At 72.8% G+C, this 56,336-nt stretch carries 55 protein-coding genes and 2 riboswitches (1 of these 57 running past the window's edge); of the genes, 17 read left to right on the top strand and 38 right to left on the bottom strand.

The genetic code is table 11. The annotated features are described in order from the left end of the window. A protein-coding gene (rsmH, locus tag ACZ6RT_RS13620; protein ID WP_399192291.1) for a 16S rRNA (cytosine(1402)-N(4))-methyltransferase RsmH crosses the window boundary here: on the bottom strand, window positions 1–632 show its 5' portion. 304 nt of this gene lie to the left of the window's left edge; only the first 632 of its 936 coding nucleotides appear in the window; its start codon is at window positions 630–632; its stop codon lies off the left edge, out of view. A gap of 316 nt (window positions 633–948) precedes the next feature. Then, entirely contained in the window at window positions 949–1,380 is a 432-nt protein-coding gene (mraZ, locus tag ACZ6RT_RS13615; protein WP_344896758.1) for a division/cell wall cluster transcriptional repressor MraZ, read from the bottom strand. Window positions 1,381–1,861: 481 nt separating this feature from the next. Between mraZ and ACZ6RT_RS13610 the strand changes: the two genes are divergently transcribed. Genes ACZ6RT_RS13610 through ACZ6RT_RS13600 form a run of 3 tightly spaced genes read left to right on the top strand, consistent with a single transcriptional unit; the run spans window position 1,862 to window position 6,563 of the window. Further along, window positions 1,862–2,851: an AAA family ATPase gene (locus ACZ6RT_RS13610; RefSeq protein WP_399192293.1), complete on the top strand. Its 990-nt coding sequence runs from the start codon at window positions 1,862–1,864 to the stop codon at window positions 2,849–2,851. Beyond that, window positions 2,848–4,104, top strand: a complete 1,257-nt coding sequence (locus ACZ6RT_RS13605) for a DUF58 domain-containing protein (protein ID WP_470153659.1) — start codon at window positions 2,848–2,850, stop codon at window positions 4,102–4,104. The genes ACZ6RT_RS13610 and ACZ6RT_RS13605 overlap by 4 nt, the downstream gene beginning before the upstream one ends. Next, window positions 4,101–6,563, top strand: coding sequence for a transglutaminase TgpA family protein (locus ACZ6RT_RS13600; RefSeq protein WP_470153657.1), 2,463 nt, complete (start codon window positions 4,101–4,103; stop codon window positions 6,561–6,563). Before ACZ6RT_RS13605 ends, ACZ6RT_RS13600 begins: the two co-directional genes overlap by 4 nt. 344 nt (window positions 6,564–6,907) lie before the next feature. Here ACZ6RT_RS13600 and ACZ6RT_RS13595 read toward each other — a convergent pair whose 3' ends face one another. The 7 genes from ACZ6RT_RS13595 to ACZ6RT_RS13565 form a co-directional block, all read right to left on the bottom strand. After that, window positions 6,908–7,330: a DUF3040 domain-containing protein gene (locus ACZ6RT_RS13595; RefSeq protein ID WP_344896746.1), complete on the bottom strand. Its 423-nt coding sequence runs from the start codon at window positions 7,328–7,330 to the stop codon at window positions 6,908–6,910. 147 nt (window positions 7,331–7,477) lie between these two features. Then, entirely contained in the window at window positions 7,478–8,698 is a 1,221-nt protein-coding gene (gene dinB / locus ACZ6RT_RS13590) for a DNA polymerase IV (RefSeq protein ID WP_470153816.1), read from the bottom strand. Window positions 8,699–8,753: 55 nt separating this feature from the next. After that, the gene (locus tag ACZ6RT_RS13585) at window positions 8,754–9,512 is read right to left on the bottom strand and encodes a class I SAM-dependent methyltransferase (RefSeq protein ID WP_470153655.1); all 759 of its coding nucleotides are present in this window, start codon (window positions 9,510–9,512) and stop codon (window positions 8,754–8,756) included. A 99-nt stretch (window positions 9,513–9,611) separates the two neighbouring features. Then, window positions 9,612–10,022, bottom strand: coding sequence for a transcription antitermination factor NusB (gene nusB / locus ACZ6RT_RS13580; RefSeq protein WP_344896740.1), 411 nt, complete (start codon window positions 10,020–10,022; stop codon window positions 9,612–9,614). Beyond that, a complete protein-coding gene (gene efp / locus ACZ6RT_RS13575) occupies window positions 10,022–10,582 on the bottom strand; it encodes an elongation factor P (protein WP_344896737.1) in 561 nt (186 codons plus the stop codon). Before efp ends, nusB begins: the two co-directional genes overlap by 1 nt. Window positions 10,583–10,607: 25 nt before the next feature. Next, window positions 10,608–11,702: a M24 family metallopeptidase gene (locus tag ACZ6RT_RS13570; protein ID WP_399192194.1), complete on the bottom strand. Its 1,095-nt coding sequence runs from the start codon at window positions 11,700–11,702 to the stop codon at window positions 10,608–10,610. 252 nt (window positions 11,703–11,954) lie between these two features. Further along, a complete protein-coding gene (locus tag ACZ6RT_RS13565; protein ID WP_399192196.1) occupies window positions 11,955–12,995 on the bottom strand; it encodes an LLM class F420-dependent oxidoreductase in 1,041 nt (346 codons plus the stop codon). A gap of 180 nt (window positions 12,996–13,175) precedes the next feature. On the opposite strand from ACZ6RT_RS13565, the gene ACZ6RT_RS13560 reads away from it, so the two are divergent. After that, complete coding sequence (locus tag ACZ6RT_RS13560; RefSeq protein WP_399192197.1) at window positions 13,176–14,069, top strand: endonuclease/exonuclease/phosphatase family protein; 894 nt, start codon at window positions 13,176–13,178, stop codon at window positions 14,067–14,069. 7 nt (window positions 14,070–14,076) lie between these two features. Here the strand turns inward: ACZ6RT_RS13560 and ACZ6RT_RS13555 are convergent, their stop codons facing one another. The 4 genes from ACZ6RT_RS13555 to ACZ6RT_RS13540 all read right to left on the bottom strand — a co-directional run bounded on the left by ACZ6RT_RS13555 (window position 14,077) and on the right by ACZ6RT_RS13540 (window position 17,884). Next, window positions 14,077–14,655: a nucleotidyltransferase family protein gene (locus ACZ6RT_RS13555; RefSeq protein WP_470153815.1), complete on the bottom strand. Its 579-nt coding sequence runs from the start codon at window positions 14,653–14,655 to the stop codon at window positions 14,077–14,079. Window positions 14,656–14,789: 134 nt separating this feature from the next. Then, on the bottom strand, window positions 14,790–15,896 hold the full coding sequence (locus ACZ6RT_RS13550; protein ID WP_399192200.1) for an XdhC family protein: 1,107 nt from the start codon (window positions 15,894–15,896) through the stop codon (window positions 14,790–14,792). Beyond that, window positions 15,889–17,004 carry a vWA domain-containing protein gene (locus ACZ6RT_RS13545; RefSeq protein WP_470153651.1) on the bottom strand — a complete coding sequence of 372 codons (1,116 nt, stop codon included), beginning with the start codon at window positions 17,002–17,004 and terminating at the stop codon, window positions 15,889–15,891. The genes ACZ6RT_RS13550 and ACZ6RT_RS13545 overlap by 8 nt, the downstream gene beginning before the upstream one ends. Beyond that, window positions 16,988–17,884 (bottom strand): AAA family ATPase, encoded by an 897-nt coding sequence (locus ACZ6RT_RS13540; protein WP_399192204.1) that lies wholly within the window; start codon window positions 17,882–17,884, stop codon window positions 16,988–16,990. The genes ACZ6RT_RS13545 and ACZ6RT_RS13540 overlap by 17 nt, the downstream gene beginning before the upstream one ends. Window positions 17,885–18,042: 158 nt before the next feature. Between ACZ6RT_RS13540 and ACZ6RT_RS13535 the strand changes: the two genes are divergently transcribed. Then, window positions 18,043–19,383, top strand: a complete 1,341-nt coding sequence (locus tag ACZ6RT_RS13535) for a TrkH family potassium uptake protein (RefSeq protein WP_470153648.1) — start codon at window positions 18,043–18,045, stop codon at window positions 19,381–19,383. Continuing rightward, window positions 19,376–20,044, top strand: a complete 669-nt coding sequence (locus ACZ6RT_RS13530; RefSeq protein ID WP_399192208.1) for a potassium channel family protein — start codon at window positions 19,376–19,378, stop codon at window positions 20,042–20,044. The genes ACZ6RT_RS13535 and ACZ6RT_RS13530 overlap by 8 nt, the downstream gene beginning before the upstream one ends. 54 nt (window positions 20,045–20,098) lie before the next feature. Here ACZ6RT_RS13530 and ACZ6RT_RS13525 read toward each other — a convergent pair whose 3' ends face one another. The 6 genes from ACZ6RT_RS13525 to ACZ6RT_RS13500 all read right to left on the bottom strand — a co-directional run bounded on the left by ACZ6RT_RS13525 (window position 20,099) and on the right by ACZ6RT_RS13500 (window position 25,558). Further along, window positions 20,099–20,557: a PH domain-containing protein gene (locus ACZ6RT_RS13525; protein WP_399192210.1), complete on the bottom strand. Its 459-nt coding sequence runs from the start codon at window positions 20,555–20,557 to the stop codon at window positions 20,099–20,101. Window positions 20,558–20,965: 408 nt separating this feature from the next. Then, window positions 20,966–21,460, bottom strand: coding sequence for a 6,7-dimethyl-8-ribityllumazine synthase (ribH, locus tag ACZ6RT_RS13520; protein WP_470153645.1), 495 nt, complete (start codon window positions 21,458–21,460; stop codon window positions 20,966–20,968). Further along, window positions 21,457–22,671, bottom strand: a complete 1,215-nt coding sequence (locus ACZ6RT_RS13515) for a bifunctional 3,4-dihydroxy-2-butanone-4-phosphate synthase/GTP cyclohydrolase II (RefSeq protein WP_399192216.1) — start codon at window positions 22,669–22,671, stop codon at window positions 21,457–21,459. Before ACZ6RT_RS13515 ends, ribH begins: the two co-directional genes overlap by 4 nt. After that, window positions 22,668–23,330: a nicotinamide mononucleotide transporter family protein gene (locus tag ACZ6RT_RS13510; RefSeq protein ID WP_470153642.1), complete on the bottom strand. Its 663-nt coding sequence runs from the start codon at window positions 23,328–23,330 to the stop codon at window positions 22,668–22,670. Before ACZ6RT_RS13510 ends, ACZ6RT_RS13515 begins: the two co-directional genes overlap by 4 nt. After that, window positions 23,327–24,019: a riboflavin synthase gene (locus tag ACZ6RT_RS13505; RefSeq protein WP_470153640.1), complete on the bottom strand. Its 693-nt coding sequence runs from the start codon at window positions 24,017–24,019 to the stop codon at window positions 23,327–23,329. Before ACZ6RT_RS13505 ends, ACZ6RT_RS13510 begins: the two co-directional genes overlap by 4 nt. Before the next feature lie 467 nt (window positions 24,020–24,486). Then, window positions 24,487–24,617, bottom strand: a riboswitch (FMN riboswitch). A 125-nt stretch (window positions 24,618–24,742) separates the two neighbouring features. After that, window positions 24,743–25,558, bottom strand: a complete 816-nt coding sequence (locus tag ACZ6RT_RS13500; RefSeq protein WP_399192219.1) for an oxygenase MpaB family protein — start codon at window positions 25,556–25,558, stop codon at window positions 24,743–24,745. 373 nt (window positions 25,559–25,931) lie between these two features. Between ACZ6RT_RS13500 and ACZ6RT_RS13495 the strand changes: the two genes are divergently transcribed. From ACZ6RT_RS13495 to ACZ6RT_RS13475, 5 genes are all read left to right on the top strand, one after another. Beyond that, the gene (locus ACZ6RT_RS13495) at window positions 25,932–26,885 is read left to right on the top strand and encodes an ABC transporter permease (protein ID WP_470153639.1); all 954 of its coding nucleotides are present in this window, start codon (window positions 25,932–25,934) and stop codon (window positions 26,883–26,885) included. A gap of 17 nt (window positions 26,886–26,902) precedes the next feature. After that, a complete protein-coding gene (locus ACZ6RT_RS13490; protein ID WP_470153637.1) occupies window positions 26,903–28,687 on the top strand; it encodes an ABC transporter substrate-binding protein in 1,785 nt (594 codons plus the stop codon). A 129-nt stretch (window positions 28,688–28,816) separates the two neighbouring features. Beyond that, window positions 28,817–29,797 (top strand): ABC transporter permease, encoded by a 981-nt coding sequence (locus tag ACZ6RT_RS13485; protein ID WP_399192225.1) that lies wholly within the window; start codon window positions 28,817–28,819, stop codon window positions 29,795–29,797. Between the two features lie 14 nt (window positions 29,798–29,811). After that, a complete protein-coding gene (locus tag ACZ6RT_RS13480) occupies window positions 29,812–30,813 on the top strand; it encodes an ABC transporter ATP-binding protein (RefSeq protein WP_399192227.1) in 1,002 nt (333 codons plus the stop codon). After that, complete coding sequence (locus ACZ6RT_RS13475) at window positions 30,810–31,868, top strand: ABC transporter ATP-binding protein (RefSeq protein ID WP_399192229.1); 1,059 nt, start codon at window positions 30,810–30,812, stop codon at window positions 31,866–31,868. The genes ACZ6RT_RS13480 and ACZ6RT_RS13475 overlap by 4 nt, the downstream gene beginning before the upstream one ends. A 243-nt stretch (window positions 31,869–32,111) precedes the next feature. Here the strand turns inward: ACZ6RT_RS13475 and rpe are convergent, their stop codons facing one another. The 8 genes from rpe to ACZ6RT_RS13435 all read right to left on the bottom strand — a co-directional run bounded on the left by rpe (window position 32,112) and on the right by ACZ6RT_RS13435 (window position 42,236). Next, window positions 32,112–32,768 carry a ribulose-phosphate 3-epimerase gene (gene rpe / locus ACZ6RT_RS13470; RefSeq protein ID WP_399192231.1) on the bottom strand — a complete coding sequence of 219 codons (657 nt, stop codon included), beginning with the start codon at window positions 32,766–32,768 and terminating at the stop codon, window positions 32,112–32,114. A gap of 228 nt (window positions 32,769–32,996) precedes the next feature. Continuing rightward, entirely contained in the window at window positions 32,997–33,320 is a 324-nt protein-coding gene (locus tag ACZ6RT_RS13465; RefSeq protein ID WP_399192233.1) for a DMT family transporter, read from the bottom strand. A gap of 19 nt (window positions 33,321–33,339) precedes the next feature. After that, window positions 33,340–33,405, bottom strand: a riboswitch (guanidine-III (ykkC-III) riboswitch). Between the two features lie 166 nt (window positions 33,406–33,571). Then, window positions 33,572–35,200: an RsmB/NOP family class I SAM-dependent RNA methyltransferase gene (locus tag ACZ6RT_RS13460; RefSeq protein WP_470153635.1), complete on the bottom strand. Its 1,629-nt coding sequence runs from the start codon at window positions 35,198–35,200 to the stop codon at window positions 33,572–33,574. A gap of 5 nt (window positions 35,201–35,205) precedes the next feature. Next, complete coding sequence (gene fmt / locus ACZ6RT_RS13455) at window positions 35,206–36,135, bottom strand: methionyl-tRNA formyltransferase (protein ID WP_470153633.1); 930 nt, start codon at window positions 36,133–36,135, stop codon at window positions 35,206–35,208. 5 nt (window positions 36,136–36,140) lie between these two features. Continuing rightward, window positions 36,141–36,689, bottom strand: coding sequence for a peptide deformylase (def, locus tag ACZ6RT_RS13450; protein ID WP_344896674.1), 549 nt, complete (start codon window positions 36,687–36,689; stop codon window positions 36,141–36,143). Window positions 36,690–36,765: 76 nt separating this feature from the next. Next, window positions 36,766–38,142 carry a hypothetical protein gene (locus ACZ6RT_RS13445; RefSeq protein ID WP_399192240.1) on the bottom strand — a complete coding sequence of 459 codons (1,377 nt, stop codon included), beginning with the start codon at window positions 38,140–38,142 and terminating at the stop codon, window positions 36,766–36,768. 40 nt (window positions 38,143–38,182) lie between these two features. Beyond that, entirely contained in the window at window positions 38,183–39,823 is a 1,641-nt protein-coding gene (locus tag ACZ6RT_RS13440; RefSeq protein WP_399192242.1) for a hypothetical protein, read from the bottom strand. Window positions 39,824–39,887: 64 nt separating this feature from the next. Continuing rightward, a complete protein-coding gene (locus tag ACZ6RT_RS13435; protein WP_470153631.1) occupies window positions 39,888–42,236 on the bottom strand; it encodes a primosomal protein N' in 2,349 nt (782 codons plus the stop codon). 376 nt (window positions 42,237–42,612) lie between these two features. Here ACZ6RT_RS13435 and ACZ6RT_RS13430 point away from each other — a divergent pair, with 376 nt between their 5' ends. From ACZ6RT_RS13430 to ACZ6RT_RS13410, 5 genes are all read left to right on the top strand, one after another. Then, the gene (locus tag ACZ6RT_RS13430; RefSeq protein WP_399192246.1) at window positions 42,613–43,005 is read left to right on the top strand and encodes a GntR family transcriptional regulator; all 393 of its coding nucleotides are present in this window, start codon (window positions 42,613–42,615) and stop codon (window positions 43,003–43,005) included. Then, window positions 43,002–43,853, top strand: coding sequence for an ABC transporter ATP-binding protein (locus ACZ6RT_RS13425; RefSeq protein ID WP_470153629.1), 852 nt, complete (start codon window positions 43,002–43,004; stop codon window positions 43,851–43,853). Before ACZ6RT_RS13430 ends, ACZ6RT_RS13425 begins: the two co-directional genes overlap by 4 nt. Next, window positions 43,850–44,803: a hypothetical protein gene (locus tag ACZ6RT_RS13420; protein WP_470153628.1), complete on the top strand. Its 954-nt coding sequence runs from the start codon at window positions 43,850–43,852 to the stop codon at window positions 44,801–44,803. Before ACZ6RT_RS13425 ends, ACZ6RT_RS13420 begins: the two co-directional genes overlap by 4 nt. Before the next feature lie 279 nt (window positions 44,804–45,082). Beyond that, a complete protein-coding gene (locus tag ACZ6RT_RS13415; protein WP_470153626.1) occupies window positions 45,083–45,721 on the top strand; it encodes a TetR/AcrR family transcriptional regulator in 639 nt (212 codons plus the stop codon). Next, window positions 45,718–46,266, top strand: coding sequence for a dihydrofolate reductase family protein (locus ACZ6RT_RS13410; RefSeq protein ID WP_470153624.1), 549 nt, complete (start codon window positions 45,718–45,720; stop codon window positions 46,264–46,266). The genes ACZ6RT_RS13415 and ACZ6RT_RS13410 overlap by 4 nt, the downstream gene beginning before the upstream one ends. Window positions 46,267–46,482: 216 nt before the next feature. On the opposite strand, the gene ACZ6RT_RS13405 is transcribed toward ACZ6RT_RS13410, so the two are convergent. Further along, window positions 46,483–46,722 carry a hypothetical protein gene (locus ACZ6RT_RS13405; protein WP_470153622.1) on the bottom strand — a complete coding sequence of 80 codons (240 nt, stop codon included), beginning with the start codon at window positions 46,720–46,722 and terminating at the stop codon, window positions 46,483–46,485. A gap of 491 nt (window positions 46,723–47,213) precedes the next feature. On the opposite strand from ACZ6RT_RS13405, the gene ACZ6RT_RS13400 reads away from it, so the two are divergent. After that, a complete protein-coding gene (locus ACZ6RT_RS13400; RefSeq protein ID WP_470153620.1) occupies window positions 47,214–47,897 on the top strand; it encodes a hypothetical protein in 684 nt (227 codons plus the stop codon). Here ACZ6RT_RS13400 and ACZ6RT_RS13395 read toward each other — a convergent pair. The 10 genes from ACZ6RT_RS13395 to ACZ6RT_RS13350 form a co-directional block, all read right to left on the bottom strand. Beyond that, window positions 47,846–48,724 carry a MerR family transcriptional regulator gene (locus ACZ6RT_RS13395; protein WP_470153618.1) on the bottom strand — a complete coding sequence of 293 codons (879 nt, stop codon included), beginning with the start codon at window positions 48,722–48,724 and terminating at the stop codon, window positions 47,846–47,848. The genes ACZ6RT_RS13400 and ACZ6RT_RS13395 overlap by 52 nt on opposite strands. A gap of 227 nt (window positions 48,725–48,951) precedes the next feature. After that, window positions 48,952–50,139: a methionine adenosyltransferase gene (gene metK, locus ACZ6RT_RS13390; protein WP_470153616.1), complete on the bottom strand. Its 1,188-nt coding sequence runs from the start codon at window positions 50,137–50,139 to the stop codon at window positions 48,952–48,954. 160 nt (window positions 50,140–50,299) lie between these two features. After that, window positions 50,300–50,668, bottom strand: coding sequence for a hypothetical protein (locus ACZ6RT_RS13385; RefSeq protein WP_399192259.1), 369 nt, complete (start codon window positions 50,666–50,668; stop codon window positions 50,300–50,302). 121 nt (window positions 50,669–50,789) lie between these two features. Then, a complete protein-coding gene (gene coaBC, locus ACZ6RT_RS13380) occupies window positions 50,790–52,022 on the bottom strand; it encodes a bifunctional phosphopantothenoylcysteine decarboxylase/phosphopantothenate--cysteine ligase CoaBC (RefSeq protein ID WP_470153614.1) in 1,233 nt (410 codons plus the stop codon). A 10-nt stretch (window positions 52,023–52,032) separates the two neighbouring features. Beyond that, window positions 52,033–52,296 (bottom strand): DNA-directed RNA polymerase subunit omega, encoded by a 264-nt coding sequence (gene rpoZ / locus ACZ6RT_RS13375; RefSeq protein WP_344896629.1) that lies wholly within the window; start codon window positions 52,294–52,296, stop codon window positions 52,033–52,035. Window positions 52,297–52,307: 11 nt separating this feature from the next. Continuing rightward, window positions 52,308–52,898, bottom strand: a complete 591-nt coding sequence (gmk, locus tag ACZ6RT_RS13370) for a guanylate kinase (RefSeq protein ID WP_344896818.1) — start codon at window positions 52,896–52,898, stop codon at window positions 52,308–52,310. A gap of 173 nt (window positions 52,899–53,071) precedes the next feature. Further along, a complete protein-coding gene (gene mihF / locus ACZ6RT_RS13365) occupies window positions 53,072–53,395 on the bottom strand; it encodes an integration host factor, actinobacterial type (protein WP_344896626.1) in 324 nt (107 codons plus the stop codon). A gap of 186 nt (window positions 53,396–53,581) precedes the next feature. Next, entirely contained in the window at window positions 53,582–54,295 is a 714-nt protein-coding gene (gene pyrF, locus ACZ6RT_RS13360; protein ID WP_399192263.1) for an orotidine-5'-phosphate decarboxylase, read from the bottom strand. Beyond that, window positions 54,292–55,266: a dihydroorotate dehydrogenase gene (locus ACZ6RT_RS13355; protein ID WP_344896620.1), complete on the bottom strand. Its 975-nt coding sequence runs from the start codon at window positions 55,264–55,266 to the stop codon at window positions 54,292–54,294. Before ACZ6RT_RS13355 ends, pyrF begins: the two co-directional genes overlap by 4 nt. After that, window positions 55,256–56,131: a dihydroorotate dehydrogenase electron transfer subunit gene (locus ACZ6RT_RS13350; RefSeq protein ID WP_399192265.1), complete on the bottom strand. Its 876-nt coding sequence runs from the start codon at window positions 56,129–56,131 to the stop codon at window positions 55,256–55,258. The genes ACZ6RT_RS13355 and ACZ6RT_RS13350 overlap by 11 nt, the downstream gene beginning before the upstream one ends. Between the last annotated feature and the right edge of the window lie 205 nt (window positions 56,132–56,336).

Here is a 56,336-nt window from a genome sequence, read left to right as displayed (position 1 = left end):
TCCGCGTTCACCTCGATTCGCAACGCCTGAAAAGTCCTTTTGGCGGGGTTGCCCCCGGTCCTGCGGGTCGCGGCCGGGATCGCCGTCCGGACGATCTCCGCAAGCCGCTTGGTAGACGTTATGGCCTCTCTGGCCCTTTCCTTGAGGATTAGGTTCGCGACACGCGGGGCGAATCGTTCTTCTCCGTAATCCCGCAGGATCCGGATCAGCTCGGGGGCGGAGTAGGTGTTGACCACGACCTCGGCGGTGAGCTCCTGGTCGCGGTCCATCCTCATGTCCAGCGGGGCGTCGTAGGAGTAGGCGAAGCCGCGCTCGGCCTCGTCCAGCTGCGGGGAGGAGACGCCCAGGTCGAACAGGGCGGCGTCGACACGCGGCCGGCCGGCGTCGGCCAGCACCTCGGCCAGCTCGTCGGAGACCGCGCGCACCAGCGTGATCCGGTCGGCGTACGGGGCGAGCCGGGCGGTGGAGCGCTCGATGGCGGTGGGGTCGCGGTCGATCCCGATCAGGTGGAGCGCGGGATGGGCGGCGAGCAGCGCCTCGGCGTGGCCGCCGAGGCCGAGGTTGGCGTCGACGAGCACGGGGGCCGGCCTGTTCAGCGCCGGGGCCAGCAGTTCCAGCACCCGGTCGAGCATCACCGGGACGTGGCCCGGCGGCGCCTGGGGATCGCGCTGGAGATCGTGGCCGCGCGAATGCAGATCATGACTGTCGTTCTCGGCGCGCATGAAGCGCCAACCCCCTTGTTTCCCGCCCCGTCCGCGGACGTGCGGCGGGCCCTCACCGGCCTGTCGAAACCGGCCCCTACCCTCGGGGCCGTCCGGCCAGGTCCCCATCCGCACCCGCGTGTCGTCCCGTCACCTGACACCGGGGAAGGTGCATCAGCTGACGGGCAGGTGGTTGCGGGTGGAGACCTCGCCGAACGACGTTTTCACCGATGAGTCGACCGTGGAGTCACAGAATCCCTGGCAGCACCTCCTCCGACAGATCGGCAAAAGCCTGCTCTTGGTCGGCCAGATAGGCGCTCCAGGCATCCTCGGCCCAGATCTCCAGCCGGGTGTTGGCCCCGATGACCACGCAGTCGCGGCGCAGGCTGGCGTATTCACGCAGGGCCTGCGGAACGGTGATCCGGCCCTGCTTGTCGGCGACCTCGTCGGACGCGCTGGCGAACAGGACGCGGCTGTAGTCACGGACCGCCTTGGCGGTCACCGGCGCGGTGCGCAGAGCCTCGGTTATGCGCTGGAACTCCTCTACGGGAAAGACGTAGAGGCAGCGCTCCTGGCCTTTGGTGATCACCAGACCCTCCGCCAGCTCCTCACGGTACTTCGCCGGCAGGAACAGCCGTCCCTTGTCATCGAGACGCGGGTGGTGGGTGCCGAGGAACATCGGCCTCACCTCCCGTGCCCAGCGGAGCGCCAGGCATCGCAGCCCTGCCCTCCACTGCGCACCACCATACTCCACTTCTCTCCACCGTCAACTGATTCCACGCCTCTTCGCGGCGGGTTTCACCGACATTTCCCCAGTTCAAATGGGGTGGGGTGGAGTGGAGGGGGTTGGCGCCCCGACATAGGCCGCGGGCGTGTCGTAAACACCGTCCAATAGCTCAAAGATCATGAAATGCTCGTAGACCAGAGGAGAACCACGGGGGCCGAAACGGACGCCCGATCCGTCACGGGACCGGCACGTCATCCGCACAGGATCGGGATGAGGATGGGACACACTGTGGCCATTCACCCGGAATCATCCCTGATGACCAGATAAAGTCGCCGCCGGTCCGCGCGGCACCGTAGTGTCGGTAAACAGAATGAGCAAGGGGATCGCAAAGGTCCCGCGACAGAACCCCCCGGCGCGCAACCGCCGCACCTTCATGGAGGCCTGGGTGGCAGTAACCCATGACGTCTCACCGCAGCTTGATGATCTCGTCGTCACCGCGCACCGGATCCGTGAGTCGATCGAATCGGTGATCGAGGGCAAGAGCGACGTGGTCCGCCTGACCCTGACCGTACTGCTCGCCGAGGGCCACCTTCTCATCGAGGACGTCCCCGGAGTCGGCAAGACGATGCTCGCCAAGGCGCTGGCGAGGTCCATCGACTGCCCCGTGCGCCGCGTGCAGTTCACCCCGGACCTGCTCCCCAGCGACATCACCGGGGTGAGCGCCTACAACCAGCAGACCATGGAGTTCGAGTTCAAGCCCGGCCCGGTGTTCGCCAACATCGTGGTGGGCGACGAGATCAACCGGGCCTCGCCGAAGACCCAGTCGGCCCTGCTGGAGTGCATGGAGGAGCACCAGGTCACGGTGGACGGGGCGACCTACCGGCTGGACTCCCCCTTCATGGTGATCGCGACGCAGAACCCCATCGAGATGGAGGGCACCTATCCCCTCCCCGAGGCGCAGCGCGACCGCTTCACCGCCCGGATCGCGATGGGCTACCCCGCCCCGTCCGCCGAGTTGGAGATGCTCGACGTGCACGGCGCCGCCTCCCCGCTGGACAAGCTGGAGCCGGTCGCCACCACCGAGGAGGTCAAGGCGCTCATCGAGGCGGTGCGCGGCGTCTACGTCTCCCAGCCCATCAAGATGTACGCGATCGACCTGGTGACCGCCACCCGCCAGTCCCCCGACCTGAGGCTCGGCGCCTCGCCGCGCTCCACCCTGCAGCTGGTCCGGGCCGCGCGGGCGCACGCGGCGCTGGCCGGCCGCGACTACGTCATCCCCGACGACCTGCAGGACCTGTGCGTCCCGGTGCTGGCGCACCGGCTGCTGCCCAGCGTCGAGGCCCAGGGACAGCGCCGCCCGCCCGAGCAGGTGATCGCCGACCTGGTCCGCCGGGTGCCCGTTCCCGAGGCCCAGCCGCGGTGACCTCCGGCCTCAAGGCGCTCACCGCCCGCGGCCGGTCCTTTTTGGCGTCCGGCGTCGCGGCGCTGCTGTGCGCCTTCATCCTCGGCGAGCACGACCTGCTCAGGATCGGCGTGCTGATCCTGTCGCTGCCGCTGCTCGCCGCCATGGTGGTCGCCCGGACCCGCTACCGGCTGAGCTGCGCGCGGCGCCTGGACCCGCCGCGGGCCGAGGTGGGCAGCGAGGCCACCGTCACCCTGCGCCTGGAGAACGTCACCCGGCTGCCGACCGGCCTGCTGATGATCGAGGACACCGTCCCGTACGCCCTGGGGGCCCGGCCCAGGTTCGTCCTCGACCGGGTGGAGGCCAAGGGCGTCCGGGAGATCGACTACCGGGTCCGCTCCGACCTGCGCGGCCGGTTCACCATCGGGCCGCTGGCCATCCGGATCAGCGACCCGTTCGGCCTGGTCGAGCTGACCAGGGCCTTCACCATCACCGACACCCTGGTGGTGACGCCCCAGGTGGTGGCGTTGCCGCACGTGCGGCTGGCCGGCGAGTGGAGCGGCGGGGGCGAGAGCCGTACCAGGAGCGTGGCGGCGGCGGGGGACGACGACGTCGCGCCGCGCGAGTACCGCCAGGGGGACGACCTGCGGCGGGTGCACTGGCGCTCCACCGCCAGGCGCGGCGAGCTGATGGTGCGGCGCGAGGAACAGCAGTGGCAGAGCAGGGGCGCGCTGCTGCTGGACACCCGGCGCTACGCCCACCGCGGCGAGGGCCCGCGCTCGTCGTTCGAGGCGGCGGTCTCGGCCGCGGCCTCCATCGGCGTGCACCTCGCCCACGAGGGGCTCGGCCTGCGGCTGATCACCGACCAGGGGGCCGAGCACCTCACCGACAGCGGGCTGAGCCGGTCCCTGCTGGACACCCTGGCCGTGGTACGGGCCGGCACCGCCCGGTCGCTGGAGTTCGGCGTCGGCGCGCTGCGCCAGGGCGGCGGCGACGGCCTGATCGTGGCCGTGCTCGGCTACCTGGACCTGGAGCAGGCCCAGGAACTGGCCAGGGCCAGGCGCGGCAACGTGACCGGCGTGGCCGTGATGCTGGACGTGTCGGGATGGGAGCATCCCGAGCTGGGCGAGAACGAGGAGTTCCAGGCGGCGCGGGCGATCCTCGCCGGGACGGGCTGGCGCGTCGTGCGGCTGGCCGCGGGCGCCTCCGTCGTGAGCGTCTGGCAGGAGGCCGCGCGACGCGGCCCATTCGCAGCGAGCAGAGGTGACACATGAGACTTCCCATCGCCTCGGGGATGGCCACGGGAGCGGTCGCGATCGCTCTCTATCCCCTCTTCCAGGGAGGCGACTGGTTCTGGGCGAGCCTGGGGGCCGTCCTCGTGGTCGCCGGGATCGGCACGGCCGCCGGGTACTACGCGCTGCCCGGCTGGCTGGTGACGCCGGTGCAGGTGTTCGCCACGTGGATCTACCTCACCGCCACCTTCGCCGGTGACGAGGCCTGGGGCAGGGTGGTGCCCACCGCGGACTCGGTGGTGGAGCTGGCCAGGCTGCTGACCAGGGGCTTCGCCGACATCCAGCGGTTCGCCGCCCCCGTGCCCGACAGCACCGGCATCGTCCTGCTCACCTGCGGCGGCGTCGGCGTGATCGCGATCGCCGTGGACCTGCTGGCCGCGCGGCTGCACAGGGCAGCGCTCGCCGGGCTGCCGCTGCTGGCGCTGTTCACCGTCCCGGCCGCGGTGGTCGCCGAGCCGATCGGCTGGCCGGCGTTCATCGTCGGCGCCGCGGGCTACCTGGGGCTGCTCGTGGCCGACGGCCGCGAGCGGGTCACCCACTGGGGCCGGGCGGTGCTGGTACGCCGCACGTCGGCCGCCACGACCGCCCGTCCCGCCTCCTCCGACGCCGGGCCGCTGCGGCTGTCGGGCAAGCGCATCGGTTTCACCGCGGTCGCGCTGGCCATCCTGCTGCCCGCGCTGCTGCCGACCCTGGAGCCCAGCCCGCTGTTCGCGTTCGGCGTGGGCAACGGCAGGGGCGGCGGCAACTCGGTCAGCATCCCCAACCCCATCGTCAACCTGCGCGGCCAGCTCTCGCTGCCGGAGAACTCCACGGTGCTGACCTACCGGGTCAGCGACGGTGACTCGCGCTACCTGCGGATGTACTCCCTCGACGTCTTCGACGGCGAGCAGTGGACGATGTCGGAACCCAAGGGCCGTCCCGAGGACCGCACGTCCGAGGCCGCCATGCCGCCTCCCCCGGGCCAGAACCCGTCCCTGTCGGTCACCTCGGCCATGCTCGACGTCGCCGTGAGCGACCAGGTCAGGAGGCTGAGCTTCCTGCCGCTGCCCTACCCGGCGGCCCGGGTCACGGCCGCGGGCGACTGGCGGCCGGACCGGGACACGCTGATGGTCTTCTCCACCCGCGACACCGCCGAGGGCCTGTCGTACCGGGTGATCACCGCCGAGCCCAGGTCCACGGCGGAGCGGCTCAGGGCGGCGGGCCCGCCGTCCGCGGCGATCGGCGAGCGCTACCTGGCGCTCCCGGAGAACCTGCCCGGCGAGATCAGGCAGCTGGCGACCCGGGTGACCGAGCGCGGCGCGAGCCCGTACGAGCAGGCGATCCAGCTCCAGAAGTTCTTCACCGAGGACGGCGGGTTCACCTACGACCTGTCGACCCAGGGGCACGACGGGCCGGCGCTGACCGACTTCCTGATCCGTAACCGCACCGGGTACTGCGAGCAGTTCGCCGCCTCCATGGCGGTGCTCGCCCGCGTCCTGGGCATCCCCTCCCGGGTGGCCATCGGCTACACCGGCGGCGGCAGGGTCGCGGGGGCCTGGCAGGTGCGCACCCACGACTCGCACGCCTGGCCCGAGCTGTACTTCGAGGGGACCGGGTGGCTGCGTTTCGAGCCGACCCCGGCGGGCGGGGCCGGTCAGGGCAGCGCCACGGTGCCGGAGTACACCCGGCCGCAGGCGGCCCCGACCGCCAGCGCCGAGCCGAGCGCCGCGCCGTCGGCGGAGGCCGGCGACTCGACGACCGGACCGGGCGGGACCGCGGCGAACCGCCGTGACCGGATGCTCGAACGCGACCTGGGCGGCCTGCCGATCGCACCCGAGGAGGGCGTGCCGACGGCCGCGAAGATCGGCATCGGGGTGGCCGTCGCGCTGCTGGTCATGCTGATCCCCGGCCTGATCCGCTGGCAGCTGCGGCTCCGCCGCCGCAGGGCCTACTCGCGGCCGGTCCCTGCATCCGGGCCGGTCCCGGCCTCCGGGGGCGAAGGGCCGGTCGGGACGCCGGGACCGAGGCCGGCCGGGATCGCGTCGCCGGACGGGAGGCGCCGGGAGCCCGCGGTGGTGGCGGCCTGGGCCGAGCTCGACGACGCCCTGTGCGACTACGGGATGGCGCGGGAGCCGAGCGAGAGCCCGCGCTCGCTGGCCCGTCGGCTGGCGAAGCAGTACGCCTTCGACCCGGAGGCCACCGCCGCGCTGGCGAGGATCGCCGCCGCGGTGGAGCGGATGCTCTACGCCCGCAGCGGCGGGGAGGTCGGCACGCTCCGCGAGGACCTGTCCCGGGTACGGCGGGCGCTGGCGGCCACCGTGACCCGCGGCAGGCGGATCAGGGCGGTGCTGCTGCCCCCCTCGACGCTCCTACGGATGCGGGCGATGGGCGGGCGGGTGCTGGACGGGTTCGACCTGCTGGAGAACATCCGGCTGCGCAGGCCGGCCAGGAAGGGCGCCTGAGCCCGGGCATGGATCACCTCCGGCCGTTCCCCGTCCGGGGGACGGCCGGACGCGTTCCCGCCCCGGGAACGGCCGGCCCCTGGGCGCGGCCGGGTGCGGAGGATCACGGGCGTGAGGGGTCGCCCGGCGGGCCGGAGGAATCGACCGGGCGCGAGGGGTCACGGGGCGTGAGGGACCGGACCTGAAGGGTCACGGACCCGAAGACGGCCGGCCGCGGAGGGCCGGCGGGGCGCCGGAGATCGCCGGGCCGTCGCCGGGGCACGCGGGAGACGGATCCGGGCGCACGGAAGGGAAGTGTCACCGGGGAGGGACCCGCCGCCGCGGACGGCGGCGGCCCCGGCGGTCTAGCGCTCGTCGTGACGACGGCGCCAGCGCTCCTCCATGCGTTCCATGAAGCTCTGGCGGGGGCCGGGCCTGCGGCCGCCGCCCCCTGCCCTGCCGGGCGGCTGATCGGTCGGCGCGGCCGGACCGGCCTCACCGAACCCGTTCATCCGCTTCCAGCTCGACAGGCCCCACAGACATGAGGCGAGCATGACCACGAAACCGCCGACGCCGAGCGGGATGCCGAGCGGGACGTTGTTGATCACTACGCCGACCATCAGCAGGACGATGCCCAGGATGAAGCCGATTCCGGCCTTCACCAGACGACGCCTGTAGTGGCTGCGCGGATCACTGATCCTGACGGTATTGGCCCACTTCGGGTCCTCGGCGTAGAGGGCCTGCTCGATCTGGTCGAGCAAGCGCTGCTCGTGCTCAGAGAGCGGCACGGCGCCTCCCAAGGACAGCCCCAGGACGGGGAAGACGGTGACGGACGACACGGGGTGTCCGAACCTCGCGGTCGGTTATCCCCAGAATACGAGGCTGTAGACGTAGACGAAAGAAAACGTCCAACGTAGTCCAAACCGGAGGCGACGTCATGGTTCCATTCCATCAAACGGCGGGCGGATAAGGGAGGCCGGGAGTACCGCATCCCGGCCGAATCTTCGGGTCGCCCGGTCCATCGCCAGCTCGGCCTCCCGCCAGCCGGTCTCGCGCTCACCGAGACCGAGCTGCCGGGTCGCGCCCTCGGCCGGGCCGAGGTTCTCCAACCGCACGCCGACCAGCCGCAGCGGGACGTTCTCCAGGCCGGAGGCGGTGTAGAGATCGCAGGCGACGTCGTACACGATCTTGGCGACGTCGGTGGGGTCGTGCAGGCTCCGGGAGCGGGACAGGGTGGTGAAGTCGGCCCGGCGCAGCTTGACGCTGATCGTGCGGCCGACGACGCCAGCCCCCCGGAGCCGGGCCGCGACCCGTTCCGACAGCCGGAGCAGCTCCCGGCGGATCCGCACCGGGTCGTCGATGTCGGTGGCGAACGTCTCCTCGGCCCCGATGCTCTTGTCCGGCGTGTGCGGGGTGACGGGGCGGTCGTCGCGTCCCCAGGCGAGCTCGGCCAGGTGCGCGCCCGCCGCCTGCCCCAGCTCGCGCCGCAGGGTGTCCACCGGGACCGCGGCGAGGTCGCCGACGGTCGCGATGCCCAGCCGGGCCAGGGAGCGCTCGGTGCGCTCCCCGACGCCCCACAGCGCCGCCACCGGCAGCGGGTGCAGGAAGTCGACCACCTTGTCGGTCGGCACCACGAACAGCCCGTCGGGCTTGGCGTGCCGGGAGGCGAGCTTGGCCACGAACTTGTTGCGGGCCACCCCGACCGAGCAGGTGACGCCCTGCTCGCGGGCGACCTGCTCGCGGATCATCGCGGCGATCTCGGCCGGGCGGCCGAGCCGCTTGCGGGCCCCGGAGACGTCCAGGAACGCCTCGTCGGACGCGATGGGCTCGACCTCGGGGGTGAAGCTCTGGAAGATCTCCATGACCCGCCGGGAGACCTCGGCGTACTTCTCGCGGCTGGGCGGGAGGATCACCGCCTGAGGGCAGAGCCGCCGGGCCCGGGTCATGGGCATGGCCGAGTGCACCCCGAACTCCCTGGCCTCGTAGGTGGCGCTGAGCACCACCCCGCGGCCCGCGGACAGGCCGATGATGACGGGCCTGCCCCGCAGCTCCGGGCGCGTGCGCAGCTCGACACCGGCGTAGAAGGCGTCCATGTCGACGTGCAGGATCGGGCAGCCCGTGTCGTCCGACCCCAGGGCCGGACCGGGGCGCGGCATCTGCTGCTTTCTCGACACGACGTCATTCTACGGGAACACTCGTTCGATGCGGCGTTCACCGGTGTCCGAGGACGTGCAGCTGGGTGGCGATGTCGCGGAGGACGGGGTGCGCCGCAGCCGCCTGTTCCAGCGCGACCAGGGCGCCTGCGGCTCCGGGCTCGCCGTCCAGCACCCTGCTGGGCACCAGGTCTGCGAAGATCCGCACGCCGTGCACCTCGCCGGGGGTGAAGCCGGTCGCGGCCAGCAGCAGCTCCAGGCTCTCGCGGGTGAAGCGGCGGGGGGTGGGGTCGCGGTCGCCCCAGCGGCCGTCGGGGTCGGTGAGGACCTCGCGGGCCTCGTCGAACCGGCCGGCGATGGAACGGTGCAGCGCGGCGGCCAGCGGGTTGGCGGCGAGCACGCTGATCACGCCTCCGGGACGCAGCAGCCCGGCCATGGCGGTCACCGCGCCTGCCGGGTCCTCCACGTACTCCAGCACGCTGTGGCAGAGCACGAGATCGGTGTCCCCGGGAGGGAGCAGCTCTCCCAGGTCGGCGGCGTCGCCCTGCAGGGCGCGCACCCGCACTCCCGTCTCGGCCGCCCTGCGCTCCAGCGCGGCGAGCGAGTCGGGGCTGGGGTCGACGACCGTCACGGAGTGGCCCAGATCGGCCAGGGGGACGGCGAAACCGCCCGTGCCGCCCCCGGCGTCGACGATGTCCAGCCGTTCACGGCCCGTGGCGACCGCCCGCTCGGCCAGCACGGCGCTCAGGGCCTCCCACACGACCGCGGTGCGGACCGCCGGGGTACCCGCCTGCCGCGAGATGCCTACGGCGTGCAACTTCAGATCGCCTCCTCGTACGGTGACGAGTCCAGCCTACGCCGCGTCCCGCGCGGTGCGGGCGGAGAGCCGGGGCGAACGGCTCCCCGCCGGGCACGGCTAGAGCGCCAGGGAGGGTTTGAGCTGCTTGAAGCGGGCCATCAGGCCGTTGACGAACTGCGGTGACTCGTCGGTCGACAGCTCCGACGCCAGGCTGACCCACTCGCTGATGACCACGCCCTCGGGGACGTCGGGCATCCACAGCAGCTCGTAGGTGCCGCCGCGCAGCAGGTTGCGGTCCACCGCGGGCATGCGGTCCAGCGTCCAGCCCTCGGCGTAGGCGGTGATCAGCTCGTCGATGCGCGACCGGTGACGGCAGACCCCCTCGACGATCGTGGTGGTGTACTCGTTGACGGGCGGATCGGCCCGCTCCAGGCGCTCGGCCAGGACGTTCCTGGGGTCCTCGCTCCGCGCCTCGGCCTCGAAGAGGATGTCCAGCGCGCGCCTGCGCGCCTTACCCCGTGCCGACATCAGGCGCGGCCGAGATAATCGCCGGTGCGGGTGTCGACCTTGACCTTCTCGCCGGTGGTGATGAACAGCGGCACCTTGATCTCGGCGCCGGTCTCCAGCGTCGCGGGCTTGGTGCCGCCGGTGGAGCGGTCGCCCTGCAGGCCCGGCTCGGTCTCGGAGACGATCAGCTCGACGGCCGCGGGCAGGTCGACGTAGAGGACGTTGCCCTCGTTGATCGCCACGGTGGCCAGCATGTTCTCCAGGAGGTAGTTGGCCGAGTCGCCGACCGCCACCCGGGAGACGTGGAGCATGTCGTAGGTCTCGGTGTCCATGAAGACGTAGTCGTCGCCGTCCATGTAGGAGAACTGCATCTCGCGCTTGTCGACGTTGGCCACCTCGACCTTCACGCCCGCGTTGAAGGTCTTGTCGACGACCTTGCCCGACATCACGTTCTTGAGCTTGGTGCGGACGAACGCGCCGCCCTTGCCGGGCTTGACGTGCTGGAACTCCACGACGGCCCAGAGCTCGCCGCCGTCGAGCTTGAGCACAAGGCCGTTCTTGAGGTCGTTCGTCGTCGCCACTGATCTCTCCTGCGTACGGCCGCTCTTAAAGGACGAGCAGCTCTTTGGTCGTCCGTGTGAGAAGCTCCGGCCCGCCGTCGCGCGCCACGAGAGTGTCCTCGATGCGCACGCCGCCCCTGCCGGGCAGGTACACCCCGGGCTCGACGGTGATCGGAACTCGATCCTCTAGTCTAGCGTGCCCGGCGTCCCGCTCCGGATGTCGCGGAGACAGGAACGGCACCTCGTGGATCTCCAGCCCGACGCCGTGCCCCAGGCCGTGCTCGAAGAACTCCGCGTACCCGGCCTCGGCGATCAGGTCGCGGGCGGCGGCGTCCACCTCGTGCAGCGCGGCACCGGTCCGCGCGGCCACCAGGCCCGCGCCCTGGGCGGCGTGGACCAGGTCGTACAGCTCGCGCTGCCAGGCCGCGGGCTCGCCGATCGCCACGGTCCTGGTCATGTCCGCGTGGTAGCCCCGGTGGCGGGCCCCGAAGTCCATGGTGACCAGGTCCCCGCGCCGCAGCGGCCGGTCCGAGGGCGAGTGGTGCGGGACCGCGCCGTTGGGGCCGCTCGCCACGATCGGGTCGAAGGCGGGCCCGTCCGCGCCGAGGTCGGCCATCCGCCGCTCCAGCGCCCTGGCGATCTCCTTCTCGGTCACCCCTGGGCGCAGGCCGGGCAGCACCTGCTCGAAGGCCCGGTCGGTGAGCTCGCACGCGGTGCGCAGCAGGCCGATCTCGTCCTCGTCCTTGACCATGCGCACCGACTCCACCGTCCCCGACAGGCGGAGCAGGTCGCCTCCCAGCCGGAAGTAGGCGGCGACGGGCAGGTGGTCGGCCTCGATGCCGGTCCGGCCGGTGCCGCCGGTGCCGCCTGTCCGGCCGGACCCGGCGAGCAGCGCGCCGGCGACGTCGCGTTCCTCGACCACCTCGATGTCGGCGCAGACGTCCCGGGCCGCGCCGATGTAGCGGGAGTCGGTGGCCAGCGTGGCGGTGGCGTCGGCCCGGACCAGGACGGCCGCGTTGGAGCTGGCCAGGCCGGTCAGGTAGCGCACGTTCACGGCGTGGGTGACCAGGATCGCGTCCGCCTCGTGAGCGGGGAGCAGGGCGGCGAGGTTCTCGCGGCGCCGGGCGTGAAGGGCGGTCATGCCAGGCATGCTATTGACCGCCATGCCCCGTGTCGCCACCGCGACCGTCCCCCGCCCGCCTCTCCTGCGCCACCGCGACCGTCCCCCGCCCGCCTCTCCTGCGCCAGCGCGGCCGTCCCCCGCCCGGCGCGGGGGCCGAGCGCGAGACCGGACGCGGGGGCGAGCACGGGCCTCGGCTCAGGGCCGGGCGCGGGGGGCCGGCCTCTCGCACGGGACCCGGCGCGAGGCCCGCCGGACGCCGTACGGCCGGGGTCAGGCGGCGAGCTCCCTGACCCGCTCGATCAGCCGGACGCGCTCCTCGTGGGTGCGCGCCAGCGGGCTGACGTTGACGGTCGTGACGCCCGACTCGCGCATGGCCTGCAGGCGCTCGCGGACGTGCCCCTCCGGGCCGATCAGGGACGTCCTGTGCAGCAGCTCGTCCGGGACGAGCGCGGCGGCCTCGTCCTTCCTGCCGTCGAGGTAGAGGTTCTGGATCTGCTCCGCCTCCTTCTCGTAGCCGTACCGGCGGGCGAGGTCGTTGTAGAAGTTCCTCCCCCTGGCGCCCATGCCGCCGATGTAGAGGGCGGCCATCGGGCGGCCCAGCTCCAGCCAGTCCGAGACGTCGTCGCCGATGGCCAGCGGCGCCTGGGCGATCACGTCCAGCTCGCCCAGTGCCGGGTCCCGCCTGGCCTTGCCCGCGGCCAGGGAGGCGCCCCAGACGTCGGCGGCCTTCTCCGGGACGTAGAAGATCGGCTCCCAGCCCTCGGCGAGCTCGGCGGACAGCTCGACGTTCTTGGGGCCGATGGCGGCGACGACGATCGGGATGCGGTCGCGGACCGGGTGGTTGATGAGCTTCAGCGGCTTGCCCAGGCCGGTCCCCTGGTCGGCCGGGAGCGGGATCGTGTAGTGCCTGCCGTCGTAGGTCACGCGCTCGCGCCGCCACACCTGGCGGCAGATCTCGATGACCTCGCGGGTACGGCCGAGCGGGGCGGTGTAGGGGACGCCGTGGAAGCCCTCGATGACCTGCGGTCCCGAGGCGCCGAGCCCCAGGGTGAAACGGCCGTCGGAGACGTAGTCCAGGCCGGCCGCGGTCATGGCCAGCAGGGCCGGGGTGCGGGAGTAGATCGGCAGGATGCCGGAGGCGATCTGCAGCCGCTCGGTCTTGGCGGCGATGTACCCCATCTGGCTGACCGCGTCGAAGCTGTAGGCCTCGGCGACGAAGACGATGTCGAGGCCCGCCCTCTCGTAGTCGGCCAGCGCGGCCACCGTCTCCTTGAACCCTCCGGAGTAGTTCAGGGCCATACCGATGCGCATGGTGGGATCGTCCTTCCGCAGCACGACAAAACCGAATGTTGTTCCGTTGTCTCGGCAACAAAGGCTATCGACTCACCGCCCGCACACCAAGCCCCGCGCCACCGCCTCCGGGCCGGTAGCCTACGCATTCCGGGGTAGGGCGACCCCGGCGGAACCCGGCGGGAACGGACGAGGAGCGGTGTGCTGAGGCAATCGATCGTCGTGGCGGCGGGGGCGCTGGCGCTGACCCTCGGGGGGCATCGCCTCCTGCCCGAGCTGGGCGGGTTCACCCCCGTGCTGGAGAGCCTGCTGCCCTGGCTCGGCCTGGCCGTGCCGGTCCTGCTGGTCTGCGCGCTGGCCACCCGGTCCTGGCAGGTGATCTGCGCGGCGCTGCTCCCGGCGACCGTGTGGGGGGTCATGTTCGGCCCGGCGTTCCTGCGCACCCCGCCCGGAGGCCCCAGCGACCTGTCGGTCGCCACCATCAACGTGGGCGCGACCAACGGTGACTCGGCCGACGCCGTACGGGCGGTCTCCAGGGGGCGTGACCTGGTCGCGGCGCAGGAGCTGACCGCGGGCGGCCCGGCGGCCGAGGAGCTCAACGCCCGCTTCCCGCACCGCTACCGGATCGCCACGGTCGGCCTGTGGAGCCGCTTCCCGATCGCCGAGGCGCGCAAGGCCGACATCGGCCTGGACTGGGCCCGCGCGCTGCGCGCGGTGGTCGTCACCCCCAAGGGCAGGGTCACCGTCTACGTCATGCACCTCGCCTCGGCCCGGCCCGGCCGGACGAGCCAGCGCGACGAGACCCTGGCCTACGCGCGCCGGATGATCGACAAGGACGACAGCGCGCGCCTGCTGCTGCTCGGCGACCTCAACACCGCCACCACCGACCGCAAGCGGACCGGCCTGGTGCCGCCGCTCTCGGACGCCCAGCAGGAGGCCGGCAGGGGGTTCGGGTTCACCTGGCCGGCCGCCTTCCCGGTCACCCGGCCCGACCACATCCTCTACCGGGGGATGACCGCGACCAGCGCGGGCGTCGAACCCGCCGCGGGCAGCGACCACCGGGCCGCCGTCGCCTCCCTGCGGCTGGGCACCTGACCGCCTGTCAGGTCGCGGGGCCGGAGCGGGCCCGCAGGGCGGCCAGGTCCGCGGGGGTGTCGATGTCGGCGGGGTCGGCGACGTCGTCACAGGGCACCGCGACGACCAGCCCGGCACGGGCCCGCAGGAACGGGCGGGCACCGGCGTCGCCGGTCGCGAGCCGGGCGACCTCCGCGAAGTGCTCCCTGGCGATCAGCACCGGGTTGCGCCGCTCCCCCGCGTAGGTGGCCACGGCGACCGAGGCGCCCCGCCCGGCGGCCCGGATGAGCCGCCGCACCGCCCGCGGCCCGACGAACGGCTGGTCCACCAGGGCGATCACCACGTGCGCGGCCGTGCCGGGGACCGCCTCCAGGCCGGTGCGCAGCGAGGAGCCCATCCCGGAGGCCCACTCCGGATTGTGGACGGTGACCGCACCCGGCACCCGCGTACCGGCGGCCCCGAGCACCACGATCACGGACCGGCAGCCGCCCTCGCGCAGCACCCTGACCCCCCGGTCCACCAGCCGCTCCCCGCGGAACTCCACCAGCGCCTTGGGGGTGCCGAGCCGCGAGCCCGACCCGGCGGCCAGCAGCAGGCCCACGCTCACCCGTTCCCCGGCGTCCTCGGAGCTCCCGGCCTCCCGGGCGTCCTCGGCCGACCCGGCCGACCCGGTCGTGCCGGTCGTGCCGGTCACGTCGGCCGGTCGCGTGCCCGCCGGCCCCCCGCGCTCCCGCGCCGCGTTCACGTCCCCGGCCCGTCCCGGTGGATCCGGCCGGAACCGTCGGTGAGCGGGCGGCCCGAACCTCCCCAGCGCAGCTGGATCAGCTCGGCGGCGATGGAGATCGCGGTCTCCTCGGGCGTACGCGCGCCCAGGTCCAGGCCGATCGGCGAGCGGAGCCTGGCGAGCTCGGCCTCCCCCAGGCCCGCCCGCGCGAGCCGGGCCAGCCGGTCCTCGTGCGTGCGGCGCGAGCCCATCGCCCCGACGTACCCGGCCGGGGTGCGCAGGGCCACCTCCAGCAGCGGGACGTCGAACTTCGGATCGTGGGTGAGCACGCAGATCGCGGTCCGCTCGTCCACCGCGGCCGAGACGAGGTAGTCGTGCGGCCACTTGACGACCACCTCGTCGGCCTCGGGGAAGCGCTTGGCCGTGGTGAAGACCGGTCGGGCGTCGCAGACGACCACGTGGTACCCGAGGAACTTGCCGACCCGGGCGACCGCGGCGGCGAAGTCGATCGCGCCGAAGATCAGCATCCGGGGCGGCGGCGCGAAGGACTGGACGAAGACCGCCAGCTCGTCGAGGCGCCGCTGCCCCTGGGCGCCGTACCTGCGCACGCCCGTCAGCCCCTGGGCCAGCATGCCCCGCGCGTCGTCGTCCACCGCGGCGTCCAGCCGGGCCACGCCCAGCGACCCGCCCGAGCGGTCCGGCCAGATCACCCGGCGGGCGCCCACCGTGCCCGGCCCGGACAGGACGGTCGCGACCGCCACCGGTTCGTGCCCGAGCACCGACGCGGCGACCGACCCCAGCTCGGGGAAGGTGTGTCTGGAGACCGGCTCGACGAACACGTCCAGGATGCCGCCGCAGGTCAGCCCGACGGAGAAGGCGTCGTCGTCGCTCACCCCGTACCGCTGCAGCACGGGGGTGCCCGAGGAGACCACCTCCCGGGCCAGCTCGTAGACGGCGCCCTCGACGCAGCCGCCCGAGACGCTGCCCTCGGCCTCCTCGCCGAGCACCGCCATGGACGCCCCAGGCGGGCGGGGCGCGCTGCGGAAGGTGTCCACCACGGTGGCCAGGCCGAACGTCTCCCCGGCCTCCCACCAGCTCAGGACCTGCGACAACACATCACGCACGGGTGCCTCCCAGCAGCGCCGCCAGTTCTTCGAAGGCGGCCAGGCTGTGCCCGGCCACGAAGTCGTCGATGTACGGCAGGGCGGCCCGCATCCCGGCCGTGAGCGGCTCGTAGCCGTCCCGGCCCTTGTGCGGGTTCACCCAGACCACCCGGTGCGCCGTACGGGACAGCCGGGCCATCTGCGCCCCCAGCAGCTCCGCGCCGCCGCGCTCCCAGCCGTCGGAGGCGATCACCACCGTCGCCCCGGCGGCGTCGCTCCGCGTCAGGAACCGGCGCAGCTCCTCGCCCAGCCGGGTGCCGCCGCTCCAGTCGGGGACGGCGCGGGAGACGGCGTTCATCGCGGCCGCCGGGTCGCGGTGGCGCAGCTCGGCGGTGAGCCGGGTCAGCCGGGTGCCCACGCTGAACACCTCGGTGGCCCGGGGCTCGGACCTGACCAGCGCGTGGGCCAGGCGGAGCAGCGTGTCCGCGTACGGGGTCATGGAGCCGCTGACGTCGACCAGCAGCACGACGCGGCGGGGCCTGGTCCGGTGCTCGCGGTGGCGGAGCCCGGCGGTCTCGCCGCCCCGGCGCAGGCTCTCGCGGACCGTGGCCCGGCCGTCCAGCCGTCCCCGGCGCGAGGGCCTGAACCGGCGCGACCGGCGCCGTTCCCTCCCCGCCCGCATCAGGGCGAGCAGCCGGTGCACCTCGGCCAGCTCCGCTCCCGTCATCGCGGCCACGTCCCGGGTGCGCAGCACCTCCGTCGCGCTGGCGGTCGCCGCCAGGGCGGGGGGCTCGGCGCCGCCGTCGGGCTCGGGGACGGCCCCGGGATGGGCCGCGGTGTGCCGGGTGACGGTGATCGTCGCGGGTCTCGCCCGGGACGCGCTCCGCCCGCCGAAGTAGGCCGCGAAGACCCGGTCGTAGCGGGGAAGGTCGTCGGCCGAGGCACAGAGGGTGAGGCGCCCGGCCCAGTACACGTCGCCGGGACGCGAGGCGTCCAGGTGCGACAGGGCGCGGAGCAGGCCCTGGGTGCGCTCGTGGTCGGCCGGCACCCCGGCGGCCCGCAGGGTCCTGGCGAAACCGGTCATCACCCGCACCAGGTCCGGCCCGGCCCCCTCAGCCGCGGGACGCACCGAGGAGTCCGTTCCCGAGCACCGTCTCGTGGTCCTCCCGGTGCTTGAGCAGGGCGCCCAGGGTGGCGGCGGCCAGGCCGGGGTCGAACTCGCGCGCGCCGAGGGCCATCAGGGCCTCGGTCCAGTCGAGGGTCTCGGCGATCCCCGGCGGTTTGATCAGGTCGGCCTTCCGGAGCCGCCCGGTCGCCGTGGCCACCTGCTCGGCCAGGGTCAGCGAGCACTCCGGGAGCCGCCTGCGCAGGATCGCCACCTCCCGTTCGAACGAGGGGTGCTCCAGCCAGTGGTAGAGGCAGCGCCGCTTGAGCGCGTCGTGCACCTCGCGGGTGCGGTTGGAGGTCAGCACGACCACCGGGGGGACGTCGGCGCGGATCGTGCCGAGCTCCGGGACGGAGATCGCGAAGTCCGAGAGCACCTCGAGCAGGATCGCCTCGAACTCCACGTCGGCCCGGTCCACCTCGTCGATGAGCAGCACCGCGGGGTGCGTCTCGATCGCCTTCAGCAGCGGCCTGGCGATCAGGAAGCGCCGGTCGTACACCTCCCCCTCCAGCCGGGCGGCGTCGGTCACCCCGCCCGCCTCGGCGGCCTTGAGGTGCAGGAGCTGGCGGGCGAAGTCCCAGTCGTAGAGCGCCTGGGAGGCGTCGAGCCCCTCGTAGCACTGCAGGCGGATCAGCGGGGCCCCGAGCACCGCCGCCAGGGTCCTGGCCAGCTCGGTCTTGCCGACGCCCGCCTCGCCCTCCAGCAGCAGCGGGCGGCCCATCCTGAGCGCCAGGAAGGCCGCCGTGACGAGCCCCTCGCCCGCCAGGTAGGCCTGCCCGGCGAGCAGCTCCGCAAGCTGCTCGGGCGATTCCACGTCGGATGCCTCGATTGTCCGCCTCACCACCACCTCAGGCTACGCCGGTCACACGTCCCGGCGTGCCCCGCCGGCGAACGGGCCGGACGGGATCGCGGGACGGCGGCGCCGGTCGCGACCGGATGATCGTGGGAACGGATGACAGCGGACGTACTGCCGGTCCCCTCGAAGAAGTATTGTCGCCCTCTGTGAAGAACCTGCTCGACCAGATCAACACCCCGTCCAGGGTCGTCGTGCTGGCGTTCCTGACCGCGGTCCTCAGCGGGACGGGGCTGCTCCTGCTGCCGGTCTCGGTCGAGGACGGGGTGTCGGCCTCGTGGACGTCCGCGCTGTTCACCGCCACCTCGGCGGTGTGCGTGACCGGGCTCGCCGTGCACGACACCGCGGCGCACTGGTCGGTCTTCGGTGAGGTCGTGCTGATGGTGCTGATGCAGATCGGCGGCTTCGGGATCATGACGCTCTCCTCGATCCTCGCATTGATCGTCTCCGGCAAGCTCGGCCTTCGGGCGCGTCTCAACACCCAGGCCGAGACCAAGACCCTGGGGCCCGGCGACGTGCGCCAGGTGATCGTGGGGGTCGCCAAGGTCACTCTGGTCGCCGAGGTGCTGACCGCCACCGTGCTCGCCGTCCGATTCGTGGTCGGGTACGGGGAGCCGGTCGGCCGCGCCGTGTACTACGGGGTCTTCCACGCGGTCTCGTCGTTCACCAACGGCGGGTTCGCGCTCTGGCCGGACAGCATGATGAGGTTCGTCCGTGATCCGTGGATCTGCATCCCGCTCATGCTGGCGGTGGTCGCCGGCGGTCTCGGCTTCCCCGTGTACGCCGTGCTGCGCGAGCACTGGCGCCGCCCGTCGCGCTGGAGCCTGCACGCCAAGATCACGCTGGGGACGACCGCCGTCCTGTTCTTCGGCGGCGCGCTGGCCATCACCGCCACCGAGTGGAACAACCCCCAGACGATGGGCGGACTCTCCCCGGGCCTGCGGATCATGGCCGGGTTCTTCCACAGCGCGATGACCCGCAGCGGCGGGCTGAACTCGGTGGACACCTCGCAGATGAACGAGAACTCCTGGCTGATCAGCGACGTGCTGATGTTCATCGGGGCGGGCAGCGCGAGCACCGGGGGCGGCATCAAGGTGACCACGTTCGCGCTCCTGGGGTTCGTGATCCTCGCCGAGCTGCGCGGCGAGCCGGACGTCACGGCGGGCCGCCGCCGCATCCCCGAGCAGCTCCAGCGCCAGGCGCTGACGATCGCCCTGCTGAGCGTGGCGTCGGTCACCGTCGGCACGCTCGTCATGATGGCGGTCACCCCGTTCAACCTCGACCGCGTACTGTTCGAGGTGGTCTCCGCCTTCGGCACGGTCGGGTTGTCGACGGGGATCACCGCCGACGTGGGCGCCGAGGGACATCTGGTCCTGACCACCCTGATGTTCGTGGGACGGCTCGGGCCGGTGACGATGGGCGCCGCGCTGGCACTGCACGTGCAGACCCGTCGGTTCCGATACCCGGAGGAGGGTCCCCTCGTTGGTTGACAAGAGAAACCGCCACGAAGCGGTCGCGGTGATCGGCCTGGGCCGGTTCGGCGGCGCCCTGGCGATGGAGCTGGTGGGACGGGACGTCGAGGTGCTGGGCGTGGACAACGACCCCAAGAACGTGCAGCACTTCTCCGGCCGCCTCACCCACGTGGTGAGCGCCGACTCCACCGATCCCGACGCACTGGCCCAGCTCGGCATCGGCGAGTTCGGCAGGGCCGTGGTCGGCATCGGCACCGACATCGAGGCGAGCATCCTGACCACCTCGATCCTGGCCGACCTGGAGGTGACCTCCATCTGGGCCAAGTCGATCAGCCTGCAGCACAGCCGCATCCTGCGGCGGGTCGGCGCGCACCACGTGGTGCAGCCCGAGCACGACATGGGCGAGCGGGTCGCGCACCTCGTCACCGGGCGGATGCTCGACTACGTGGAGGTCGACGAGGGGTACGCCATGATCAAGACCATGGCGCCGCGCTGGGCGGACGGCAAGACCCTGGGCTCGCTGGGGATCCGCAGCGAGTACGGGGTCACCGTGGTCGGGATCAAGAAACCCGGCACCGGGTTCACCTACGCCGCCTCCGACACCCTGATCCAGAACGGCGACACCCTGCTCGTGGCCGGTGAGACCACCAGCGCCGAGCGGTTCGCCGAGGAGACCTGAGCCACCGTCCCCGGACCGGCGGGGACCGTCCCGGTCCGGCGGGGCCCGGACGGCTCAGCGGGCCTCCGGGGCCTCCCCGTGCCGCCTGATGAGGGCGGACAGCTCGCGGACCTGGCGGACGGTGCGCTCCTTCTCCGACCCCTGCATGCCCATGGCCCCCACGGTGACGCCGTCGGTGAAGTCGATCTTCGCCCACGGCTCGCTCTCGGTCAGGCTGACCCCCAGCACCTGCGACCACTCGTAGCGGCGCACCCGCAGCGGGTTGACGACGGTGATCCCCCGCTCGTCGGCCTCCACGCGGCACCGTCCCAGCAGGTGGAGGACCCCGGCGATCACGAGGCCGAGCACGACCATCGCGATCCTGTCGGCCAGGGTGAACGGATCGGGCAGGAAGACCGCCATCAGCACCGCGCCGACGACGATCACGCTCGCGAAGCCGTAGGCCGCGATCCGCCCGGTCCTCGGCCGCCACACGACGGGCAGCGGGGGCGGGGAGACGCTCTCCGGGCTCACTGTCAGATCACGATCCTTCGGAAGAACCGGCGCCCTCGGGAAGACCGGCGCCCTCGGGAAGACCGGCGGCCGGAACGGCCACGACGACCACGACGACCACGACGACCGGTCGCGGCGCCGACGGCCGGTCGCGGCGCCGATGGAAACCTATCGCACGGTCGTGCCCGTCCCGTCGCACGGCACGGCGGGAGCGGCGCCGCACGGCACGCGGGAGCACCCGGCCACCGGTGACCGGCCGGTCACGCGCCCCTCCCCCGGCCTCCCCGGCTCCCCACCGGCTCCCCACCGGTCCGCCCCGGCCACCTCGGCCACCTCGGCCACCTCGGCCACCTCGACGCCCGCCCCGGCCTCTTGCCACCGGCCCGGTCGGCGTGACCGGGCCGGTGGCGCGGATCTCCGGCCGTCGCGTCAGAAGCCCGCCGTGACGGTCTTCTGCGAGCGCAGCTCCCTCAGCAGCAGCGCCGTCTCCAGCGCCGCGACGGTGGCCTCGTACCCCTTGTCCTCGTGGCTGCCGGGCACGCCCGACCGGTCGACGGCCTGCTCCAGCGAGTCGCAGGTCAGCACGCCGTTGCCGATCGGCACCTCCTCGTCCAGGGAGATCCGGGTCAGGCCCGAGGTGACGGAGTCGCAGACGTACTCGAAATGGGCGGTCTCACCGCGGATCACCGCGCCCAGGGCGACGACCGCGTCGCACCGCCGGGCCAGCGCCTGGGCCACCACCGGGATCTCCAGCGATCCGGCCACCCGGACCACCGTCACCTCCGCGCCGCTGTCCCGTCCGGCCTGCACGGCCCGCGCCACGAGCTGATCGGTGATCTGCCCGTGCCAGCGGGCGGCGACCAGGCCGAGGGTCAGCCCGCCGGCCTCGACGGCCGACGCCGCCGGTCGTCCGGTACCGCTCATGTGTCCTCCCGGGGAATGTCGTGGCCGAGGCGGTCGCGCTTGGCCGACAGGTACTTCTCGTTGTACGGGTTCATCGCCACCGGCATGGGCTCGCGGCCGAGCACCTTGACGCCGTAGCCGTCCATGCCGCGCAGCTTGGCCGGGTTGTTGGTCAGCAGCCGGGCCGACTTCACGCCCAGGTCTGCGAGGATCTGCCCGGCGTTGGAGAACTCCCGCGCGTCCACCGGCAGCCCGAGCTCCAGGTTGGCGTCGACGGTGTCGCTCCCGCCGTCCTGGAGGCTGTAGGCCCGGAGCTTGGCCAGCAGCCCGATCCCGCGTCCCTCGTGGCCGCGCAGGTAGACGATCACGCCCCGTCCCTCCGCGGCGATCCGCGACATCGCGTGCTCCAGCTGGACCCCGCAGTCGCAGCGCAGCGAGCCGAGCACGTCCCCGGTCAGGCACTCGGAGTGCGCCCGGACCATGACGTTCTCGCCGTCGTCGAGGTCGCCGAAGACCAGGGCCAGGTGCTCGCCGCCGTCCAGGGAGCTGGCGAAGCCGTACGCCCGCCAGACGCCGAACCTGTTGGGCAGCCTCGTCTCGGCGACCCGGGTCACCATCCGCTCGGTCCGCCGCCTGAACTCCACGAGCTGCTCGATCGAGACCAGCGCCAGGTCGTGCTCGTCGCAGAAGACGCGCAGCTCCGGCAGGCGCATCATGGTCCCGTCGTCGTTGACGACCTCGGCGAGCACGCCCGCCTCGCTCAGCCCGGCGAGCCTGGCCAGGTCCACGGCCGCCTCGGTGTGACCGCGCCTGGCCAGCACGCCGCCCGCGCGGTAGCGGAGCGGGAAGACGTGCCCCGGCCGTACCAGGTGGGCCGGTTCGGTCTCCGGGTCGCTCAGGGCACGGATCGTCCGGGCCCGGTCCGCGGCGGAGATGCCGGTGCTCACCCCGTCACGTGCGTCCACGCTGATCGTGTACGCGGTGCGCAGGCGTTCCCGGTTGTCGCGCACCATCAGCGGCAGGCCGAGCCGGTCGAGGTCCTCGCCGAGCATCGGCACGCAGATCACGCCGCTGGTGTGACGGATGGTGAAGGCCAGCAGTTCCGGCGTGGCCGCGGACGCGGCGAAGATGATGTCGCCCTCGTTCTCGCGGTTCTCGTCGTCGACGACCACGACGGCCCTGCCCTCGCGGATGTCGGTGATCGCGCGCTCGATGGGGTCCAGCCTGGTCACACGGCCTCCTCGGGGACGAGCACGGTCCGGGACCGGTACTCCTTGAGCCAGTTGACGAATCCGATCAGCACGAGCACGAAGAACAACCCGTAGACGGCCCCCGAGACGACGAGCCCGGAGCTGAAGGCCAGCGGCACGCCCACCAGGTCCACGGCGACCCAGATGATCCAGAAGTCCACCAGGGCGCGGCCCTGGGCCCAGGTGGCGACGGCGCTGCCGACGAAGATGTAGGCGTCCGCGGTGACCAGGAAGTAGCCCTTGGGCAGGGGGGCGTGCGCGCCCCAGGACAGGCCGGTGAAGAAGAAGAACACGGCGACCACGGCGGTGCCCGCGATCATCACCCCGGCCAGGACGAGCCGCTCGCGCCCGGTGGCGGGGCGCACCGGCAGCTCCCGGCCGTCCTGGGTGCCGCGCGACCAGCGCCACCAGCCGTACACGGCCAGCGCGCCGAACATGATCTGCTTGAGGGCGTTGCCGGTGAGGCCCGCGCTGACGGAGGCGGCCAGCAGCAGCACCGACCCGGTGAGCTGGACCGGCCAGGTCCACAGCGACTTGCGCATCGCCAGCAGCACCGTGGCCAGCGCGGCCACGTTCCCCACCAGGTCGGTCCAGAGCACCTTGGTCCCCAGGACCATGAATCCCGCCTGGGCCCAGTTCACGACACGCCTCCCCGCACGGTCGCGCCGTTGCCGCCGCTCCGTCCGCCCGCCCCGGGCGAGGGAGCCGCGGGTGAGAGGGCTGCGGGTGAGGGGGCCGCGGTGTAGGCGCCGACCAGCTTCTCCACGTGCTTGGCGATCACGTCCACCTCGAGGTTCACCGGGTCGCCGAGGCCCTTGGCGCCGAGGGTGGTCAGGCGCAGGGTGGTGGGGATCAGGCTGACGGCGAAGCCGTCGCGGTCGACGTCCATCACGGTCAGGCTGACGCCGTCGACGGCGATCGAGCCCTTCTCGACCACGTAGCGGTCCAGCCCTGGCGGCAGGGAGATCCGGACGACCTCCCAGTGCTCGGCGGGCTCGCGCGCGAGCAGCGTCCCCGTACCGTCCACGTGACCCTGCACGATGTGGCCGCCCAGCCGCTGGTCGGCGCGGACCGCGCGCTCCAGGTTGACCGGGGACCCGGTCTCCAGCGCGCCCAGGCAGCTGCGGTCCAGGGTCTCCTTCATCACGTCGGCGGTGAACACCTCGCCGCGCACGTCCACCACGGTCAGGCAGACGCCGTTGACCGCGATCGAGTCACCGTGCCCGGCGTCGGCGGTGACCGTTCCGCCGCGGATCGACAGCCGGGCCGCGTCGGTCAGCGGCTCGATCCCGGCGATCTCGCCGAGCTCTTCGACGATTCCGGTGAACATTCACGACTCCTTCGGGGGACCGGCGGGATACAGGAGGGCGTCCGGGGGCGCGAGGCGGCCCGGCAGGAGAGGCCGGGGGGTGAGGGGGACCCGGCACCGCGCGGGGCGGGCGGCGGGGGACGACGGGCGGGCCGGCCGCGCCACGAGGGCGGCGGAGACGGGCCGGGACCGCGCCGTCAGGTCGCCCGGACGGGCCGGACACGGCCGGGCGAGCCGGGACGAGGGCCGCGGCCGGGGGCCGGGACAGGCGTACGAACACGGGACGCCGGGGCCTGTGCGGCCGGGCGGACGGTGGTGGGGGGCGGCGGTGCCGTGTCCGTGAGGGACGTGCCCGGCCGCCCGGCGCCTCAGCGCCGGATCAGTCACCCGAGGTCTCCTACTCGCCAGTAGCTTTCTGCCACGGCGGCCCCGGGGATCGACGGGTGCGTACACCCGATAAGCGGAGGGTGCCCGAAGGCACACTCCGCTCGCGCGCTTCCTCCCATCCGGACTTTAACCGTCGGTCCTGGAGTTCCACCAGGTCAACCGGTCGATGGCCTCGACCGGGTCGCGGACTGTAACCGCCGGCTCGGAATTTCACCGACCCCGGAGCACGCTGCTCGCACTGTCACGGAAGGCGGACCGCGCAGCGGCCCGGCCTTTCCGTACACCAGTGTGCCATGTACGGCAAACCACGCCACACGAGAGTCCAGGATTCGGAACAGGAGAGCACGCCAGAGGACGTCAGGCCGCGCGTTCGGAGACCGCCCTGCGGGCCCTGCGCGCGTCCGGGGAGTAGCGCACCGGGGCGGGCACCAGGCCGATCCCGGTGTGCAGCGCCCGCAGCGAGGCCGTCGCCCACAGGTCGCCCAGCGGGCTGCCGGGGAGCCCGTACAGCCTGCGGGCCCAGCGCGGCAGGGTGGCGAAGGCGAGCAGGGTGATCAGCGGGAACATCGGCTTGAGCGCGGTCAGCCTGGCCGGGAGCGGGGCGTTGAGCGACTGCCGCAGCGGGTGGGGCACCTCGGGCGCGAAGTACAGCCCCGGCCGGCAGGCCCGGATGTAGTCGTCCATCTCGCCGACCGAGCCGGGCACGTCCTCGGGCCGCAGGCCGACGACCTCGGCGGCGCGGCGCCACTCGGCCACGAACCGGTCGGCCTCCTCGTCGCTCAGCCGCACCCCGGCCCTGCGGGCCACCGAGAGGTAGGAGTCGACCTCCCCGACGTGCACCCACAGCAGCGCGGCCGGGTCGTCGAGACGGAACCGCTCGCCGGTGTCGAGATCGAGGGCGGTGAGGCCGGCGTGAATCTTTCTGACCCTGGCCCCTGCGCGGGCGACCTCCTCGGTCGTACCGTAGGTGCGTACCCGTACGAACTCGGTCGTGCGCAGGAAGCGGGACCACGCCTCCGCGGGGTCCATCAGCGCGGAGTTCTGCGCGACCCCGCGCATGGCACGAGGATGCAGCCCCTGCATCAGCAACGCCCGGAAACCCCCGACGAGCAGGATCGGCTCCCCCATCACCTTCCAGGTCACCGACTCCGGACCGAACAGTCCGTGATCCATGCGCCACCTCCCTCGTAAGCGGGTAGTTACCCTACCCGGAGGGCCGGACACCTTTGTCCCAGGTCCGTGACACGAGCGGGACGGGATCGGGACCCGCGTGTCACCACCACGTCATGGGCGTGTCACAGATCCGTGAAAAGCAGTCTTTGGATGCCTTAATTGTGGCATCTCACCCCCTGGGTGCGTCAACGGAATTGAAGCTACAAACAGGTGGAAATTACACAACAATAAAATGAGTAACGGGTAGACCATTGATTTGACCTCGACTGTTTTGCGATGGTTCCAAGGATCCCGCTCAGCCATGCTCGTTGGGGGCACCCGCACGATGACCATCCCTGCACCAGCCGCGACCACGATCGGGGAGCCCTCCGCGGTGAGGACACCGGAGACGGTGGGCCGCTCCCCCGGCCAGCTGATGTGGCTGCGCTTCCGCCGCGACCGCACCGGGCTCGTCTCGGCCGGCGTGGTGATCTTCTTCTTCCTCGTGGCGATCCTCGCGCCGGTCATCTCCTGGCTCTACGGCAAGGACCCCTACGTCCTGTACGGCCAGGACACCCCCGGCCTGCTGAACGACTTCGGCTACCCGATCCGGCCCAACGGCGGCATCAGCTCCGAGTTCTGGTTCGGCATCGAGCCGAACCTGGGCCGGGACGTGTTCATGCAGCTCGTCTACGGCATCAGGACCTCGCTGTCGATCGCGGTGGCCGCGACGATCATCACGACCTGCATCGGCATCGTGATGGGCATCGTCGCCGGGTACGCCGGAGGCAGGACCGACTACCTGATCGGCCGGCTGATCGACATCCTGCTGTCGTTCCCCTCGGTGCTGTTCATCATCGCGTTCATGCCGGTGGTGGAGAACCTCTTCGTCGCCTCCGACGAGGAGACGCCGGTCTGGCTCCGCGCGGTCACGCTCGTGATCGTGCTCACCGTCTTCGGCTGGGCCGGGCTGGCGCGGCTGCTGCGCGGCCAGGTGCTCTCGCTGCGCGAGCGGGAGTTCGTCGAGGCCGCCCGGGTCACCGGCGCCTCCCCGTTCCGGATCATCTTCAAGGAGCTGCTGCCGAACCTGTGGACGCCCATCCTGATCCAGTCGACGCTGCTGCTGCCGGCGCTGGTGACGGCCGAGGCCGCGCTCTCCTTCCTGGGCGTCGGCATGATCGAGCCCATCCCCGACTGGGGCCGGATGTTCCTGCGCGGCACCGAGGTCTACCGGAACGACATCACCTACCTCATCTTCCCGGGCGCAGCTCTGCTGATCTTCGTGATCGCGTTCAACCTTCTGGGTGACTCGATCCGCGACGCCTTCGACCCCAAGCTCAAGCGTTAGATCCGAATAGGAGAAAGATGACAGTCCGTACGCGGTCAGCGATGGCCGTACTCGCCATAAGCGCGCTCGCATTCACCAGCGCGTGCGCGGAGGGCAACCAGGGAGCCCCCGCCGCCCCCAGCGGCTCCTCCGGCGCGGCCGCCCCCTCGGCCGAGCCGTTCAAGGCGCCGACGATCACGGTCGGCACGGCGGACGACTCCAAGGGTCCCGCCATCGAGCCGGAGGGCGTCGTCAAGGGCGGCACCGTCACGATGATGGACCGTGACGACTTCTCCCACATGGACCCGGCCCAGCTCTACGTCAACACCGAGACCAACTTCTCCCTCCTGATCAACCGCGGCCTGACCGGCTACAAGCGGGTCGCCAAGGGCGAGTACAAGCTGGTCGGCGACCTGGCCACCGACGCGGGCACCCCCTCCGACGGCGGCAAGACCTGGACCTTCACCCTCAAGGACGGCGTGAAGTGGCAGGACGGCACGCCGATCACGTCCGAGGACGTCAAGTGGAGCATGGAGCGGACGTTCGCCTCGTTCGTCACCCAGGGCCCCACCTACATCCAGCAGTGGCTGACCGAGACCGACCACAAGAAGGCCTACCAGGGCCCCTATGACGGCAAGCGCCTCGACAACATCGAGACGCCGGACGACAAGACGATCGTCTACAAGTTCAAGACGCCGCACGCCGACGCCAACTACGCCTTCGCGATGGGCGGCTACGGCATCGTGCCCAAGGCCAAGGACACCAAGGAGAAGTACGACAAGGAGCCCTTCTCCAGCGGCCCGTACATCATCAAGAGCCACGTGGTCGACAAGACCATCGACCTTGAGCGCAACCCCAACTGGGACCCGGCGACCGACCCGATCCGCGGCGCCTACCCCGACAAGTGGCACCTGGAGTTCGGCCAGGAGGCCCTGCAGATCACCGACCGCCTGATGGCGGACGCGGGCGCCGACCAGACCGCCTTCACCTTCTACGCGACCGTTCCCCCGGAGCGGCTGCAGCAGGTGCTCGGCGACCCGTCCCTGGCCGGCCGTCTGCTCAAGAGCCCCTCGCCGTACGGCAACTACTACTACTTCAACCTCGACCGCATGAAGGACATCAAGGTCCGTCAGGCGATCAACCACGCGTGGCCGTCCAAGCAGATCCAGCAGGTCATGGGTGGCCCGCAGGCCGCCGCGCTGCCGACCACGATCCTCAACGAGAACACCACGGTCGGCTACGAGCCCTACGACCTGTTCGGCAAGACCACCAAGCCCGAGGGTGACGTGGAGAAGGCCAAGCAGCTGCTGGCCGAGTCGGGCAACCCGACGCCGACCGTCGTCTACGCCTACAACCAGACCCCGGTCCAGGAGCAGGTCACCGTGGTGATCAAGAACGCCCTGGAGAAGGCCGGCATCAAGGTCGTCGCCAAGCCGCTGGACCGCAAGACGTACTACGACTCGATCGGCAAGATCGAGAACGAGTTCGACATCTACTGGGGCGGCTGGGGTGCCGACTGGCCGTCCGGCTCGACCGTGATGCCCGTCATCTTCGGCCCGGTGGCCGACGGAGCGCCGAACTACTCGCACCTGAAGGACGAGGCGCTGACCAAGGAGATGGAGGAGATCATGGCGATGACCGACATCGACGCCCAGAACAAGGCGTGGATGGCGCTCGACAGGAAGATCCAGGAGACCATCACCCCGCTGGTCGTCGCCGAGAACAGGATCGCCAACACCCTGCACGGCTCCAAGGTGGGCGGCGTGGAGATCGACCCGCAGCAGTGGGTCGTCCCGCCGAACCAGATCTTCGTGAAGCCGTGACGCTCGCGAAGCCGTAGGAGACACCGACGGCCGCGGCCCCGCGGGAGGGGAGACCGACCCTCCCGCGGGGCCGCGGCCAGGGGCCGCACGGCCCCCCACAGCGGTCCCAGTCATCTCGGGAAACAGGCAATGCTTCCATTCATCACTCGCCGTACGCTCGGCGCCGTGGTCACCCTCGTGATCATCTCCGCGGTGACCTTCTTCCTCTTCTTCGCGGTGCCCGCCGACCCCGCGAGGCTCGCCTGCGGCAAGGTGTGCCCGCCCGACCTGCTGGAGCAGGCGCGGCGCAACCTGGGACTGGACCAGCCGCTGTTCGCCCAGTTCGTGGCCTGGCTGGCCGGCATCTTCGTCGGCCGCGAGTACGAGGGACTGGGCAGCTGCCCGGCCCCCTGCCTGGGGTACTCGTTCGTCAACCGCGAGCCGGTGTTCGAGACGATCCTGGACCGGCTCCCGGTCACCGTCTCCCTCACCGTCGGCGCCGCGGCCATCTTCCTGGTCTTCGGCGTCCTGACCGGCATCGTCGCCGCGCTGCGCCAGGGCAAGCCGCTGGACAAGATCGCCAGCGTGGCCTCCCTGATCGGCGCCTCCGTGCAGATCTACTTCATCGGCACGCTCGCGCTGTACTTCCTCGTCTACAAGGGCCAGATCCTCGCCCAGCCCAAGTACCTGCCGTTCACCGAGAACCCGATCGCCTGGGCCGGTGGGCTGCTGCTGCCCTGGCTGGTGCTGGCGGTCATCTTCACCGCCAACTACACCCGCATGACGCGCTCGACCATGGTCGAGCAGCTCGGCGAGGACTACGTCCGCACCGCGCGGGCCAAGGGCATGTCCGGCCGGAGCGTGGTGATGAGGTTCGCCCTGCGAGGTACCCTGACCCCCATCATCACCATCTTCGGCGTGGACCTCGGCACGCTGATCGGCGGGGCCATCATCACCGAGACCACCTTCGGCCTGCAGGGGCTCGGGCGCCTCTCGCTCAAGGCGGTGGACACCTCGGACCTGCCCATGCTGATGGGAACGGTGCTCGTGGCGGCCGGGGCGATCGTCTTCTTCAACATCGTCGTCGACGTCCTGTACGCCTTCATCGACCCCCGCGTGCGGCTGGGTTAGGAGTTCTGAAGAAAGTGTCGAACCCGTTCCTCTCGGTCCGTGACCTGACCGTCGACTTCCACACCGAGGACGGCGTCGTCCACGCGGTGGGCGGGCTCTCCTTCGACGTGGAGAAGGGCACCACGCTGGGCATCGTCGGCGAGTCCGGGTCCGGCAAGTCGGTGACCAACCTGACCGTGCTCGGCCTGCACAACCCGGAGACCACGCAGATCGGCGGAGAGATCCGGCTGGACGGCGAGGAGCTGATCGGCGCCTCGCGGTCCACCATGGAGAGGCTGCGCGGCAACAAGGTCGCGATGATCTTCCAGGACCCGCTGACCTCGCTCTCGCCGTACCACACCATCGGCAAGCAGATCTCCGAGGTCTACCGCAAGCACACCGGCGCGAGCCGGGGCGAGGCCAGGGCCCGCGCGATCGAGATGCTGACGCGGGTCGGCATCCCGCAGCCGAGGACCCGGGTCGACGACTACCCCCACCAGTTCTCCGGCGGCATGCGGCAGCGCGCGATGATCGCGATGGCGCTGGTGTGCGACCCCGACCTGCTGATCGCCGACGAGCCCACCACCGCGCTGGACGTGACCGTGCAGGCCCAGATCCTGGACCTGCTCAAGGAGCTCCAGGACCAGGAGGGCACCTCGATCATCCTGATCACCCACGACCTCGGCGTGGTCGCCAACACCGCGCACGAGGTGCTGGTGATGTACGCCGGGCGGGCGGTGGAGCGCGGCACCGTGCGGGAGGTCCTGCACGAGCCCCGCCACCCCTACACCTGGGGCCTGATGGCCTCCATGCCCCGGCTGAGCGGCCCGGTGGACGTGCCGCTGCGGCCGGTCCGCGGCACCCCGCCCAGCCTGCTCAACGTCCCGCCGGGCTGTCCCTTCCATCCCCGGTGCGACTACAAGGAACTGGCCGGTCCCGAGCTGTGCCGTTCCGAGCGGCCCGAGCTGTCCCCGCACCGCGGCCACGGCGACGCGTGCTACCTGACCCTCGCCCAGAAGCGGGAGATCGTGAAATGACCGAGACGACCGGCGAACCCCGCGGCGAGGCGCTGCTGGAGCTGTCCGGGCTGAAGAAGCACTTCCCGGTGATGGGCGGTGTCGTCTTCAAACGGCAGGTCGGCAAGGTCCACGCGGTGGACGGCATCGACCTGACCGTGCACCGCGGGGAGACGCTCGGCCTGGTCGGCGAGTCCGGCTGCGGCAAGTCCACGGCCGGACGGCTGGCCGCCCGCCTGCTGGAGCCCACCGAGGGCAGCATCCGCTACGCCGGGCGGGAGATCGGGCACGCCGGGCGCAAGGAGCTGAAGCCGATCCGCCCCGAGATCCAGATGATCTTCCAGGACCCGTACTCGTCGCTCAACCCGCGGCACACCGTGGGCACCATCGTCGGCGGCCCGATGGAGATCAACGGCATCGACCCGCCGGGCGGCAGGACCAGGCGCGTCCAGGAGCTCCTGGAGATCGTCGGGCTCAACCCCGAGCACTACAACCGGTTCCCGCACGAGTTCTCCGGCGGCCAGCGCCAGCGCATCGGGGTGGCCCGCGCGCTCGCCCTGAACCCCCGGCTGATCATCGCGGACGAGCCGGTCTCGGCCCTGGACGTCTCCATCCAGGCCCAGGTCGTCAACCTGCTCCAGCAGCTCCAGCGGGACATGGGGATCGCGTTCCTGTTCATCGCGCACGACCTGGCGATCGTGCGGCACTTCTCCCAGCGGGTCGCGGTCATGTACCTCGGCAAGATCGTGGAGATCGCCGACCGCGCCTCCCTGTACGAGCGCCCCCGCCACCCCTACACGCACGCGCTGCTGTCGGCGGTGCCCGAGGTGCTGGAGGACGAGGTGCCGCGCGAGCGCATCCGGCTGGCCGGGGACGTGCCCTCCCCGATCAACCCGCCGTCCGGCTGCCACTTCCGCACCCGCTGCTGGAAGGCCCAGGAGAAGTGCGCGGTCGAGGAGCCCCCGCTGGTCAGGCTGGAGGGCAACGCGGCGGGTCACCTGACCGCCTGCCACTTCCCCGAGCAGCCGACCGTGCACGGCGAGGACGTGGTGCTGGACCCGGCCCTGCAGCCGTGAGCGGATAGCCCTCCGGCCGTCCCGCCCTCCGGGGCGGCGAGGCCTTCGCGAAAGGCCGCCTTCCGACAGGGGAGGCGGCCTTTCGGCGTCACCGGGGTCCTGCGGGCGTCACCGTGGTCTTCCGGACGTTACCCGGGGGCTTGCGGCGTCGCCGGAGGGCCTTGCGGCGTCGCCGGGGGTTCAGTGCCACCGGGGGCTTGCGGCGTCACCGGGGGCCTTGCGGGTGTCCCGGGACGACCGGGGTCAGCGGCCCTTCGCCAGGGAGCGCAGGGCGTCGACCGCGCGGGCCGGGTCCTCGGCGCCGTAGACGGCGTTGCCCGCCACGAACACGTCGGCGCCCGCCTCGGCGCAGCGTTCGATCGTCGTCTCGGAGACGCCGCCGTCCACCTGGAGCCAGACCTGCCCGCCGTGCCGGTCGAGCAGCTCGCGGGTCCGGCGGATCTTGGGCAGGACCACGTCGAGGAACTTCTGCCCGCCGAAACCGGGGTCGACGGTCATCAGCAGCAGCATGTCGAGCTCGCCGAGCAGGTCCTCGTACGGCTCGACCGGGGTGGCCGGGTTGAGCGCCAGGCCGGCCCGGGCGCCGGCGCCGCGGATCTGGCGCAGCGTGCGCACCGGGGCCTTGGCGGCCTCGGCGTGGACGGTGACGCTCCCGGCCCCGGCCTCGGCGTAGGAGGGGGCCCAGCGGTCCGGGTCCTCGATCATGAGGTGGCAGTCGAGCGGCGTCGAGGTCGCCTTGAGCAGGGACTCGACGACCGGCAGCCCGAGGGTCAGGTTGGGCACGAAGTGGTTGTCCATGACGTCCACGTGCAGCCAGTCGGCGTTGGGGACCGCCGCGGCCGCCTCGGCGAGGCGGGCGAAGTCGGCGGACAGGATGCTGGGCGAGATCTGTACGGCCATGATGCGCCGATTCTATGGGTCCCCCGCCTCCCGCTCCGCCCGGGACCCGGCCGGACGCACCCGGCTCCGGCCGGGACCCGGCAGGTCCGTCCCGGTCCGGTTCCGGCACGAGGTCCGGTCCGGTTCCGGCCCGGACCTCGCACGTTCGGCCCGGCTCGGGCTCACCCCGGCGTCGGGCCCGCTCCGGCCGGTCCCGGCGGGGCCGGGTCGCGGGCGCGGCGGGGCCGCTCAGTGACCGCCGCCCGCCAGATTGAGGCCGACGACGCCGCAGAGGATGAGGAGGATCGAAGCGATCTTGAGGGGGGAGGCGTTCTCGCCCAGGAGGATCATGCCCAGCGCGGCGGTGCCGACGGCCCCGATGCCCGTCCAGACGGCGTAGGCCGTCCCCACGTCGAGGCTTCTCAGGGCGAGCGCGAGAAGACCGAAGCTGACGACGGCGGAGACGACGAAGCCCGCGGCCGGCAGCGGTACGGAGAACCCGTCGCTGAGCTTGAGCGAGTAGGCCATGACGACCTCGAACAGACCGGCGACGACGACCAGGACCCAGGCCATGACAGACCCCTTCCGTGAAGGAGCGTCGTCTTCGCTGGCCGGGTACGGCGCGTCTCGTCCGGACGGGCCCCGGTCGGGTCCCGTACCGGCGACAACGGCCGTGGCCCTCCCGGGATTCCCCGGCCGCACCCGGGACCACGGCGGGCCACGATCACGCCGTCCGGCCGGTCCGCTCCTCCGCCGGGACCCGGCGGAGGAGCGACGACGGCTCAGTGACGGCGCACGACGGCGCACGACGGCTCGGCGACGGCTCAGTGACGGCGCAGCAGGGCGAGGAACATCGCGTCGGTGCCGTGCCGGTGCGGCCAGAACCGCGCGTACGGCCCCTCGCCCAGCCCCTCGGTGACCTCGGGAAGGTACGCGCGGGCGTCCAACGCCTCCACGTCGTCGCGGCGGCGCAGCACGTCGCCGACCACTGCGACGGTCTCGGCCAGGTGCGGCGAGCACGTCACGTACGCCACGACGCCACCGGGGCGGACGGCCTCCAGCGCGGAGGTCAGCAGGCCGCGCTGGAGCGCGGTCAGCTCGGGCAGGCTCCGCGGATCGCGGCGCCAGCGGGCCTCGGGGCGCCGGCGCAGCGCGCCCAGGCCGGTGCAGGGGGCGTCCAGCATGACCCGGTCGAAGACCCCGGGCCGCCAGGCGGGCCGGGTCCCGTCCGCGGTGACGACCGCGGCCCGCCGGGTCGTCTGGCGTACCAGCCGCGCCCGGTGGTACTGCAGCTCGTTGGCCAGCAGGTGCGCCCCGCCGCCGAAGGCCACCGGCCCGTCGCCGCCCGTGCCGTCTGTGCCACCTGTGCCGTCTGTGCCGCCGTCCGCCCCCGGATCGGGGGAGGTCGCCGGCAGGCCCGCCTCGTCGCCGTCGGACGCGAGGGCGTCGAGCAGCCCGGCCTTGCCGCCGGGCCCCGCGCACAGGTCGAGCCAGCGGGAGTCGGCACCGCGCACCGGGACCCGGGTCAGGGCCAGCGCGACGAGCTGGCTGGCCTCGTCCTGCACGGCGGCGCGCGACTCGGCCACCGCGAGGATCGACCCGGGATCGCCCTCGGGCAGGTAGGCGGCGTAGCGGGAGTAGCGGGCGGGCTCGGCACCCGCGGCGAGCAGCTCCTCGGTCGAGGAACGGCCCGGTCGGGAGACCAGCGTCACCCGGGGACGCTCGTTGTCCGCGGCGAGCAGGGCGGCCGTCTCGTCGAAGTCGCCGCCCACGGCGTCGCGCAGCGCGTCCACGATCCACCGGGGATGGCTGTGGGCGACCGCCAGATGGCCGACCGGGTCGTCGGCGGGATCGGGGGCCACGATCGGGATCCACTGCTCCAGGGAGCGGGTGGAGACCTTGCGCAGCACGGCGTTGGCGTACTTGGAGGCGCCGATGCCGACCCGCAGCCGGACCAGGTCGACGGTGGTGCCGACGGCGGCGTGCGGGGGCACCCGGGTGCGCAGGAGCTGGTGCACCCCCAGGCGGACGGCGTCGAGCAGCGGCGGGTCCACCTGCTCCGGCGCCCGGTCGCTGCAGGCCGCGATGATCTCGTCGTAGGTGCCCAGGCCGCGCAGGGTGCCGTAGGCCAGCTCGGTGGCCAGGCCCGCGTCGCGCCCGGACAGGCGGCGCTCGCGCAGCAGCGCGGGCATCAGCAGGTTCGCGTACGCGTCCCGCTCGTCGACGGCGCGCATCAGGTCGTAGGCGGTGTTGCGCGCCTCGTCGCGGACCGGCCTGGGCGGTCTGCCACCCCTGCCGCCATCCCTGCCGCGACCCTGGCCCTGGCCCTGGCCCTGGCCCTGCCCTTGACCCTGGCCCTGCGCCTGTCCCTGTCCGGGGCGCCGGGTCCGGCGCCGATCGCCGCCCTGGCCGTGACCGCGTGGCGCGTCACGGCCGTTGCCACCACTGCTCATGATCTTCAGGCCAGCCGATCCTCGTCGGTGAGCCGCACGCCGCGGGCCCACTCCCCCGCCCCCATCGGGCGCTTGCCCTGCGGCTGCACCTCGCCCAGCTCGACCGGGTAGGTCGCGGTGCCGACCAGCACGGAGTTCTTGGACGCCGCGATCCGGCCGGGCTCCAGGCCCGGCGCGTCGGGAACCGGCCGTACCGGGCCGAGCTTGATCCGCAGGTCGCGGAACTCCGTCCACGCGCCCGGCGTGGGGGTGCAGGCCCGGACGAGACGGTCGACCCGCATGGCGGGCGCCGACCAGTCCACCCTGGCGTCCTCCACGTTGATCTTCGGGGCGAGGCTCACCCCCTCGGCGGGCTGCGGTACGGCCTCCAGCTTGCCGTCCTCGATCCCGTCGAGGGTGGCCGCCAGCAGTCCCGCGCCGGACTCGGCGAGCCTGGCCAGCAGCCCGCCCGCGGTGTCGGCGGGGCGGATCTCCTCGGTGAGGACGCCGTAGACCGGGCCCGCGTCCAGCTCCTTGACGATCCGGAAGGTGGTCGCGCCGGTGATGGCGTCGCCGTGCAGCACGGCGTGCTGCACCGGTGCCGCGCCGCGCCAGGCGGGCAGCAGCGAGAAGTGCAGGTTGACCCAGCCGTGCGCGGGGACGTCCAGGGCCGACTGGGGCAGCAGCGCGCCGTAGGCGACCACCGGGCAGCAGTCGGGGGCGAGCTCGCGGAGCCGCTCCAGGAAGGCGGGGTCGCCCGCCTTGGGCGGCTTGAGCACCTCGATGCCCGCCTGCCCGGCGAGCTCGGCGACGGGGCTCGGGTGCACCCTGCGTCCCCGGCCCGCCTGGGCGTCCGGACGGGTGACGACGGCGACGACGTCGTGGCGCGGCGAGTCGATCAGGGCCCGCAGCGCGGGCAGTGCGGTGTCCGGGGTTCCGGCGAAGACCAAACGCAAGGTTCCTACAGAGCCTTCCCTTGGGTGGGGTGCGGGGAGAACTTGAACGCGGGGGCCGACAGGCCGCTCCAGGGAGCCTCGCGGATCGCCTTCATGGCGAGCTTGCGCTGCGCCGCGTCCATCCGGTCGATGAAGAGCACGCCGTCCAGGTGGTCGGTCTCGTGCTGGAAGCAGCGGGCCATCAGGTCGGTGCCCTCCAGGGTCACCGGCTCACCGTGCATGTCGAAACCGGTCGCCACGGCCCGGATCGCGCGGGGGGTGGGAAAGGACAGGCCCGGGAAGGACAGGCAGCCCTCCTCGCCCTCCTCGTCGCACTCGTCCGACAGGTTCAGGTCGGGGTTGATCAGGTGCCCGAGCTGGTCGTCCACGTAGTAGGTGAAGACCCGCAGGCCGACCCCGATCTGCGGTGCCGCTAGCCCGGCCCCGGGGGCGTCCATCATCGTGTCGGTGAGGTCCTTGACGAGCTTGCGCAGTTCCTTGTCGAAGTCCTTGACCGGCTCGGCCGGAGTGCGCAGCACCGGGTCGCCGAAGAGGCGGATCGGCTGGATGGCCAACAGGGGTCTCCTCACGCTTCAGGGGATCACCCCAGTCTAAGGGCGACGGCCGCCCTGCCCGGGCCACCTGGCCGGGTCAGCGGGAGCGGGCCTTCATGGCGGCCTTGCGGGCGGACTTGGCCACCGCGGCGTCGGTGTGCCGGGAGCCCAGCAGGTCCAGGACGGCGATCGTGTCGGGGTGGTCCACCAGGGCCATCTCCTCGACCACGCGCAGCAGGTCCTCGCCGGGTTCGAGCGCGTCGAACTCGCAGATCGCCTCGGAGGCGTCGCCGTTCTCCAGCAGCGAGGCGAGCGAGTCGACGGCCAGCCAGGTGTTGTCGGCGGGCGTGAGCGCGGGCGCGGGCAGGTCCCGGATGTGCAGCCAGGAGGCGGCGTAGCGCCACATGGCGGGCTCCGACAGCGCCTCCCGCAGCGGGGCCTCGGCCTCGGGGCCGAGCTCCTCCAGGATCGTGCCGACCGCTCCGCGTCGCCCGGCCGTGCCCGAGGCGGCGACCTTGACGAGCTCGCGGGCGGCGGCCTCGGGGTGGCGCGACTCCAGCCAGACGGTGACGGCGCTGGGGGCGGCGGCCCCCTTCATGATCGCCTCGACCAGCTCGGCCGCGCCGAGGTCGGCGAAGACCGCGGCCTCGGCGCCCGTCGGCGCGTCGTGGCCCTCCCGCATCAGGTCCTGGCGCACGGCCCACATGCCGAGCGGGGTCAGCCGGGGCCACCCGGCCCGGGACGTCTCGACCAGCCCGCAGTAGGCCAGCAGCTCCAGCGCCGACTCCAGCTGGGCCGGGAGCGCGGCGGCCAGCCCGCGCATCTGGGCCGGCCGGGCCCCGCAGGCCACCTGGTGGGACTGCAGGATGCCCTTGACCAGGGTCGCGGCCGACAGGCCCTCGCGCACCGCGTACAGCGTGGCGAGCATCTCGGCCAGGTGGTCGTCGATCAGCTCGGAGCCGGTCAGGTCGTCGTCGGCACGGTCCAGGACGTCCATGACCACGCCGTCCCAGAACTCCAGCAGCGTCCCGGGCGGCAGGTCCGGCGAGAGCGTCAGCGGGCCGGGCACGACCCGGCCGCGGGCGATGCGGAGCATGCCGGTGTTGACCGCGACCACCCAGAGCAGGTGCAGCCGCGCCGGGCCCGGCAGGCCGAGCTCCTCGCACGGCGCGAACGGGTCGGGCAGCAGGCCCTCGGGGGTCACCGCGCGGGCGCCGGTCCACGCGGCCACCCGCCGGGCGTCGACCACCAGCGGCACCCGGAGCACGGCCTCGGCCAGCTCGGCGTCCGGGGCCAGGTCGACCGGCGGGAAGCTCAGCGCGTCGCCGCGCGCGGCGCAGTCGCAGCGTGGAGCGGTGACGGACTCCTCCAGGACGGCCGCCCGCAGCTCGCGGGGCGCCGCTCCCAGCTCGTCGACCAGCCTGCGGAGCTCGCCGATGTCGAAGACGTTCCCACTGTTCCCGCTCTTTGCCACCCGTGAAACTTACTGCACTCGCGCCTCACGCATACACGGCTCAGCCGATGGCGCGGGAACGTGCCTTGAACGCCGCCTTGCGGGCCGCCTTGGCCGTGTCGCGGTCCCTCAGCGAGCGTCCGAGCAGCTCAAGGACGTCGACGACGTCGGGGTGGTCGACCCGCCACATCTCCTCGATCACCTGCGAGGCGGGGCCGGAGGCCGACATGTTCTCGGCGAACGTCTCGGGGTCCTCCTCGGCCGCGGGCATCGCCAGGGCCAGCATGTCCACGCTCATCCACAGCGCCTCCTGCTGGGTCAGGGCGGGCGCGGACAGGCCGCGCGCGGTCAGCCAGTGGATGGCGTGCGGGCGCAGCTCGGAGTCCTCCAGGAAGGCGCGTACGGCCTCCTCGGCCTCGGGGCCGAGACGGTCGACGATCGTCACCGCGACGCCCCTGGCGGCCGCGGGCGCGCCGGAGACCGAGCCCAGCAGCTCGGTGGCGGCCCGCGCCGGGGTCCTGCCTCCCAGCCAGCCCTCGATGTCGGCCTCGGCCGCCTCGGCGGGCATCCCCGACAGCAGTCCCTCGATGAGCTCGGGCGCGTCGGCGGCGCTCAGGTCGGCCGCCTCGGGCGCCTCGATGCCCAGGTCGGTGTAGAGCTCGCGCAGCCCCCACAGGGCCAGCGGGGTGAGCCGCAGGGTCTCGGTGCCGGGCTCGGCGATCCCGCAGTAGGCCAGCCGCCGTACGGCCTCGGGGACGTCGATCTCGCCCTCGCCCTCCTCGGCCAGGCCGATCTCCTCCAGGTAGTCGCCGACCAGCGGGACCGGCACGGGCGCCTGGAGGCGGTAGAGCATGTCGCACAGGCCGTAGAGCTCCTCGTCGAGCGAGACGTGGCCGGTCACCGCGCCGCCGGTGTCCCTGTCCACGACGAACTCCACGGTCGCGGCCCAGACCTCGAGCGGGTCGAGGTCCTCGCCCTCGAAGATCGTGGTGCCCTCGACCTCGACCAGTCCGGTGTGCACCGCCAGGTCCCACAGCAGGCCCGGGTCGGCCACGGCGAGCTGGGCGGCCGCCTCGGCGGCGTCGCGGACCCGCAGGCGCCCCTTGACGGTCGGGGTGCGGCCCCCGGCGAGCATCCACTGCACCAGCCTGCGCGCGTCGGTCAGCAGCGGCACCCGCGGCACGCTCGCGGCGAGGGTCTCGTGGGGCGCCAGCCGTACCGGGGGCAGCGGCGAGCAGCCGGGGCACTCGCAGTGCTCTACGGCGGGCTCCTCCTGCACCGCCGAGACCGACAGGACCGCGTCCTGTTCCAGGGAGTCGGCGCCCATCGCGCTGAACAGGCTCTTGGCCATGCCGAACCGGGAGGTGTCGGCGAGGGCGATGGGCATCTCGGGTTCGATCCGGTCGAGCACGGCGCGCATCCGGACGGCCATCTTGCCGCCGATCTCCTCGGTGGCGAGCAGGAAGTCGACCAGGGTACGGGCGGCGGCGACCGTCTCGGCGGCGCTCTCCGGAGGGGCGATGACCTTGCGCGGGTAGATGTTGAGCAGCAGTTCCTCGAAGGCGACGGGCGTGAAGTCACCCAGCTCGTTCACGTCCAGATAGTCGCTGGCGTAGTCGCAGAGCAGCCGCACCTCGTCCACGTCAACGTCGAGGCCGTGCGCACGCCCCCACGCGCGCAGGTCGTCTACGGCCCGATTCACCCATTCGATCGACACAGGGGAAAATTAACGGCTTACTGCCAGCACCGCGAATCGGGGAAAAACCTCAAATCACGTCGAGGGGGTCAATGCATACCTTGACCACCTCCGGAGCCTTGCGCGCGGAGCGCACCCCGACGGCCCCTTTCAGGGCCGCCGCGAGCGCCGGTCCGAGGTCCGGCGCGATCCGCACCATGGCGCGTTCCCGCACGTGATCGCCTCTGGAGGAGGTCACGGGGACGGGGCCGAGCACCTGGGCCTCGGGGGGCAGGGTGATCTCCCCGAGCATTTCCCTGACCGCCCCGGGGGATCCGGTGAGCGTCGCCATTTTCACCGCGGGGGGGAAACCGAGTTCTGTCCTGTCGGCCAGTTCCCGCTCGGCGTGGGTGACCGGGTCCCAGCGCAGCAGCGCCTGCACCGAGGGCAGCGAGGAGTCGGCGAGCACGACCAGCTCGGCCGAGGGCCGCAGCAGCGCCGCCGCGTTCATCCACCGCCGCAGCGTCTCCTCGGCGGCCCGCAGGTCGGGACGGCCCAGCAGCGCCCAGCCGTCCAGCAGCACCGCCGCGGCGTACCCGCCCCGGGGCACCGGCTCGGCCCCGGGCGTGGCCACCACCAGGGCCCGGCCCGGCCCGACCGTGGCGAGCACCCCGTCCCTGCCGGAGGTCTTCACCGGCACCGAGGGGAAGGCCCGGCCCAGCTCCTCGGCGGTGCGGCGGGCACCGACCACCTGGGCCCGCACCCGGCCCCCGCCGCAGGAGGGGCAGCGCCAGTCCGCCGCGATCCGGCCGCACCAGCGGCAGTAGGGCGACACGTGACCGGCGCGCAGCGCGAACGGCCCGCCGCAGTGCCCGCAGCGCGCGGGCGCCCGGCAGCTCTGGCAGGCCAGCGCGGGCAGGTACCCCCGCCGGGGGACCTGCACCAGCACCGGACCCGTCTCCAGCCCGGCGCGCAGGGTCCGCCAGGCCAGGCTGGGCAGCCGGGCGGCCCTGGCGGCCTCGTCCCTGGCCAGCTCCGCGTCCTCCCCGGCCGGCCGGACCTTGGGCGCCCTGGCCCGGACCGTGGCGCGCGCCGCGACGACGGGCCCGGCCCAGCCGGCCGCGATGAGCCGGGTGGCCTCCGCCGTGCGGGCGTGACCCCCGATGAGCAGGCCGGCGCGCGCCTGGTGCGCGCGCAGCGCCAGGACCTCCCTGGCGTGCGGGTACGGGGCGAGCCGCTCGGAGTGCAGGTCGTCGCCGTCGTCCCAGACGACCGCCAGCCCCAGGTCGGCGACCGGGGCGAACGCCGCCCCCCTGGTGCCCACGACGACCCGTACCCGGCCCCTGAGCGCGCGCAGCCACCGGCGGTAGCGCTCGGCGGGCCCGAGGTCGGCCGTCAGCGCCACGTGCGCGCCGGGCCCCAGGGCCGCGCTCAGCGCGGCGTCGGCCAGGGTGACGTCCTTCCCGTCGGGAAGGACCACCAGGGCCCCCCTGCCCCCTCGCAGGACCTCCCGTACGGCCACCGCGACCGCCTCCGGCCACTGCGGGCCGTGCTCGGTGGTCCCGGGCAGGGCGGTCCACACTGCCCGGGGCGAGTCCCCCCGGGCCAGCGCCGCCAGGAACGCCTCCCCCTCCCGGTAGTCGGCCCACGGCCCGGGTCCGGCCTCCTCCGGGAGGGCGGGCGCGCCGGTGGGGGCCTCGGCCCGGCCGGTGACCCCGTCCACGCCGGACGCGCCCCGGACCGAGTCCGGGACCGAGTCCGAGGTCGCTCCCGATGCCGATCCCGGAGCAGGGCCCGGGTCGGGGTTCACCGGCGTGGGGCCGGGACGCTCGCCCGGGGCGGGGTCCGGGGACGGTCCGGGAGCTCGTGCCGGATCCGCCCCGGAGTCCGGACCGGATCCCGGTGTGATTTTCGGCCCGGGATGCGTCCCGGGCGTGTCGTGATCTTCGGCCTCCACCCTGGCGTGCCGGGGCGGGACGGCCAGGCGCAGCACGTCGGCCATGGTCCCGGCGTAGCGGTCGGCCACCGCGCGGGCCAGCGCGGCGATCTCCGGGGTGAGCACCTGCTCGGCCGAGACGACCCTCTCCAGGCGGGCCAGCTTGCCCTGGTGGTCGGTGGTCTCCGCGCGTTCCAGCAGGAAGCCGTCGACCAGCTTGCCGGCGAACCGGACCCGGACCCGGCAGCCCGGCACCGCGGTGGCGTCCAGCGGCGCCGGGACGAGGTAGTCGAACGGCCGGTCGAGGTGCGGCAGCGGCGTGTCCACGAGGACCCGCGCGACCGGCGAGGCCGCGGCCAGCTCCGGCACGCCCCGGGTCGCACGGGCCGCGTCGAGCTCCAGCAGGCCCGCGCCGCCCACCGGGACTGCGACCGCCGGGCGCTCGCGTACGGCGTCGAGCGGCAGCAACGCGCCGTCGTCCGCTGTCGGGCCGGCGTAGGTCACCGAGCGCCTGCCGGTCCTTCGGGGTGGGGCACCTGCGGGTCCTTCGGGTGGAGAGGGGAACGCGGGACGATCCCGAATCCTAGTCTCCGGCCGCGCCGGTCAGGTCACGTCGCACGCCCCGCCCTCCTCGCCTGAGAACGGGGACGGGACGACGGGGGAACGGGTGGGACCACGACGGGGACGGGAGGGCACCCCACGTCCGGCGCGCCGCCCGGGGATCCCGGAGGTCCCGGAACCCCCGCGGTCCCGGCCCGCGACCTCCGGAGGGTCCCGGCCGGTGCCGGCCCGGACCGCGGCCGGCGGGACCCGGACGTGTTGACAAAGAAGATCGCCTCCAACACCATTCAACTATTCATATAGTGAAAAGGTGGTTTGTGTGATCGAATTCCATCTGGACCGCGGATCGGGGGTGTCGACGTACCTCCAGCTCGTCCACCAGGTCAAACAGGCCCTCCGGCTGGGCACGCTGCGGCCCGGCGACCGGCTGCCCACCGCGCGGGAGGTCGTCGAGGCGCTGACGATCAATCCCAACACCGTGCTCAAGGCCTACCGCGAGCTGGAGCGCGAGGGGCTGGTGACGGGCAGGCCGGGGCAGGGCACCTTCGTCCAGCGCTCGATCGGCGGCGCCCGGCTGGCCGACCACGCCGCCCTGCACCGGGACCTGGAGGAATGGGTGGGGCGGGCGCACGCGGCCGGTCTCGACCGTGACGACATGGAGGCGCTGTTCGCCACGGCGCTGGCCGGCCGCCTCCGGGAGGGCATAGCGTGACCGACGCACTGCGAACGACCGGCCTGGGGGTCCGCTACCGCCGCACCTGGGCGCTGCGCGACTGCTCGCTGGCCGTCCCGCCGGGCCGGGTCGCGGCCCTGCTGGGTCCCAACGGGGCGGGCAAGACCACGCTGATGCACGCGGTCGTCGGGCTGCTGGCCCCGGACGCCGGGACGATCTCCGTCGCGGGCCAGGTGGCCTTCATGGCCCAGGACAAGCCGCTGTACGACGCCTTCACGGTCGCCGAGATGCTCGCCTTCGGACGCAGGCTCAACCCCACCTGGGACGACGCCTACGCCGTCGCCCGCCTGGAGGGGCTGGGCGTCCCGCTGGAGCGCAGGGTCTCCGGGCTCTCGGGCGGGCAGCAGGCACAGGTCGCGCTCACCGTCGCGCTGGCCCGGCGTCCGGGTCTGCTGGTCCTGGACGAGCCGCTGGCCAACCTCGACCCGCTGGCCCGGCACGACGTCATGCGCGTCCTGATGACCGCGGTCGCCGAGCAGCCGCTGACGGTCCTGCTCTCCTCCCACGTCGTCGCCGACCTGCGCGACACCTGTGACTGGCTCATCGTGATCAACGGCGGCCGGGTGCAGGTCAGCGGGGACATCGACGACCTGCTCGCCGACCACCTGGTGCTGACCGGACCGGCCGGGGCCGGCACCCCACCGGCCGGGAGCCGGGTGGTCGAGGCGAGCCGCACCGGCACGCGGACCCGGCTGCTGGTGCGGGGCGCGTCCGTGCTCGACCCGCGCTGGAGCGCCCGTCCCGCCGACCTGGAGGAGCTGGTGATGGCCTACCTGCGCAGCCCCGACGCGGCCGCGCTCCCCGCTCCCGCGGAGGTGAGGGCGTGATCTGGACGACCTGGCGCCAGCACCGGGCGCAGATCCTCGTCACCGGCGCGCTGCTCGCCGCGCTCGGCCTGCTCCTGCTGGGCTCGGCGGTGGAGGCCGGGCTCCACATCTCCGAGCACGCGCCACCCGGCTGCCCGGGAACGGCCGCCACGTGCTGGGACCTGGCCAGAGCCCTCGGCGAACGCCACGACACCGTGTACTCGATCTTCGGCTGGATGCCGATCGTCGCCCCCGCGCTGATCGGCGCGTTCTGGGGCGCGCCGCTGCTGGGCCGTGAGTACGAGCGCGGCACGTACCGGCTGGCCTGGACCCAGTCGGTCTCCGTGCGCCGCTGGCTGACCGTCAAGCTCGCCGTGCTCGGCACCCTGGTGGTCGTCGCCGGGCTGCTGACGTCGTTGATGATCAGCCTGTGGCGGCCGGTCTTCCGGCAGGACGTCTTCGGCAACGTCGGCGTCTTCAACATGGTGGGCGTCGCCCCTGCGGCGTGGTGGCTGTACGCCTTCACGGCGGGCACGGCGGCCGGGGCGCTGCTGCGGCGCACGCTGCCCGCGATGGCGCTGGTGGTGGCCGTGGTCTCCGTGACGACGTTCACCCTGTTCGGCCTGAGCGAGCACTACGCCGAGCCGGTGCGGACCGTGCTGTCGGGCACCACCGTCCCGCCGGACCCCGACGCGCGGCTGGTGAGCGGCGCCTGGGTCGACCCCTCAGGGAGGGAACTGGCCGCTCCCCCGGCCGGGGTCTGTCTCCGCCCGCCGGACGCCGGTCGCAGCAGCCGGAACCAGGAGGCCCACGAACGGTGCCTGTTCGGCAAGGGCTACCGCTACGCGCTCTACCACCACCCGCCGTCGCGGTTCTGGCGCTTCCAGTGGACAGAGGCCGCCCTCCTGACCGCCGGGTCGCTGGTCCTCACCGGCGTGACCGTCCACCGCACGCTCCGGCGCAAGGGGTGAGCCTCACCCGCACACTCCGCCGCAAGGGGTGAGGCTCCCCCGGACGCCGCGGCTCAGGTGAGCCTCGCCCGCACGCTCCCGCTCGAAGGCCGGCTCCCCGCACGATCCGGCGAGGGCAGGGCGAGGCTCCTGTGCACGCCCCAGAACAGGGACGAGCGTCCCGGGTCCGTTAGTAAATGAACGTTCTTTTACAAACTCTTCCCGAAGCGGTAGCCTCCTCACGACGGGGTTCGTGAATGCTCATTCACGAACGGACGAGGACCCGACCGGAGGAGGGCCATGGCACGGCCTCGCACCACCAGCGACGAGGCGATCCTGCGGGCCGCGGGGCGGGCGATCGGCGGTCACGGCCCGGCGGGCCTGACCCTGGCCGCCGTCGCCGCCGAGGCCGGGCTCTCCCCGGCCGCGCTCGTGCAGCGGTTCGGGTCCAAGCGCGGCCTGCTGCTGGCCTTCGCCGAATGGTCCGCCTCCGGCACGGGCGAGGTCTTCCGGCGGGCACGGCAGCGGCACGACGCTCCCCTGCCGGCCTTGCAGGAGGCCCTGACCGAGCTGGCCTCGACCATGCGGACGCCCGAGGAGGCGGCCAACGGCCTGGCGTTCCTGCAGCTGGACCTGACCGATCCGGAGTTCCGCGCGCACGCCGTCACCCAGGCCCGCCGGATGCGGGAGGAGATCACCGGCCTGCTCACCGAGGCCGTCGCCACCGGCGGGCTGACCGGCGACGCCGATCCCGTACGGCTGGCCCGTGCGGTCCAGGTCGCCTACAACGGCACGCTCATCCTGTGGGCCCTGACCGGCGAGGGCGACCTCGTCCACGCCCTGCACACCGACATCGACCATCTGCTGCGCGTCCACCGGCCCGACGGCCTCGACGCCCTCGACCACACCGACGACCCACCGAGGAGGTCCACACCATGACATCCCTGCCACCGTTCACCGTCTCGGTGTTCATCGGCACCAGCCTGGACGGGTTCATCGCCCGCCCCGACGGCGACATCGGCTGGCTCACCGGCCGGGGGGAACAGGCCGGCGGCATGGGCTACCGGGAGTTCATCGCCGGGATCGACACCGTCGTGATGGGCCGCGTCACCTACGAGACCGCCCTCGCCTTCGGTGCCGGGCACTGGCCGTACGACGGCATGCACGTGGCGGTGCTCAGCACCCGCCTGGAGGAGGGCGCCGACCCCCGCGTCACCGTCCACCGCGACCTCGACGGGCTGGTACGGGCCCTGACCGAGCGCGGCACCAAGAGCGTCTACGCGGACGGGGGCCAGGTCGTGCGTTCGTTCCTGCGCGCCGGGCTGGTGAACGAGCTGACCGTCACCACGGCCCCGGTGCTGATCGGGAGCGGCCTGCCCCTCTTCGGCCCCCTGGAGGCGGACATCCCCCTCGTCCACCGCTCCACCACGGTCCACGACGCCGGTTTCGTCCAGACCACCTACACCGTGGAGAACGGGGGGTAGGGCCTGCCCGGAGGCGAGATCACGAGGTCGCGGATCCACCCGCGCCACGACCCGATGGAGCACCGGCACGGCGCGGGCCGACGCCTCCGAGGCGCGCCAGGGCGAGCGCCGTCAGCATCGTGCCCCCGCGGACATGCCCCGCGCTCCGTCACGGACGCGATCTTGTACGTGGACCGCGCCGGCATCCCCTCAAGGCGGCTGACCGGCGCACCCGCCTCACCGTCGCCGGAGGTGCTCCAGCGCGGTCTCGTGATCTTTGGCCACCCGGTTCGGATCCGCTTGGCGGTACAGGTGACCGATGCGCAGCAGAGCCTTGTACGTATCCACCCCGGTCGAACCCAGGCGCCGCGCTTCGGCCTCGTCACCCTCATGCATCGCGAGCAACCGAGCCGTCCGCAGCTTGGCGTCGGCGGTTTTCCCGATCACCTCTTCGAACCGCCTCGGCAGCGATGCCACGAATTCCGGGCTCCAGGGGTCGATGACAAGCTCAGGAGCCCTCGCATGACGCAGTTCCGGCTCCGCTCTACCGGGGTCACCGCGGCTGGGGCCGAGTCGTTCGCCGAACGGCTCCCCTCCCGAGTGACACGACGGCAAGATCACGCCAGGGTTCTCCAGAACACCCGGCCTCCAGCCGGACGCCTCACCTCATCAAAGACATCCCGAACGACCATTCTGATCCGCAACGAGTTCGAGGCGGCAGAAAGGCGACGGGCGGCGCTTCCAGAATCAGTGCCCACAGGGTGACGAGCACCGCTGAACCGATGCGCGCGGAAAAGGACGCACCACAGATCTCCTCTTTCGTATCGGCCCACTTCATCCGAGTTCCACGGTGTCCGGCAGGGAGCGAACACCTCGGCGACCACGGAGAACGACGGCCTCGTCCAGGCCGCCGAGGGGACGTCCGGAACGTCCAGGTCTACGAGCGCGAGCGCGAGGCCGCCGACTGGGTGCAGGGGTACCGCATCCATCTGAACCAGGCCGGTGCCCGCGCGCTGCACCGCTGCCTGCCGCGTCCGCTGTGGGAGGTGTTCCTCGCCACCTCCGGTCACCCGGGACCCGGTTTCGGCTTCCACACCCACCTGCTGCGCAGGCTCGTGTTCGTGGAGGAGAGCGTGATGACCGGTGGCGCCGTCCCACCGGCGGGCCGGACCGGCCCGTCAGACCCGAAAGGCCCGGCGGGTCCGGCGGGCGCCCCCCTCCCGCCGGCCGGGCCCGGCGACCCACCAGGTGCCGCGGGCGGGGATCCCGCCGGGCGGGATACCGGGCCCGCCACCCCGAAGACGGATCTCGGCGGCCTCGGGCCCGACCCGGACTCCCTGACCGCGGGCCTCCGGGACTACGTGCTGTGGGCCTTCGTCGCCCGGCGCGGCGCCTACCCCGCCGGTGCCGCCGACCTCGACGGCCACGGGCTGAGGGACCTGGCCGGGGCGATGACCACCGGGCAGGCGGATGACCTTCGGCGGCCAGTGGACCGACACCGCGCCGGAACGGGCACCGGCTACGGGTCGCGGGGGCACGACGGCACGCCCCTGAGAGCGGCCCCCGCCCCGCGTTCACCCCCGCCGGGGGTACGCGCCGGTCAGGATCCGATGGTGACGGCGACCTCGACGGTGACGTCGTCCTCGTCGTGACCGGCCTCACCGGCCTCCTCACCGGCTACCTGCCCGGGGTCGGTTTCGGTGCCGGTGCCGGTGCCGACGACGCGCTGGCGGATCTCCGCGTCGCGCAGGTCGACGCCCAGCCCGGCGACGGCCTCGAACAGCCCCACGACGGCCGGGTGCACCACCCCCTCCGGCACGGTCGCGTTCCCGGCCGGACGCCACGAGGCCACCAGCTCGGTACGCGCGGGCAGCTCCCCGGTGACGACGCCCTCTCCGCCCCAGCCCTCCGGCACCGGCTCCCGCGTGGGCCAGCAGCACAGCAGGCGCACCGTCTCGGGCCCTGGGCCCTCCTGGATCGTCGTCCAGAACGGCCCCGCCGGGCCCAGGCCGTCGCGGTGCAACGCCGTGAACAGCTCGCCGAACAGCTCGTTCGCGAGCTCGTTGCCGGCGTCGGTGTCGTCGGCGACACCGACCAGGAGAACCCGCGCGACGTACGGCTGCGCCGCGGCCCGTCTCCTCGTCACGTCCACCGGGGCGGCATAGGCGGTGACGGCCAGCTCGGCCGCGGTGTGCGCGGCGTCCTCCGCCGCCCGTCGCGACAGGACCTCCTCGCGATGACGTGCGAGCGTGCCCGCGACGTCGCCGTCGCGCAGCGCGTCCGCGATCCGGGGAAGGGGGACGCCCGCGTCACGGAGGACCCGGACGGTCGCCCCGGCACGGACCTGCGACTCGGAGTAGCGCCGGTAGCGTGACCCGTCGTCGACCTCGGCCGGGACGAGGACACCCTTCTCGTCGTAGTGGTGCAGCGCCTTCACGCTCAAACCCGTCAGGTTCGCGAACTCACCGATGCTCAACATGGATCCAGCATCCGACCTCCTCCAGCAGGAGGGTCAAACGCCGCCCCCGGGAACCCGGCTGGACCCGCGGCCCGACGAGACCCGCGGGTCCGCGGAACCCGCGCCCCCGGCGGAACCCGCGACCCGGCAGGACTCGCGCCCCGGCGAAACCCGCGCTCCAGCGGGAGCCTGACGTGCGACGGCCCCCGTGGGAGGTTCACGGGGGCCGTCGTGGAACACGGCGCGGGTCAGAGACCGGCGGCGGCGCGCAGGGAGTCGGCGCGGTCGGTGGACTCCCAGGAGAAGCCCTCCCGGCCGAAGTGACCGTAGGCGGAGGTGCCCGAGTAGATCGGGCGGAGCAGGTCGAGGTCACGGATGATCGCGGCCGGGCGCAGGTCGAAGACCTTCAGCACGGCTTCCTGGATCTTGTCGATCTCGATCTTCTCGGTGCCGAAGGTCTCGACGAACACGCCGACCGGGTGAGCCTTGCCGATGGCGTACGCGACCTGGACCTCGGCGCGGTCGGCCAGGCCGGCGGCCACGATGTTCTTGGCGACCCAGCGCATGGCGTAGGCGGCCGAGCGGTCGACCTTGGACGGGTCCTTGCCGGAGAAGGCGCCGCCGCCGTGGCGGGACATGCCGCCGTAGGTGTCGACGATGATCTTGCGGCCGGTCAGGCCGGCGTCGCCCATGGGGCCGCCGATCTCGAAGCGGCCGGTCGGGTTGACCAGCAGGCGGTAGCCCTCGGTGTCGAGCTCCAGGCCGGCCAGGACCGGGTCGACCACGTGCTCCTTGATGTCGGGGGCGAGCATCTCCTTGAGGTCGATCTCGGCCGCGTGCTGGGTGGAGACGACCACGGTGTCCAGCCGGACCGGCCGGTCGCCGTCGTACTCCACGGTGACCTGGGTCTTGCCGTCGGGACGCAGGTAGGGGACCGTGCCGTCCTTGCGGACCTGCGACAGGCGCTCGGCCAGGCGGTGCGCGAGCTGGATCGGCAGCGGCATCAGCTCGGGGGTCTCGCGGCAGGCGTAGCCGAACATCAGACCCTGGTCGCCCGCGCCCTGGCGGTCGAGCTCGTCGTCGGCCTCGCCCTCGCGGTTCTCGTAGGCGTCGTCGACGCCCTGGGCGATGTCGGGCGACTGCGCGCCGATGGAGACCGACACGCCGCAGGAGGCGCCGTCGAAGCCCTTGTGCGAGGCGTCGTAGCCGATCTCGAGGATCTTCTCCCGGATGAGACCGGGGATGTCGACGTAGGTCTCCGTCGTCACCTCTCCGGCGACGTGAACCTGACCGGTGGTGATCATCGTCTCGACGGCGACCCGGCTCTTGGGATCGCCCTTGAGCATGGCGTCGAGGATCGCGTCGCTGATCTGGTCGGCGATCTTGTCGGGGTGGCCCTCTGTGACCGACTCGGAGGTGAAAAGACGACGGGACAAGTCAGTGGCTCCTCATGCAGCGGCTGCTGGCGTCTGGGGGCTCTGGCGTCGGCACGACACCAGTAGCGCTTCGCGAAGTCTAACCGCACCCGTGTCGACGTCGCGAAGCCGTCCCGGATCGTGTCGCCGGAAATTTCGCCCGCCCGGAAAATCCGAGATGTCATAGATCGGGCAACGGGTCGGGGGGCAGCGTCTCGGGGGCGAAGATCTCGGCGTCGGCGGCGGAGATCACGGCGGCGTACTCCTCGTCGATCTCGAACACCATCCCGCCGAGCTCGATGGCAGTGCCCGCGGAGAACTCCGGCGGCCCCAGCCGGGTACGCCGCGCGTGGGTGGCGTAGACCGAGGTCGGCGCGTCACGGTCGAAGAACTTGGTGGACAGCACGCAGATGGCGCGATCGGTGATCACGATGAGGAAGGTCGCCATGCCCGGCGGGCCCGCGGAGAGCGCCGGCAGGACGTAGTGGATCTCCTCCCCCGGGGGGAGCAGAGCGCGGCATCGGGCTCTGACCGCGGCGGTGACCGGCATGATCGAGACCCCTCCGACTGCGATGTTGCAGGTCGTCTCGGAGGAAGTATCCGTCGGCGGCTGCGCCGGGGCAAGGGGGCGCGGAGGGCGGACCGGCGGGAGGGCGTGCGGGCGGGACCCGTCAGCCCAGGCGGGCGACGACGAGGTCCCAGACCGTGTCGGCCAGGGCCTCCTTGGGACCGCGCGGGATGTCGGTCCGCCCGCCGTCGGCGGACAGGACCACGGCCGCGTTGTCGGGGGTGCCGAAGGCGAGGTTCTCGCCGACCTGGTTGACGACGAGCAGGTCGCAGCCCTTGCGGGCCAGCTTGGCGCGCCCGTTGGCGAGGACGTCGTCGGTCTCGGCCGCGAACCCCGCGATCACCGCCGGGGACGGCTTGAGACCCTCGCGGCGCCGCTCCCCCAGCTCCGCCAGGATGTCCGGATTTTTCACCAGATGGATGGCGTCGGGGTCGCCCGCGGTCTTCTTGATCTTCGATCCGCTCCGGGCCGCGGGCCGGAAGTCGGCGACGGCCGCGGCCATGACCACGACGTCGGCGCCCTCCACCGCCTCCAGCACGGCGGCGCGCAGCTCCAGGGCCGACTCGACCCGGACCACCTCGGCCCCGGCCGGGTCGGGCAGGGCGACGTTGGCGGCCACCAGGATGACCTCGGCGCCGCGGGCGAGGGCCGTACGGGCCAGGGCGTATCCCTGCAGCCCCGAGGAGCGGTTGCCGATGAAGCGGACCGGGTCGATCGCCTCGCGGGTCCCCCCGGCGGAGATCACCACGCGGCGGCCGGCCAGGTCGGCGGGGCGCCCGCCCAGGACGCGCCGGCAGACCTCGAAGATCTCCTTCGGGTCTGGCAGCCGGCCCCGGCCGCTGTCGGCGCCGGTCAGCCGGCCCACGGCGGGGTCCAGGACGATCGAGCCGCGCTCGCGGAGCGTGGCCACGTTGGCCCGGGTGGCGGGGTGCTCCCACATCTCGGTGTGCATCGCCGGGGCGAACACCACCGGGCAGCGCGCGGTGAGCAGGGTGTTGGTCAGCAGGTCGCCGGCCAGCCCGTGGGCGGCCTTGGCGAGCACGTCGGCGGTGGCCGGAGCGACGACCACCAGGTCGGCGCCCTGCCCGATGCGGACGTGCGGAACCTCGTGCACGGACTCCCACACGTCGACGGTGACCGGGTTGCCGGACAGCGCGGCCCAGGTGGGCTCGCCGACGAAGCGGAGCGCCTCCCTGGTGGGAACGACCCGCACGTCGTGGCCGGACTCGGTGAACAGGCGCAGCAGCTCGCACGCCTTGTAGGCGGCGATGCCCGCGCTCACGCCGAGGACGACCCTCGGCACCGCGGGCAGGCCGTCCTGGTCGGGGGTCGGCATCGGAAGGGGGTCAGCCCTCGATCGGCTCGGAGGTGAGCAGGCCCTCGCTGACCTCGCGCAGCGCGATGGAGAGCGGCTTCTCCTGCGCGTGGGTCTCGACGAGCGGGCCGACGTACTCCAGCAGGCCCTCGCCGAGCTGGGAGTAGTAGGCGTTGATCTGACGCGCCCGCTTGGAGCCGAAGATCACGAGACTGTACTTGCTGTCGACGATGTCGAGCAGGGCGTCGATCGACGGGTTGGTGATGCCTTCGGAGTAGGCGGCGCTGCTTGCCACGTGGATTTCCCCTAGCTAGGTGAACGTCCGAGGCGTGAACCCTCGGGAGCATCAGCCAACAAGGCTATCAGCCGATGGCACACGTCCCGGACGGACGTGTTGACGAGCGTCACGTCGAACTCCTGCTCGGCCGCCATCTCGATCCGGCCGGCCGCCAGCCGGCGGGCGATGACGTCCTCGGGCTCGGTGCCCCGGCCGCGCAGCCGCTTCTCCAGCTCCGCCCAGCTCGGCGGGGCCAGGAAGACCAGCAGCGCCTCCGGCATGGTCGCGCGGACCTGCCGGGCGCCCTGGAGGTCGATCTCCAGCAGGGTGGGGACCCCGGCGGCGAGCTTGTCCAGCACCGGGCCGCGCGGCGTCCCGTAGCGGTTGCCGGCGAACTCGGCCCACTCCAGCAGCTCCCCCGAGGCGGCGAGGCGGTCGAACTCCTCGTCGTCGGCGAAGAAGTACTCCACGCCGTGGGTCTCCCCCGGGCGGGGCTTCCTGGTGGTCACCGAGACCGACAGCCACACCTCGGGGTGTGCCCGCCGAAGCTCGGCGACGACCGTGGACTTGCCGACGCCCGACGGCCCCGACAGGACCGTCAGACGTCTGCCCTCCGGCAGGCCGGTGAGGGCTGCGGCCCCCCTCGGACTCCCGGCCGGGGACGTGGAGCGACCGGCACCGCCCTCGGCGGTTGCCTCCGGAGCCCGACTCCTGTCGGACCACGACGTTCCGGTCACTCCAAACCCCCCGTGATGCGTCCCCGTGCGGGGCTGCGTGGTCGTATGAACCGAGACTAGCTCTCGGCCCCGCCGAACTCACGCTCGAGCGAGGCCCGCTGGTTCGTACCCAGGCCCCGCACGCGGCGGGACTCTGCGATGCCGAGCCGCTCCATGAGCTGCTTGGCGCGGACCTTGCCCACGCCGGGGAGCGACTCCAGGAGAGCCGAAACCTTCATCTTGCCGATGACGTCGTCGGCCTGCCCGTCTTTGAGCACCTCAGCCAGAGAGACCGCCCCGTGCTTCAGGCGGTTCTTCACCTCGGCACGCTCTTTGCGTGCCTTGGCAGCCTTCTCTAGGGCTGCGGCGCGCTGCTCAGGGGTAAGGGGAGGAAGAGCCACGCCGGGTCACCTCGAATTTCCTGTCGATGTACTCGGACGGGAAGGGAAACTAGCTGGTCATGGCGCTCCAAGCAACGTCAAGGCCACTTTATCCCCCGAGAAAATCTCCTTCGTGACTTTCCGTACCCGCGATCTCGCGCTGTGTGGACGAAACTACGCTCAGGGCCGAGTTTTCCGGGGATCCGGTCAGTGGTGGCGTCCGGTGGCCGCGGACGTCCTCCGCAGCGCCGCGGCGATGCCCGCGGCGGTCGCGCCGGGGTCGGCGGAGCCGGTGATCGGACGGCCGATCACGAGCAGATCGGCCCCGTCGGCGAACGCCTGCTCGGGGGTGGCCACCCTCGCCTGGTCCTGGCTCGCGGCCCCGGCGGGCCGGACCCCGGGAGTGATCAGCGTGATGTCCGGGCCGACCTCGGCGCGTACCGCGGCGACCTCGCGCGGTGAGCAGACCAGGGCCTGTGCCCCCGCGCCGACCGCCAGGGCCGACAGGCGCCGTACGGCGTCCTCGGGCGGGCCGCTGACGCCCATCTGGTCCAGGTCGGCCTCCGAGAGCGAGGTGAGCAGGGTGACCGCGGCGATCTGGGTGTGCGGCATGGCCTCCACCGCCGCCCGGATCATCGCCGGTCCCCCGCCCGCGTGGACGGTCAGGATGGCCGGCTTGAGCCGCGCCACGGCCCTGGCGGCGCCCGCGACGGTGTTGGGGATGTCGTGCAGCTTCAGGTCGAGGAAGACCCTGACCCCGCTGGCGCCACGGACCGAGGCGATCACGTCGGGGCCGTACCGCAGGTACAGCTCCAGCCCGACCTTGACGGTGGTGACGTGCGGGGTCACCAGGCTCGCCCAGCGTGCCGCGGTCTCGAGATCGGGCGCGTCCAGGGCGACGGCGATGGGTGCGGGCGTCACAGGGAACTCTCCTCAAGATCTGTACGGTGCCGGGTGGGCGCCCCCGGCGGGCGGTGGGCCAGCCCGACCGCGTCGGCCAGCCGGTGGAACCCGCGGGCCGCCAGGAGCTCCTCCAGCTCGCGCAGGATGCGCAGGCAGGCGTAGGGGTCGTGGAACAGCGCCGTGCCCACGGCGACGACACAGGCCCCCGCCAGGATGAGCTCGAAGGCGTCCCTGCCGGTCAGCACGCCGCCCATGCCGATGACGGGCACGCTGGGCAGGGCCGCGTGGACCTGCCAGACGCAGCGTACGGCCAGCGGCCGGATCGCCGGCCCGGACAGGCCCCCGGTGACGGCCGCGAGCGAGGGCCGCATGGCCTCGGTGTCGATGCTCATGCCGAGCGGGTTGTTGATCATCGAGAGGGCGTCCGCGCCGCCGTCCACGCACGCGCGGGCGATGCTGACGATGTCCATCACGTCCGGGGAGAGCTTGGCCACCACGGGCACGTCGTAGCGCATCACCGAGCGCACCGAGGCGATCACCTCGGCGCTGGCCGCCCCGTCGCGGGCGAAGACCCGGCCGCGGTCCTCGATGTTGGGGCAGGACAGGTTGACCTCGACGGCGGTGACGCCGGGGGCGTCGGTGAGCCTGCGGGCCAGCGCAGTGTACTCGGCCACGGTGCCGCCGCCGATGGAGACCACGGTCCGCACGCCCCGCTGGGCCAGCCAGGGCAGCTCGCGCTCCAGGAAGGCGTCCACACCCGGCCCCTGCAGCCCGACCGCGTTGAGCATGCCCGAGGGCGTCTCGGCCATCCTGGGGGTCGGACGGCCCGCCCTGGGGGCCATGGTGATCGACCGCGTGGTCAGCGCGCCGATCCGGGCGAGGTCGAAGAACTGGGCCAGCTCCGAACCGGACGCGGCGCACCCCGCGGCCGTGGTGACCGGGTTGGCCAGCTCCACGTGCCCCAGGTACGTCCGCATGTCAACCGACATTCCGCGTTCCCCCACCGGGTGCTCCCAGCGCGTCGAACGGGATGGTCCCGACGTCGTCGAAGCGGACGCGCTCGCCCCGGAAGACCGGTCCTTCGACGCACGAGCGCACCATCCGGGTTACACCGTCGTCCCCGATGACCGGGAGCACGCACGTCATGCACACCCCGATCCCGCACGCCATCCGCTCCTCCACGGCCACCTGGACCGGGATGTCGAACTCGACGGCCACCGCGGTGACGCCGCGCAGCATCTCCAGCGGGCCGCACGCGTAGACCGCGTCGGCCCGCACGTCGGCGATCACGCCGGGCAGCACGTCGGTCACCCGGCCGCGCATGCCCAGGGAGCCGTCCTCGGTGGTCAGCGTGGTGGTCTCCCCCATCCTGCGGGCGCGCAGGGCGCCGAAGACCCGGTCGGCGGAGTCGCCGCCCAGGACGAAGTCGACGCGGCAGCCGCGCCCCTGCAGGGCGTCGGCCACCGTGAACAGCGTCGCCGACCCGTGCTCGGCGCCGACCAGCACGCACGTCACCGGGTCGCGGGGCAGCGGGAACGGGCGGCCGAGCGGGCCCACCAGGTCCAGCGGGTCGCGGGCGCGGCGCTCGGCCAGCCAGGCCGTGCCGGGCCCGCGCACCGCGAAGACGAACTCGACCGTGCCGCCGTAGTCGGGCTTGACGTCGTGGACGGAGAAGGCCCGGCGCGTCAGCATCGACGTCTGCGGCCCGCCGACGGCCACCCCGACGAAGTGGCCGGGACGGAAGCGCTCGGCGATGCCCGGCGCCACCACCGTCAGCGCATGGTAGGCGTCGACGCGGCGCGTCGTCAGCACCGTGCCCGTCACCTGTACCGGAGTAACAGGCGTCTCCCTCACCTCCGACTACGGCACCGGCGCCGTTTACGAACCTCCCGACCGCTCCTCAGTCGCCTCTCAGCCGCCTTGCGTGCTCCTGCAGGGACCGCACGCCGATGTCGCCCCGGACGATCGCCTGGATGCCTTGGACGGCTGCGGCCAGGCCCTGGACGGTGGTGATGCAGGGAATCGCGCGCAGGACCGCGGCGGTGCGGATCTCGTAGCC

The organism is Streptosporangium sp. NPDC050148, from assembly GCF_055586505.1.
This window is presented reverse-complemented; position numbering and strand designations above follow the sequence as displayed.

What these genes read in the sequence shown, in the direction of transcription:
- ACZ6RT_RS13410 (WP_470153624.1), top strand. Translation starts at nt 45,718, where the DNA reads ATGACATCCCTGCCACCGTTCACCGTCTCGGTGTTCATCGGCACCAGC.
- ACZ6RT_RS13395 (WP_470153618.1), bottom strand. Translation starts at nt 48,724, where the DNA reads ATGTTGAGCATCGGTGAGTTCGCGAACCTGACGGGTTTGAGCGTGAAG.
- coaBC (WP_470153614.1), bottom strand. Translation starts at nt 52,022, where the DNA reads ATGCCGACCCCCGACCAGGACGGCCTGCCCGCGGTGCCGAGGGTCGTC.
- rpe (WP_399192231.1), bottom strand. Translation starts at nt 32,768, where the DNA reads ATGGCCGTACAGATCTCGCCCAGCATCCTGTCCGCCGACTTCGCCCGC.
- ACZ6RT_RS13465 (WP_399192233.1), bottom strand. Translation starts at nt 33,320, where the DNA reads ATGGCCTGGGTCCTGGTCGTCGTCGCCGGTCTGTTCGAGGTCGTCATG.
- ACZ6RT_RS13505 (WP_470153640.1), bottom strand. Translation starts at nt 24,019, where the DNA reads ATGTTCACCGGAATCGTCGAAGAGCTCGGCGAGATCGCCGGGATCGAG.
- dinB (WP_470153816.1), bottom strand. Translation starts at nt 8,698, where the DNA reads ATGCCGCGCCCCGGTCCGGCCCTGGGGTCGGACGACACGGGCTGCCCG.
- ACZ6RT_RS13475 (WP_399192229.1), top strand. Translation starts at nt 30,810, where the DNA reads ATGACCGAGACGACCGGCGAACCCCGCGGCGAGGCGCTGCTGGAGCTG.
- mraZ (WP_344896758.1), bottom strand. Translation starts at nt 1,380, where the DNA reads ATGTTCCTCGGCACCCACCACCCGCGTCTCGATGACAAGGGACGGCTG.
- ACZ6RT_RS13415 (WP_470153626.1), top strand. Translation starts at nt 45,083, where the DNA reads ATGGCACGGCCTCGCACCACCAGCGACGAGGCGATCCTGCGGGCCGCG.
- ACZ6RT_RS13500 (WP_399192219.1), bottom strand. Translation starts at nt 25,558, where the DNA reads ATGGATCACGGACTGTTCGGTCCGGAGTCGGTGACCTGGAAGGTGATG.
- ACZ6RT_RS13570 (WP_399192194.1), bottom strand. Translation starts at nt 11,702, where the DNA reads ATGACCGCCCTTCACGCCCGGCGCCGCGAGAACCTCGCCGCCCTGCTC.
- ACZ6RT_RS13610 (WP_399192293.1), top strand. Translation starts at nt 1,862, where the DNA reads ATGGAGGCCTGGGTGGCAGTAACCCATGACGTCTCACCGCAGCTTGAT.
- ribH (WP_470153645.1), bottom strand. Translation starts at nt 21,460, where the DNA reads ATGAGCGGTACCGGACGACCGGCGGCGTCGGCCGTCGAGGCCGGCGGG.
- ACZ6RT_RS13600 (WP_470153657.1), top strand. Translation starts at nt 4,101, where the DNA reads ATGAGACTTCCCATCGCCTCGGGGATGGCCACGGGAGCGGTCGCGATC.
- ACZ6RT_RS13490 (WP_470153637.1), top strand. Translation starts at nt 26,903, where the DNA reads ATGACAGTCCGTACGCGGTCAGCGATGGCCGTACTCGCCATAAGCGCG.
- ACZ6RT_RS13460 (WP_470153635.1), bottom strand. Translation starts at nt 35,200, where the DNA reads ATGAGCAGTGGTGGCAACGGCCGTGACGCGCCACGCGGTCACGGCCAG.
- ACZ6RT_RS13385 (WP_399192259.1), bottom strand. Translation starts at nt 50,668, where the DNA reads ATGCCGGTCACCGCCGCGGTCAGAGCCCGATGCCGCGCTCTGCTCCCC.
- nusB (WP_344896740.1), bottom strand. Translation starts at nt 10,022, where the DNA reads ATGTCGGCACGGGGTAAGGCGCGCAGGCGCGCGCTGGACATCCTCTTC.
- ACZ6RT_RS13355 (WP_344896620.1), bottom strand. Translation starts at nt 55,266, where the DNA reads ATGTCGGTTGACATGCGGACGTACCTGGGGCACGTGGAGCTGGCCAAC.
- ACZ6RT_RS13565 (WP_399192196.1), bottom strand. Translation starts at nt 12,995, where the DNA reads ATGCGCATCGGTATGGCCCTGAACTACTCCGGAGGGTTCAAGGAGACG.
- ACZ6RT_RS13485 (WP_399192225.1), top strand. Translation starts at nt 28,817, where the DNA reads ATGCTTCCATTCATCACTCGCCGTACGCTCGGCGCCGTGGTCACCCTC.